Annotated in this window: 43 protein-coding genes and 1 pseudogene; 34 read left to right on the top strand and 10 right to left on the bottom strand. The window is 54.9% G+C overall.

Features of this window, described 5'->3' with window-relative positions:
- Positions 1-16: 16 nt before the first annotated feature.
- Positions 17-535, bottom strand: a complete 519-nt coding sequence (locus tag ACT3R4_RS14275) for an Hcp family type VI secretion system effector (RefSeq protein ID WP_193054737.1) — start codon at positions 533-535, stop codon at positions 17-19.
- 614 nt (positions 536-1,149) lie between these two features.
- Here ACT3R4_RS14275 and tssB point away from each other — a divergent pair.
- The 22 genes from tssB (at position 1,150) to ACT3R4_RS14165 (ending at position 28,647) form a co-directional block, all read left to right on the top strand.
- Positions 1,150-1,656 carry a type VI secretion system contractile sheath small subunit gene (gene tssB / locus ACT3R4_RS14270; protein ID WP_193054736.1) on the top strand — a complete coding sequence of 169 codons (507 nt, stop codon included), beginning with the start codon at positions 1,150-1,152 and terminating at the stop codon, positions 1,654-1,656.
- Between the two features lie 56 nt (positions 1,657-1,712).
- The gene (tssC, locus tag ACT3R4_RS14265; protein ID WP_441679389.1) at positions 1,713-3,191 is read left to right on the top strand and encodes a type VI secretion system contractile sheath large subunit; all 1,479 of its coding nucleotides are present in this window, start codon (positions 1,713-1,715) and stop codon (positions 3,189-3,191) included.
- A gap of 15 nt (positions 3,192-3,206) precedes the next feature.
- Positions 3,207-3,638 carry a type VI secretion system baseplate subunit TssE gene (tssE, locus tag ACT3R4_RS14260; protein ID WP_193054734.1) on the top strand — a complete coding sequence of 144 codons (432 nt, stop codon included), beginning with the start codon at positions 3,207-3,209 and terminating at the stop codon, positions 3,636-3,638.
- An 18-nt stretch (positions 3,639-3,656) separates the two neighbouring features.
- Entirely contained in the window at positions 3,657-5,420 is a 1,764-nt protein-coding gene (gene tssF, locus ACT3R4_RS14255; protein ID WP_441679388.1) for a type VI secretion system baseplate subunit TssF, read from the top strand.
- Positions 5,384-6,406 (top strand): type VI secretion system baseplate subunit TssG, encoded by a 1,023-nt coding sequence (tssG, locus tag ACT3R4_RS14250; protein WP_441679387.1) that lies wholly within the window; start codon positions 5,384-5,386, stop codon positions 6,404-6,406. Before tssF ends, tssG begins: the two co-directional genes overlap by 37 nt.
- Positions 6,407-6,409: 3 nt before the next feature.
- The gene (gene tagH, locus ACT3R4_RS14245; protein ID WP_441679386.1) at positions 6,410-7,789 is read left to right on the top strand and encodes a type VI secretion system-associated FHA domain protein TagH; all 1,380 of its coding nucleotides are present in this window, start codon (positions 6,410-6,412) and stop codon (positions 7,787-7,789) included.
- Positions 7,786-8,337, top strand: coding sequence for a type VI secretion system lipoprotein TssJ (gene tssJ, locus ACT3R4_RS14240; protein ID WP_441679385.1), 552 nt, complete (start codon positions 7,786-7,788; stop codon positions 8,335-8,337). The genes tagH and tssJ overlap by 4 nt, the downstream gene beginning before the upstream one ends.
- A complete protein-coding gene (gene tssK / locus ACT3R4_RS14235; protein WP_192528352.1) occupies positions 8,337-9,671 on the top strand; it encodes a type VI secretion system baseplate subunit TssK in 1,335 nt (444 codons plus the stop codon). Before tssJ ends, tssK begins: the two co-directional genes overlap by 1 nt.
- A 3-nt stretch (positions 9,672-9,674) precedes the next feature.
- Positions 9,675-10,517, top strand: a complete 843-nt coding sequence (gene icmH / locus ACT3R4_RS14230; RefSeq protein ID WP_192528353.1) for a type IVB secretion system protein IcmH/DotU — start codon at positions 9,675-9,677, stop codon at positions 10,515-10,517.
- A gap of 8 nt (positions 10,518-10,525) precedes the next feature.
- Positions 10,526-13,144, top strand: a complete 2,619-nt coding sequence (gene tssH, locus ACT3R4_RS14225; protein ID WP_193054730.1) for a type VI secretion system ATPase TssH — start codon at positions 10,526-10,528, stop codon at positions 13,142-13,144.
- A 3-nt stretch (positions 13,145-13,147) separates the two neighbouring features.
- Positions 13,148-14,752, top strand: coding sequence for a sigma-54 interaction domain-containing protein (locus ACT3R4_RS14220; protein WP_193054729.1), 1,605 nt, complete (start codon positions 13,148-13,150; stop codon positions 14,750-14,752).
- Positions 14,749-15,402 (top strand): type VI secretion system-associated protein VasI, encoded by a 654-nt coding sequence (gene vasI, locus ACT3R4_RS14215; protein ID WP_193054728.1) that lies wholly within the window; start codon positions 14,749-14,751, stop codon positions 15,400-15,402. The genes ACT3R4_RS14220 and vasI overlap by 4 nt, the downstream gene beginning before the upstream one ends.
- Positions 15,403-15,412: 10 nt before the next feature.
- Positions 15,413-16,876 (top strand): type VI secretion system protein TssA, encoded by a 1,464-nt coding sequence (gene tssA / locus ACT3R4_RS14210; protein WP_193054727.1) that lies wholly within the window; start codon positions 15,413-15,415, stop codon positions 16,874-16,876.
- Positions 16,877-16,912: 36 nt separating this feature from the next.
- Complete coding sequence (tssM, locus tag ACT3R4_RS14205; protein ID WP_193054726.1) at positions 16,913-20,560, top strand: type VI secretion system membrane subunit TssM; 3,648 nt, start codon at positions 16,913-16,915, stop codon at positions 20,558-20,560.
- Positions 20,544-21,128, top strand: coding sequence for a GNAT family N-acetyltransferase (locus ACT3R4_RS14200; RefSeq protein ID WP_192528359.1), 585 nt, complete (start codon positions 20,544-20,546; stop codon positions 21,126-21,128). Before tssM ends, ACT3R4_RS14200 begins: the two co-directional genes overlap by 17 nt.
- Before the next feature lie 67 nt (positions 21,129-21,195).
- On the top strand, positions 21,196-21,483 hold the full coding sequence (locus tag ACT3R4_RS14195) for a type VI secretion system PAAR protein (RefSeq protein ID WP_192528360.1): 288 nt from the start codon (positions 21,196-21,198) through the stop codon (positions 21,481-21,483).
- Between the two features lies 1 nt (position 21,484).
- The gene (locus tag ACT3R4_RS14190) at positions 21,485-23,446 is read left to right on the top strand and encodes a type VI secretion system Vgr family protein (protein ID WP_441679384.1); all 1,962 of its coding nucleotides are present in this window, start codon (positions 21,485-21,487) and stop codon (positions 23,444-23,446) included.
- A gap of 2 nt (positions 23,447-23,448) precedes the next feature.
- Complete coding sequence (locus ACT3R4_RS14185; protein WP_193054724.1) at positions 23,449-24,810, top strand: DUF4123 domain-containing protein; 1,362 nt, start codon at positions 23,449-23,451, stop codon at positions 24,808-24,810.
- Positions 24,807-26,729, top strand: coding sequence for a hypothetical protein (locus tag ACT3R4_RS14180; protein ID WP_193054723.1), 1,923 nt, complete (start codon positions 24,807-24,809; stop codon positions 26,727-26,729). Before ACT3R4_RS14185 ends, ACT3R4_RS14180 begins: the two co-directional genes overlap by 4 nt.
- Positions 26,726-27,637 carry a hypothetical protein gene (locus ACT3R4_RS14175; protein ID WP_226912147.1) on the top strand — a complete coding sequence of 304 codons (912 nt, stop codon included), beginning with the start codon at positions 26,726-26,728 and terminating at the stop codon, positions 27,635-27,637. The genes ACT3R4_RS14180 and ACT3R4_RS14175 overlap by 4 nt, the downstream gene beginning before the upstream one ends.
- Positions 27,634-27,897 carry a PAAR domain-containing protein gene (locus ACT3R4_RS14170; protein WP_193054722.1) on the top strand — a complete coding sequence of 88 codons (264 nt, stop codon included), beginning with the start codon at positions 27,634-27,636 and terminating at the stop codon, positions 27,895-27,897. Before ACT3R4_RS14175 ends, ACT3R4_RS14170 begins: the two co-directional genes overlap by 4 nt.
- A 57-nt stretch (positions 27,898-27,954) precedes the next feature.
- Positions 27,955-28,647, top strand: a complete 693-nt coding sequence (locus ACT3R4_RS14165) for a bacteriophage T4 gp5 trimerization domain-containing protein (RefSeq protein ID WP_407647900.1) — start codon at positions 27,955-27,957, stop codon at positions 28,645-28,647.
- Positions 28,648-28,718: 71 nt separating this feature from the next.
- On the opposite strand, the pseudogene ACT3R4_RS14160 reads toward ACT3R4_RS14165, so the two are convergent.
- The 4 genes and pseudogenes from ACT3R4_RS14160 to ACT3R4_RS14145 form a co-directional block, all read right to left on the bottom strand.
- Positions 28,719-29,027: pseudogene (locus tag ACT3R4_RS14160) on the bottom strand (cupin domain-containing protein); the annotation flags it as partial.
- A 12-nt stretch (positions 29,028-29,039) separates the two neighbouring features.
- Complete coding sequence (locus ACT3R4_RS14155) at positions 29,040-29,855, bottom strand: cupin domain-containing protein (RefSeq protein WP_226912146.1); 816 nt, start codon at positions 29,853-29,855, stop codon at positions 29,040-29,042.
- 221 nt (positions 29,856-30,076) lie between these two features.
- Positions 30,077-31,534: a class II fumarate hydratase gene (gene fumC, locus ACT3R4_RS14150; protein WP_193054720.1), complete on the bottom strand. Its 1,458-nt coding sequence runs from the start codon at positions 31,532-31,534 to the stop codon at positions 30,077-30,079.
- A gap of 146 nt (positions 31,535-31,680) precedes the next feature.
- Positions 31,681-33,477 (bottom strand): NAD-dependent malic enzyme, encoded by a 1,797-nt coding sequence (locus tag ACT3R4_RS14145; RefSeq protein WP_193054719.1) that lies wholly within the window; start codon positions 33,475-33,477, stop codon positions 31,681-31,683.
- 339 nt (positions 33,478-33,816) lie between these two features.
- On the opposite strand from ACT3R4_RS14145, the gene ACT3R4_RS14140 reads away from it, so the two are divergent.
- The 3 genes from ACT3R4_RS14140 to ACT3R4_RS14130 all read left to right on the top strand — a co-directional run bounded on the left by ACT3R4_RS14140 (position 33,817) and on the right by ACT3R4_RS14130 (position 37,644).
- Positions 33,817-34,467, top strand: a complete 651-nt coding sequence (locus ACT3R4_RS14140; RefSeq protein WP_441679382.1) for an AI-2E family transporter — start codon at positions 33,817-33,819, stop codon at positions 34,465-34,467.
- A gap of 120 nt (positions 34,468-34,587) precedes the next feature.
- Positions 34,588-35,799 (top strand): YeeE/YedE family protein, encoded by a 1,212-nt coding sequence (locus tag ACT3R4_RS14135; RefSeq protein ID WP_193056965.1) that lies wholly within the window; start codon positions 34,588-34,590, stop codon positions 35,797-35,799.
- A 168-nt stretch (positions 35,800-35,967) separates the two neighbouring features.
- Positions 35,968-37,644: an NAD-dependent malic enzyme gene (locus ACT3R4_RS14130; RefSeq protein ID WP_441679381.1), complete on the top strand. Its 1,677-nt coding sequence runs from the start codon at positions 35,968-35,970 to the stop codon at positions 37,642-37,644.
- A gap of 60 nt (positions 37,645-37,704) precedes the next feature.
- Here the strand turns inward: ACT3R4_RS14130 and acnA are convergent, their stop codons facing one another.
- A complete protein-coding gene (acnA, locus tag ACT3R4_RS14125) occupies positions 37,705-40,452 on the bottom strand; it encodes an aconitate hydratase AcnA (protein WP_193054715.1) in 2,748 nt (915 codons plus the stop codon).
- A 225-nt stretch (positions 40,453-40,677) separates the two neighbouring features.
- On the opposite strand from acnA, the gene trxB reads away from it, so the two are divergent.
- A complete protein-coding gene (trxB, locus tag ACT3R4_RS14120; protein ID WP_441679380.1) occupies positions 40,678-41,628 on the top strand; it encodes a thioredoxin-disulfide reductase in 951 nt (316 codons plus the stop codon).
- 33 nt (positions 41,629-41,661) lie between these two features.
- Here trxB and ACT3R4_RS14115 read toward each other — a convergent pair whose 3' ends face one another.
- On the bottom strand, positions 41,662-42,192 hold the full coding sequence (locus tag ACT3R4_RS14115; RefSeq protein WP_441679379.1) for a GspH/FimT family pseudopilin: 531 nt from the start codon (positions 42,190-42,192) through the stop codon (positions 41,662-41,664).
- Between the two features lie 101 nt (positions 42,193-42,293).
- Here ACT3R4_RS14115 and thiO point away from each other — a divergent pair, with 101 nt between their 5' ends.
- Positions 42,294-43,394, top strand: a complete 1,101-nt coding sequence (thiO, locus tag ACT3R4_RS14110) for a glycine oxidase ThiO (protein WP_441679378.1) — start codon at positions 42,294-42,296, stop codon at positions 43,392-43,394.
- On the opposite strand, the gene ACT3R4_RS14105 is transcribed toward thiO, so the two are convergent.
- The gene (locus ACT3R4_RS14105) at positions 43,391-43,663 is read right to left on the bottom strand and encodes a PP0621 family protein (protein ID WP_087107290.1); all 273 of its coding nucleotides are present in this window, start codon (positions 43,661-43,663) and stop codon (positions 43,391-43,393) included. The genes thiO and ACT3R4_RS14105 overlap by 4 nt on opposite strands.
- 133 nt (positions 43,664-43,796) lie before the next feature.
- Here ACT3R4_RS14105 and ACT3R4_RS14100 point away from each other — a divergent pair, with 133 nt between their 5' ends.
- Positions 43,797-45,431, top strand: coding sequence for an NAD+ synthase (locus ACT3R4_RS14100; RefSeq protein ID WP_192528565.1), 1,635 nt, complete (start codon positions 43,797-43,799; stop codon positions 45,429-45,431).
- 92 nt (positions 45,432-45,523) lie between these two features.
- On the opposite strand, the gene ACT3R4_RS14095 is transcribed toward ACT3R4_RS14100, so the two are convergent.
- A complete protein-coding gene (locus ACT3R4_RS14095; RefSeq protein ID WP_441679377.1) occupies positions 45,524-46,324 on the bottom strand; it encodes an outer membrane protein assembly factor BamD in 801 nt (266 codons plus the stop codon).
- Positions 46,325-46,482: 158 nt separating this feature from the next.
- Between ACT3R4_RS14095 and rluD the strand changes: the two genes are divergently transcribed.
- The 5 genes from rluD (at position 46,483) to ilvN (ending at position 53,624) form a co-directional block, all read left to right on the top strand.
- Positions 46,483-47,442, top strand: coding sequence for a 23S rRNA pseudouridine(1911/1915/1917) synthase RluD (gene rluD / locus ACT3R4_RS14090; RefSeq protein WP_441679376.1), 960 nt, complete (start codon positions 46,483-46,485; stop codon positions 47,440-47,442).
- Entirely contained in the window at positions 47,439-48,197 is a 759-nt protein-coding gene (gene pgeF, locus ACT3R4_RS14085; protein ID WP_441679375.1) for a peptidoglycan editing factor PgeF, read from the top strand. Before rluD ends, pgeF begins: the two co-directional genes overlap by 4 nt.
- Positions 48,198-48,338: 141 nt before the next feature.
- On the top strand, positions 48,339-50,936 hold the full coding sequence (gene clpB / locus ACT3R4_RS14080; protein WP_441679374.1) for an ATP-dependent chaperone ClpB: 2,598 nt from the start codon (positions 48,339-48,341) through the stop codon (positions 50,934-50,936).
- 472 nt (positions 50,937-51,408) lie between these two features.
- Positions 51,409-53,133 (top strand): acetolactate synthase 3 large subunit, encoded by a 1,725-nt coding sequence (locus tag ACT3R4_RS14075; protein WP_172118948.1) that lies wholly within the window; start codon positions 51,409-51,411, stop codon positions 53,131-53,133.
- Complete coding sequence (gene ilvN, locus ACT3R4_RS14070) at positions 53,133-53,624, top strand: acetolactate synthase small subunit (protein WP_172118949.1); 492 nt, start codon at positions 53,133-53,135, stop codon at positions 53,622-53,624. Before ACT3R4_RS14075 ends, ilvN begins: the two co-directional genes overlap by 1 nt.
- A gap of 85 nt (positions 53,625-53,709) precedes the next feature.
- On the opposite strand, the gene ilvY is transcribed toward ilvN, so the two are convergent.
- The gene (gene ilvY, locus ACT3R4_RS14065) at positions 53,710-54,597 is read right to left on the bottom strand and encodes an HTH-type transcriptional activator IlvY (protein WP_172118950.1); all 888 of its coding nucleotides are present in this window, start codon (positions 54,595-54,597) and stop codon (positions 53,710-53,712) included.
- A 507-nt stretch (positions 54,598-55,104) separates the two neighbouring features.
- On the opposite strand from ilvY, the gene pssA reads away from it, so the two are divergent.
- Complete coding sequence (pssA, locus tag ACT3R4_RS14060) at positions 55,105-55,962, top strand: CDP-diacylglycerol--serine O-phosphatidyltransferase (RefSeq protein WP_087107270.1); 858 nt, start codon at positions 55,105-55,107, stop codon at positions 55,960-55,962.
- The last annotated feature ends 55 nt before the right edge of the window (positions 55,963-56,017 follow it).

The raw sequence follows: 56,017 nt of genomic DNA, 5'->3' as shown, positions 1-56,017 counted from the left end.
CGAGCATCGAAAAGGTTTAGCCTTCGATAGGTGCGCGCCAGTCGTCCGAGCCAGAGGTGCCGGCAACGGTGTGTTCCCAGTCAATCTTACGGTACGCCAAAGAGACGTCCATCAACTGGGTGAATTCTGACTTGTTAATGTCCTGAGCGTGCGGCATGCGCAGGTTGATATCAACAATAGTGGCATCCGTCAGTGACGTGGTGAAGAAGTGCTCTTGCTTGCCTTCCACAGAGGTGCGGTACCATTTCAGTGTCACATTGGGCAGCATCTCACCAGAGGCGAGAGCGTTATACATCAGTGGCACAGACTTGTTTAAAGCAACTGTGAAAACGAAGGGTTTGTGGGCACGCTGACCGGAAGGCTGGCCTGACTGCGGGTCAGTTGGCACGGTGACGACGTGCTTGAACTCTTGTACCAGCATTTCGTCTTCGTGGCCCTCAACGTAGATGTTGCCTACGGAATCAGGTGTAAAAGCACCGGCAGTGATGTTGCCCTGAGTTTGGCCTTCGATGCTGATATAACATGGTGTTGGCATAGTCTGCTCCTTGACGAAAAAGTGAATAATGTCCAGTGGACACGAATATAGAGGGCAAGTGCTATGCCATTATTTTTTTTTGTTTATTATTCATAGGCTTATTAATTTAGTTAGTTATAGTTAGGCAATGGTTCGCTTATTTTCAAGCAACTCCTTGCCTGCCTGGCAATAAATTGCTTGTTTTCGCGCTAGAAATAGGCATGTGCGTAACTTTGTGTATAAAAAGATTCTTTTTGTATCTTTGGGTAAGTAGTGTTGTTCGTGTTTGTTATTGGCTTGGCCTGTTTTACAGCTAAAAACAGCCTTAGCCTCCTCTTATTCTGTTTCCTTTCCATGAAGATTGCGCTTAAAAGTGGGCAATCATGTAAGCCATCACTGATAGTTTTTGTAAGATATTTCTTACAAGCGCCTTTTCTAAAAATATAATATTTAAGTCTTGCTCTAATATGCTGCGTTCTTCGCCGATAATCCGGTTAAATGGACGGCTTTTCACTGCCGGCGTTTTGTCTCCACTTTTTGGGGGAAGGTAGAGAATTTATCCCTGTTTCGCTAACGTTGCCTGATTGAGAATTGTTCACGGTTACATTAAGAAACTTCTTCCAGGGCGGAGTGACATGGCTAAACAAGGAACCGTTGCGCCTAAAGAGCGCATCAACATTAAGTACGTGCCAGCTACCGATGGCCAACAGGCTGAGACTGAGCTTCCGTTAAAATTGCTGGTTGTTGGCGATTTTAAAGGCGGCGAAGAAGAAACCCCTATCGAAGAACGTCAGGCTGTTTCGGTTGATAAAAACAACTTCCAGTCTGTTATGCGTGAAGCCGGACTGACGCTTCAAGCTGCTGTGCCTAATCGCTTGGACGATAGCGAAGAGCCGTCGGATATGGCGGTTGATCTCACCTTCAAATCGCTCGACGATTTCTCGCCAGATGCCATTGCCAAGCAAGTTCCCGAACTGCGTAAGCTGGTCGAGTTGCGCGAAGCCCTGGTAGCCCTTAAGGGGCCGTTGGGCAATGTCCCGGCATTTCGTGACCGTTTGCAGAAGCTTCTTGAGAACGATGATGCTCGCCAGCAACTTTTGAACGAGCTGGAACTGCTGGATACCGATAGCACGAGCGAATAACGGTTTATCGCAAGTAGCGCACCTATCAAACGGTAAAACGAATTCGAGGCACAGCAATGAGCAAAACGGCTAAGCAGCAAGCAGCAGTAACAGAAACAACAGAAGATTCGCTTCTTGATCAGGTCATGGCCCAAACGCGGATGGCCCCGGCAGATGAAGGCTACGACGTTGCCAAGCAGGGCGTGGCTGCCTTTATAGCAGAGCTTTTGAACAGTAACGATGAAGCACCTACCGTCAATAAATCACTTGTTGATAGCATGATTGTTGAGCTTGATCGCAAAATTAGCCATCAAGTCGACGAAATTCTGCATGAACATGATTTCCAGCAGCTGGAATCTGCCTGGCGTGGTTTGAAGCTTCTCGTGGATCGCACTGATTTTCGTGAAAATATAAAATTAGACGTTCTACATGCAACAAAGCAGGAACTGCTTGAGGACTTTGAATTCGCCCCTGAAATAAGTCAAAGCGCTCTCTATCACCACGTTTATAACGCGGGATATGGTCAATTTGGTGGTGAACCTGTTGCCGGAATCATTGGGCATTACGATTTCACGCCTTCCACCCCGGACATGAAGCTTCTGCAGCACTCCGCAGCCGTAGGTGCAATGGCGCACGCTCCCTTCATGTCGTCGGTAGCGCCTTCCTTCTTCGGTATTGATAGCTTTGAAGAACTGCCTAACATCAAGGATTTCAAAGCTATTTTTGAAGGCCCGAAATACGCGCGCTGGCGCAGCTTGCGTGAGTCCGACGATGCACGCTACCTGGGATTAACGGCGCCACGATTTTTGCTACGTACGCCGTACGACCCTATTGAAAATCCGGTTAAAACTTTCAACTACCGCGAAACGGTTAGTGAAGATCACGAGCATTATCTCTGGGGCAACACCTCTTACCTGTTGGCCGAGCGCTTAACGGACAGCTTCGCTAAATATCGCTGGTGCCCCAATATTATTGGCCCGCAAAGTGGCGGTGCTGTCGAAAATTTGCCGGTGCACACCTATGAGGCTTTTGGCCAGCTACAAGCCAAAATCCCGACCGAAGTATTGATTACTGACCGGCGCGAGTTTGAGATGGCCGAAGAGGGCTTTATCTCACTAACCATGCGCAAAGGCAGTGACAATGCTGCTTTCTTCTCAGCTAACTCAGTGCAAAAGCCGAAGGTGTTTCCTAATACCGCTGAAGGTAAAGCGGCGGAAACAAACTTCAAACTGGGTACACAGCTTCCTTACATGTTCATCATTAACCGCTTGGCGCATTACATCAAAGTGCTGCAGCGTGAGCAGATTGGTTCCTGGAAAGAGCGCCAGGATCTTGAACGCGAACTTAACGCATGGATTCGCCAATACGTAGCTGATCAGGAAAACCCGCCATCCGATGTGCGCAGCCGCCGTCCGCTGCGTGCCGCCTCGATTCAAGTATCCGATGTTGAAGGCGAGCCAGGCTGGTACCAGGTCTCAATGGCAGTACGCCCGCATTTCAAATATATGGGGGCAAATTTTGAGCTATCACTGGTCGGACGTCTCGACAAGGAATAAAGGGCTGGCGAAGTCATGGCAACTGGCAGTAGTAGCTTGTTAAGTAGTCGGTTGTTTGAACGCCTTGCTGCACCCCATCAACCTGCGACTCTTAAAGAAGAGGAGCGGTTGATGGAGGTGGTCGAGTCGATCAAACGTCACTTGGTTGAATTGCTTAATAGCCATCCAGGCAACAGCCCCTGCGCGCCTGAACTGGGCCTGCTTGATTTCAATGACGCCACCATTGGTGTGCTGGACCTGGAACTCAACATCCAGCAGGCCATTCGCCAATGCATTGAACAATTTGAACCGCGTGTAAAGCGGGTTGATGTCGAGTCGCTGCCCAATTCCGGCGACCCGTTGCAGCTGCATTTTCAGGTTCATGCAACGGTAGCGTTAGGCAGGGACAGTGCGCTCACTACTATAGATCTACTGTTAAACAACAAGCGTTATCAGTGTCTCAATTGATGGACCCAAGGGGCACTCATGCTCAACCGTTATTATCGCGATGAACTCAATTTCTTAAAACGCCAGGGACGCGAGTTTGCTGAAGCAAACCCGAGCCTGAGCCGGTTTCTGTCTGAACGAAGCACGGACCCGGACGTTGAGCGGTTGCTTGAGGGCTTTGCATTCCTGACCGGGCGCATGCGAGAAAAAGTGGAAGATGAGTTCCCGGAACTTACTCACTCATTGATCAGCATGTTGTGGCCGAACTACTTGCGGCCCGTGCCAAGCATGACCGTTGTGCAGTTCACGCCCATGTGGCACTCCTTGAGCCAGCATCAGCAGGTGAGCCGGGGAACCGAGCTTGCCAGTAACGCTGTTGAAAACACGTCTTGTCAGTTTCGTACCTGTCATGACGTTAGGCTTTATCCGCTGGAGCATGCAGGTGTAGAGGCGCGGCACACGCGTGAAACCTCACTTGTCGAGCTAGCGATGGATGTACAAAGTGACCAGCCCATGAACGAAATGGGGATAACGTCACTGCGTTTGCACTTGGGAGGCGATACTTACACAGCGCGCACGCTTTATTTGTGGATGAGCCATTACCTTTCACGTCTTGAACTCGACATTGATGGGAACCGTCAAACGCTTCCTGCCAGTGCGCTGAAGGCCGTGGGGTTTGAGCGTGAGCAGGCATTGCTACCCTATCCAAGCAATGTGCACCAGGGGTATCGCATACTGCAGGAGTATCTCTGTTTTCCAGAGGCATTCCATTTCTTTGATGTGCTGGGGCTGGATCAGGCGCTACCGGCAACGCCTGCGCAACGGGTCACGCTTCGGTTTGTCTTTGCGCGACCGTTGCCTGCGGATGCTCGTCTCCAAAACGAGCACCTGGCGCTTTACTGTACGCCTGCCATTAACCTTTTTGAACACGATGCAGAGCCTATCGACCTGACAGGCGAGCGTAGCGAGTACCGCATTAGGCCCAGTAGCAAGGCGCCCTCGCATTATGAAATATTCAGCGTGGATAATGTGTCAGGCCGCCTGGAAGGCGAGCAAAGTAGCTCGCAGACCGTTTCGCGGCGATATGTTCCCTTTGAGAGTTTTCAGCATCAGATTGAACGGGATAGAGGGCGCCAAGCGCTTCACTTTCGTGTGCGTGTTGGCAATAGCCTGCGCAGCGATGGGTTTGATCACGATATTGCGTTTATACGTGAGGATGAGCAGGAGTGCCTGGGGCGCCGGGAAACCGTTTCTCTTGCGCTGACCTGTTCCAATCGGGAACTGCCAGAGCAGCTAACCGTTGGCGATATATGTGTCGGCACGGAAAAAAGCCCCTCGTTTGCCACGTTTTCCAATATTACCCGGCCCACTCCCGTGCTTCGGCCAGCCATTGACGATGGGTTGTTATGGATACTGATTTCAAACCTGTCGCTTAACTATCTTTCGCTGCTCAATCGCGATGCGCTGTGTTCGGTATTGAGAGCGTATGACTTCCGCGCCCTGGTTGATCGTCAGGCCGAGCGCATTGCCCAAAAGCGTTTGGCGGGCATTATCAGTATCGACACACAGCCGGTTGATCGTCTTCGTAAAGGCCTACCGGTGCGCGGTTTGCGCTCCGTCATGACGCTTGATCAGGATGCGTTCGGCGATGAAGGCAGTTTGTACCTGTTTGGCAGCGTGCTCGCCCGCTTCTTATCACTTTACGCCAGCATTAATTCGTTTCACGAGTTGCAGGTCATTAATCGCCATAACCAGGAACGCTACGTATGGAGCCTACAGGAAGGGCAACAGCCACAGATGTAGCGTTGGCACCCCTGATTCAAAAGGCGCGCCGCTACGAGTTTTTTCAACTGGTCGAACTGCTGCACCGGCATCACGAAGATGATCAGGAGCAGCGCCATAGTGAGGGCGTGCCTTCTTTTCAACGGGTGCGCTACAAGGCCTCATCCTCGCTCGGTTTTCCGGGAAGCGATGTGTTGGCACTGGGCGTTGGTGAGCGTGGCCAGTATGAAATGGAAGTGAGTTTCCTGGGGCTGCAGGGCGCGCAATCTCCGTTACCCAGCTACTACCTGGAGGCACTGGCGCATGAGTCTGCGCATCAGGAGGGCGCGGCAGGCGACTTTTTGGATTTTTTCAATCATCGCCTGTTGACCCTGATGCATCAGAACTGGCGGAAGTATCGTCACTACGTGCGCTATCAGGACAATGCGCGGGATGGCTTTTCAGCAGCCGTCTTTGCATTGGTGGGGCTTGCCGACAGTGACCTGCGCGGCGAGACCCCCATCAACTGGAGCAAGATGCTGGCTTATGCGGGGCTTCTGGCAGGTCGCTCACGCTCGCCGGATGTGGTCACTGGTATCGTCAGCCACTGCTTTGACTTGGCCAGTGTGGACATCGAGGAGTGGGTTCACCGTTGGGTGGAGATCCCGCTGAACCAGCGTAGCCGCATGGGAATGACGGGTATGACGCTGGGTGAGGACATGGTCGTAGGCGAGCGTGTGGCCGATGTAAAAGGCAAATTTGCGCTGTGTCTGCGTGGCTTGACCCTTGAGCGTTTCCGAGACTTTCTGCCCGATGGGGAAGAGCATCAACCGCTAAAGACGTTGGTTAGCTTTGTACTGCGAGAGCCGCTCGCCTATGACCTGGAGCTTGAGCTGCTGGAAAGTGAGGTTAAGCCCATGCGGTTGGGTGATGGTGGATCATGTCAGTTGGGCTGGACAACGTTTGTAGACCCTGATGGTGACGATACCTCTACGCGTCGCCGTGTACGCATTCAGATGATGAGTTAACGCATGCAAGTCGATCCGTTTGACGCCGTGACCTTAGTGGTTATGAACAGCGAACAGCTGGAAGGCCGTTCGTCCAGTAGCTATGTCTTCCAGGGGGAGGGAGGAACGCTTGGCAGCAGTGATTACGATGACTGGCTGCTACAGGACCACGCCGGAAAAGTGCGCCCTCAGCATGCCGAGATTACCAGGATGGATGGCAAGTTTTGTCTGATTGACTCAAGCGGCCACACGTATATCAATCGCGCCACGCTGCCGGTAGGGCGCAATCGTAAAGTTGCCCTGCGCGATGGTGATGAGCTGACGATTGGCGTCTATCGCCTGAAAGTACACTCAGGCGACCGGCACGCCTGGCAGCCTGGGGTCCATTCGCTCACCACGCTGATTGATGAAGAGCAAGACGACGTCACGGCGCATGAACATGCCGCTTGGCCGGTGGGAAGTAGGCAGGAGCGGCAACACCCTACTCAGCAGGAAGACCCTATAGAAGCGTTAGGCGGTGTTGTGCCCGGGGCCATGCAGCATGACCCCATGGTCGCGCTTGATAAGGAGGCCGCGCCACCCTCCACGTTGGAGCCATTGGATGCGAATCCCGGCTTCTACCGTAGCCACGCCAGCGAGTGGCCACAGAAAGAGCATCGCGATGACGCGGTGCGCCTTCCCGATATCAAACCCTTGAATGGCACGACAAAACAGAGGAGCAGTGGCATGGATGAACGGCAGCTAAACGACTTGGAGCGCTCTGTTGGCGAACAGTTAGAAGATCGCTGGCAGCAGCCAACCACTCAGGCGCTTGGTCATATAGGTGCCGACCCGTTGCTGAGAGGGTTAGGGCTTGATCTGCCTTTTCGAAATAGCGAAGAACAGCAGGCGTTCCTGGAAGAGGCGGGCCATACGCTACGCGCTACTATCGATGGTCTCCGGTTACTGCAACAGAGCCAAAACGATAGCAAGTACCCGCTTCGTGATCGGCGTTTGCAGCCTATTGAAGATAATCCTATCCGGCTTGGCCTGTCGTTTGAAGAGACGGCAGAAACCATGTTCTCTGCACAACGCAGCCCCGTTCACCTGTCAGCCCCTGAAGCGGTTGCTGAAAGCCTGCGTCATCAAGGGCAGCATCAGGCAGCGGTTGAAGAGGCCATCGGCCAAGCGTTGGGTGCCATTTTGGACGCCTTCTCTCCCGAGGCGTTGCTCAAACGTTTTCACGCCTATCGAGGCGCTGGTAATCGCATTGAGAACGAAGATGGCTGGGCCTGGGAGATGTATCAGCACTATTACCGCGAGTTGAACTCTGGCCGTCAGCAGGGCTTTCAAAAGCTTTTCTGGGAAGTGTTTGAGCAAGGCTATGACCAGTCCGTACGCCGCCAGCAACGGGAGGGTGCATGAGCGCCTCAGGCCTGAGCATGACGCTAATTCGCCTTGCCGGGCTGTTCTGCGTGCTTCTTCTGTTGGCCGGTTGTGCATCGACTCGGGAGGCTGCGGGTAAAACGTGGCAGGTAATGCGCGACCCCTCCATTCCCGTCGGCTACCCCGAAGAGCGCCCCACGACGGTGGATCTCAGCATGGTGGCCGAGCCCAACATGAACCCCAATGTGGAAGGCGATGGCGCGCCGCTACGTTTTCAGGTGCTACAGCTGAAAGATGACTCCATGTTGATGGCTGCTGACTTAAGCCAACTGCAGGAAGACCTGGAGGGAGCGCTGGGTACGAACTACCTGACCCATGACGACTTTACCTTGCTGCCGGGCCAGTGGAAGTTCTATGAACCGTTCGCGGTTGATGAAGAAACACGCTACATCGGGCTAATTGCTTTTTATGCCACGCCTAACGAGGCGGAATGGAAAAAAGTCGTGAAAGTAACCAGCAGTGGAGAGCATTACCACCTGTTGGTTCACCTCCGTGACAATGAAGTTGAGCTAAGGAAGGAGGAGTAATGGCTAGCCGGAATCGAGTGGTATGGAGCGAAGGCCTGTTTATCAAGCCTCAGCACTTCCAACAGCAGCAACGCAGCCTTGAAGGGCTGTTGGACACGCGTCTAAAAGGGGTCAGCCACTACCTTTACGGGTTTTTGTCCCTTGAGTTGAATAACGAATTTCTAAGCTTTGGGCGGGTAGCGATCAGTCGGGCCAGCGGTGTCATGCCTGATGGCGTGGCCTTCCATTTGCCTGTCGATGATGTCGAGCCAACGCCGCTTGAAATTGATGATGCAAGCATCACCAACCAGGTCGTCTATCTTGGCTTGCCGCTGGCAACCGATGGGGTGGGCGAGGTGCGCTGGCCAGGCGATGACCTGCCTGCCCGTTATCGTCACGCATCGCGTAGCGTACGGGACCTTCACTCACAGGATGGCGCCACCGCCGAACTTGAGGTCGCCAGGGTGTCGCCGCGCTTACTGCTGGAGCGTGATGACCGCAGTGGCTATGCCTGTCTAGCCGTGGCGCGCATCGTTGAGCGTCGGCCCGACGGTAGCCTGGTGCTGGATGAACAGTTCCTGCCCACCCTGCTAAACGTGCAAGCGGCGCCGGGGTTACAGCGCTTTGTGGGCGAAATGGCGGGCCTGATGCGCGAGCGCGCTCGCAATATCGCCCAGAGGCTTTCTACGCCCCACCAGGCAGGCGTTGCGGATGTGGCTGATTTTATGCTCCTTCAGCTGCTTAATCGTGCTCAGCCTCGCTTCCAGCATCTGGCGCGTTTGGGGCAGCTGCATCCTGAGCGTCTCTACGACACCATGCATGAAATCGCCTGTGAGCTGGTGACTTTTACGGATGAGTCCCGGCTGCCGCCCGAATGCCCGGCCTACGACCATGATCACCCCGAACGGGCCTTCAAGCCGTTGATGAAAATGCTGCGCCAAGCGCTTTCTACCGTGCTTGAACCACGGGCAGTGGCTATCCAGTTGCAGTCACGCCGCTTTGGCCTGCTGGTCGCACCGCTTTCTGATCTCAGCCTGATCGAATCTGCCGAGTTTATCCTTGCCGTGCGCGCTGACATGCCCAACGAGCGCCTGCGCAAGCTGTTTCTTCAGCAAACCAAAGTCGCCAGCGTCGAGCGGATCCGTGATCTTATTAGCCTGCAATTGCCCGGCATACCGCTTGAGCCGCTGCCGGTGGCACCTCGCGAGCTGCCTTATCACGCAGGCTACACCTACTTCCAGTTGGACCGCCAAAGCGAAGCGTGGGGAATGCTTAACGGTGCCAGCGGCTTTGCGTTCCACGTGGCCGGGGAGTTTCCGGGGTTGGAAATGCAGTTCTGGGCGATCAGGAGTTAAACCATGCAACATCTTGTCACTGATGGGCAACGCTCGACGCGTGGGGTTGCCGCGCCGCAAAAAATGCGCCACGAGGACCTCATTAACGAGCGAGGGTTAGAGCACCTCATTCATAGCCATGCAGAGCAGCTGGACGCTGACGAGGACTACTGGTTCCGGCTGCGCGGGCATAACCTGAATCCCTTGGTAGATGCTGCCAGCAGCCTGTTAGGCATGGTGGTTAGAGTTCGCCAACTTGATAGCGCGAGTGATATCGAGCGTCTTTACCGCCAAGTGGTGGATGAAATTGCGGCTATTGAGATCGAACTGACCGAGCAGGGCTATGATCGCGCCACGCTGCTTGCCTACCGCTATGTGCTTTGCTCCTTTATCGACGAAGCGGTGATGGGTATGCCTTGGGGGCGGCAAAGCAAGTGGGCCGAACACTCGTTGTTAACCCGGTTTCATAACGAAACATGGGGAGGCGAAAAAGTGTTCTCCATTCTGGCGCGCCTGCAGCAAGAGCCTCAGCGCTATCGCGACATGCTGGCCTTTATCTACCTGTGCCTGTGTCTTGGGTTTGAAGGCCGTTATCGCGTCATGTCCCATGGCCGCGATGAATATGAACAGATTGTTCGCGCGCTAGGCGACCAGCTCTCCTCTCTGGAACAACCCGCTGAAGACACACTGACTCAGCCGCTTAAAAACGTGGTGCAGGGGCGCTCTCAGCGCACGGGTAGTTTTCCGACCTGGGGAATTTTTGCGCTCTTCGGCATCGCCATGGTGGCTGTTTATCTAGGGTTCTCATGGTCGCTTGATCAGCAGGCCGAACAGATTACGACGCTTCTTAACCAACTTTATCGCTAGGAGATACCATGCTCAGGGTAGAGCTACCGGCGCTTATTGACCGCCTTAATACGATTGCTCGCCAAGGGCTTGAGCAAGCGGCCGTGCTGTGCGCGCAGCAGCAGGCGCCTGAGGTTACCGCCGGGCATTTGCTACAGGCGATGCTTGATCAACCCCTATGCGATGTACGCTGTATCTGTGAAGACCTTGAGGTCGATACCGCTGCCTTGCGTGCCCAGTTGGCAGAAGAAACGCGCCCGCCGCGCAATCTGGAGGTGGCAACTCCCAGCTTTTCACCGTTGCTGGTTGAACTGCTCCAGGATGCGTGGCTACTGGCATCCACCGAGTACCAGCATCAGACGCTGCGTAGCGGTGCCGTCTTTACTGCTCTTTTGCATAACCCGGAGCGCTATCTTGGCGCGGGTTCAGTGCGTTTGCTTGCCGAGATTAACCGGGAAAACCTGCGCCGCCACCTTAACCGCTTGACGGCTGATTCGGCAGAGGCGCCTCAGGAAGCGAGTGCCAGCACTCAGCGTGTAGGCACGCATGGCTCTGGCGATGATAGTGCGCTTGCTCGCTTTGCGACCTCACTTACGGAGCAGGCACGCAAGGGTGAACTTGACCCTGTACTTGGCCGGGATCCTGAAATTGATCAGATGCTCGATATCCTTGGGCGTCGGCGTAAGAATAACCCTATTGTGATTGGCGATGCGGGGGTCGGCAAAAGTGCGGTGGTAGAAGGGCTGGCTGCACGTATTGTGGCAGGCCAGGTGCCTACCGCGCTGGCAGGTGTAGAGCTATTGACGCTGGACCTCGGCGCTTTACAAGCGGGTGCTGCGGTCAAAGGCGAGTTTGAAAAACGCCTTAAGGCGGTGATTGATGAAGTTAAAAACGCCCCGTGCCCCACGCTACTGTTTATCGACGAAGCGCATACGTTAATTGGTGCCGGTAATCAGGAAGGTGGTGGCGATGCGGCCAATTTATTGAAACCGGCGCTGGCGCGTGGCGAGCTACGCACGATTGCCGCGACGACCTGGCGCGAGTACAAAAAGTACTTTGAGAAAGACCCGGCGCTTTCACGCCGTTTCCAGCCCGTCGCGCTTTCCGAGCCCAGCGTCGATCAGGCCTTGGTCATTCTACGCGGATTACGAGACGTGTATGAGCGTGCCCACGGCGTACTGGTCGGCGACAGCGGCCTGCGCGCGGCGGCGTCTCTTTCTGCCCGCTATTTGGCCGGTCGTCAATTGCCGGATAAAGCCATTGATGTACTGGATACGGCGTGTACACGGTTGGCGCAAGCACTGGATACGCCGCCGCGCAAATTAAGTCACCTGCAAAGCGAGCACACCGCTGCCCTGCGCGAGCGCGATCACCTGGCTCGCGAACAGTTACTGGGCCGTGAACCAGATGCCTCGATGAGCCAAGCGCTTAACGAGCGTTTGATGTCGCTTGAAGCTGAACTCGCCACGCTTGAAGCCGCTTGGCACGAGCAGCGTGAATGCGTTGATGCGATTGTGACCCTGCACCGCCAACTGTTGGATGCCGATGGCGTCTATGACAGCGATCAAAACGACGATCAACATGCTGAACTTGCCGAGCGTGAACAACAGCTGGCGCGACTGCAGCAGTCTCATGCGCTGGTCAATCCAAGCGTTGAAGAGGCCCAGATCGCTCAAGTCATTGGTGACTGGACGGGCGTACCGGTTGAGCGGATGACCAGCGATGAGCTGACGCGTTTGACCGAACTCCCCGCTCACTTGGGCGAACAGATTCAAGGCCAGAACACGGCGATCGAACGTATTCACCGCCATCTGCTGACGGCGCGTGCCGATTTGCGTCGTCCGGGTCGCCCGTTAGGTGCTTTCCTGCTTGTTGGCCCGAGTGGCGTGGGTAAAACGGAAACCGTGGTACAGATTGCCGACCAGCTGTACGGCGGTCGCCAGTTCCTGACCACTATCAATATGTCTGAGTATCAGGAAAAGCACACGGTTTCACGGTTGATAGGTTCTCCTCCTGGCTATGTAGGGTTTGGCGAGGGCGGGTTACTGACCGAAGCGATACGCCAGCGCCCTTACTCGGTGGTCCTGTTGGATGAAGTCGAGAAAGCTCACCCTGATGTGCTGAATCTCTTCTACCAGGCGTTCGATAAAGGCGAGCTGGCCGATGGCGAAGGGCGACTGATCGATTGTAAAAACGTACTGTTCTTCCTCACCTCTAACCTGGGCTACGAAGCGATTGTGGCCCACGGGCAGAATGCCACAGCGCTGGATGCGGCGCTTTATCCCGTGCTTGCCGAGTTTTTCAAACCGGCTCTGCTGGCGCGCATGGAAGTGGTGCCTTACTTGCCGCTGGATAGCGATACGCTGCGCGACATTGTTAAAGCCAAGCTCAATACCCTGTCAGCCCGTATCCGTGAGCGTCATCGTCAGGCGGATGTGGTGCTGGAAGAGGCCTTGGCTGAGGCGATATGTGCACGTGCCACACGCAGCGAAAACGGCGCTCGTATGTTGGAGTCAGTGATCGATGGTGAGCTGCTGCCGCCGCTTTCCAAGGCACTGCTTGAGCGCATGGCGCGCCGTGAGGCGGTTTCCAGCGTAGTGCTGGGCGTCGACGCGCAAAGCGGCACCTTCACGGCAGAGGTTGCCTAGCCCATGACGGAGCCTGCTGTTCCCACTACCGCTGGTTCGGCGCTATCGGCTGAGCTTTCGGCCATGCCGTTGGCGTTAACCCTGGTGGAGAGCCTCAGCGCTGCTGCTCTGCGTCAGCGCTCGGCCACGCTCTTGCAGCGCCACCTTGGGTTGGCGCTCGCGGAGTGCCTTTACATTGATGGGAGCGGGCGCTGGCTGGGTCGAGATGTCGGCGAGGACCAGTTCGACTGCGGCGACTTTCATCATCCCTATGCGCATGTTATTCGCAGTGGCAAGCCGCTGCTGCTTAGCGTTGCTGATGCACGCATTCGCTTGGATCATCCCGGCTTCCAGTCCCAGGTGGCATCGCTAGGCGCTTCACTGCATCTTCACATTCGGCCACTGCGTGGAGGGCAAAGCGGGCGTGAATGGTTGGGAGTAATCGTGCTGGCGGGTACGCAAGCACGGTTGAAGGTGCTCGCTGAAGATCCCGGCATGGCAGCGTTTGAAGGGCTTCTGTGTCGGCTATGGACGCGACTTGCCAGGGAGCAGGGCGAGCGTCACCGCTCGCAGATACTGCAAGACTCCTTGACCAAACTGAACGATGGCGCGCGGCGTCAGGCGCTGGCTGATCGGCTAGCTGAGGAGCTGCTCGGACACTCTAGCGCCATGCAGGCACTGCGTCGGCATATCGTACGAGCGGCAGAGACAAACCTGGCGGTACTTTTGCAAGGTGAAACCGGTACCGGCAAGGATCGCGTAGCGCGCGCCATGCACCAGCTTTCGGCGCGCGCGGAAGGCCCCTTTATGGCGATCAATTGCGCCGCCATCCCTGAAACGCTGCTGGAGTCTGAATTGTTTGGGCATGGTAAGGGCGCGTTCTCGGGGGCTGAGCATGCTCGAGAAGGGCTTATCAGTCAGGCTGATGGCGGTACGTTGTTTCTCGATGAGATCGGGGATATGCCGCTGGCGCTGCAAGCCAAGTTGTTACGCGTACTCGAAAGCGGTCGCTACCGCCCGCTGGGAGAAAACGAGGAGCGCTGCGCCGACCTGCGCGTGGTGGCTGCAACGCACCAGCCACTGCGTGAACAGATCAAGGAACAGCGATTTCGTGCGGACCTTTACTACCGGCTCGGTCAGTTTCCGATCACCCTGCCGCCCCTGAGCGAGCGCCGGGATGATATCGCCCAGCTAGCACAATCCTTTATTACCGATTTCTGCGCCCGAGAGGGGCGCGACGAAATGGGAATTACCCCAGCGGCCTTGCGCCTGCTTTATCGTCGGGAGTATCCGGGCAACGTCCGTGAGCTTAAAAACGTGATTGATTACGCCTGTGCGATGACACCTCACGATGCAGACATTGATACGTACCTGCTGCCCGGCGAGCAAGGTGGCTTTTTAACCGGCAGCGGTTTGGAAGAAACGCCGCCACCTGGCGAAGACGCTACGCTGGCACTGCCCAACGACATTGTTGATCTTCGCCAAGCGATGCGTGATATCGAATCCATCATTATTCGTCAGCGATTGAGTCGCTTTGGTGGTAATCGTGCGCAAACGGCGCAAAGCCTTGGGCTGCCCAAGCGAACTCTGGCTCATAAATGTCAGCTACTGGAACTGGATATTAAATGAACGCGATGCTGCTAAAACGCCAGTGGACCATCGGTGGCTTGCTGATGCTCTGCCTGTTGGCCTGTGCGCCTTCAAAGGCAGATGAACAAAGCGGATTGCTTAAGAGCGCTCAAACCTGTGCGGAAGAGACCTCGCGCCTGGAGCGACTGAATTGCTATGACGCGCTTTTTCTGGAGGCAAATCTCAGTGTTGGTGAAAACGAACTGCCCGCGCTCTGGCGAGCCATTGAGCGTCAGGAGTCAGCCCGGCCTGATGACAACGTTGGGCTGATAGTGAATGAATCCGGCGAGAGCGTGCTGATCAGCGTGCCCGCACTGGGAACGACACCACCCAGGCCCATCATGGTGGTGGCCTGCGAAAGGCTGATCACTCGTTTCCAGCTACATCTTCCCACGCCTATCAGCGGTGCCCGAGTGGACCTGCAGATCACAGGAAATGGGCGTGCAGTGCAGCAGCAGTGGCGCATACGCGACGGTGGCCGGGTCGTTAGTGGTGGGCGTGGACTACCTGCCATCGACACGCTGCGCCAATTGCTTGATGCCAATGAAGTCACGCTGCGCAGCGATATAAAAGAACTGGATGGACTGCGTTTTAACGTGGCGGGGCTGCGCCAGGACATTGCCCCGCTACGCGAAGCGTGCCGCTGGTAAGGAAGGTTTTATGCGCATTACTGCCGAGTCACAACTAGCCCCCTTACTGGCACCCTTGGCCGCCAATGCTCAGGGGGAGCAGGTGGGCGTTCCCGTTGAAGATAGCAATGACTATCTGACGCTGGATGAGGAAATGATGAAGATAGGTTCGCTCCAGCACGCAACGGTGGAGTGGGACGTCGCCGAGGCGCTGGCCATCCGTATGCTGAGCGAGCGAGGCAAGGACCTAAAAGTGCTGGGGCATTTGATGCACTGTATGCAGCACGGTAGTAGCGGCGTGCGCTTTGCACTCTCGCTTCGTTTGCTTGCCCGGAGTATTGCCCAGCCCTGGTGGGAACAGGCTTACCCGTTTGCAGGAAAACGCGGCGCCAAGATGCGCCCCAGGCTGTTTCAGCAGTTAATCCAGCGCAGCGTCAAGCTCGTATCAACGCTCGATTTTCACAATGCCGATGATGAGTTTGAAGCGTGCCAATCCTCGCTGAAAGAGCTTGAGCATCAGGTGGCCGAGAAGTCGCTGCCGGACGAGGCGGTTGCCGAATTAAGCCGCCAGTTAAACGCCAAGCGGCCCACTCAACAGCCTGCGCAAGCCGCTTCTCAAGCGCCTTCTCAAGAGTCATCCGGGCAGGCAGCAGGGCAATCTGCTGGCCGCCAGGAGCAGGCCACCACCACGCCTTCAGCGGCCAAGGCGCCTGAGCTTCGCCTGGAGGCGGGAAACGAGCGTTCTAACCGTCAAGCGCTGCTCAAGATGGCGGAGTTTTTAGGCGAGCAATCGCCAGGAGAACCCTTAGCCTACCGCCTGCGCCGTTATGCGGTATGGAGCACGATTCAAGCGCTGCCCGCCGCCAAGGAGAACGGCAAAACTGAACTTGCGCCGGTGTCGGCTGATCGTGTCGCTGATTATCGTGAGGCGCTAGCCAAGGGGGGAGACAACGAGCTTTGGCAGCGTATCGAAAATAGCCTGGCGCTAAGCCCCTATTGGTTGGAAGGGCATCGCCTGAGCGCCGGGCTTGCCAAGCAGCTTGGCCACACCCGCTGCGCGGAGGCGATCCGAGATGAAACACTGCGGTTTGTAGAGCGCTTGGCGGGTATCGAGGCGCTTACTTTTAACAGCGGCGCTTTGTTTGTTGATGAAGAAACGAAGCGCTGGCTATACAGCACCGAAAACAGCGGCGGCGCGGTTGGGGGTGGCGAGGCTTGGCATGCCGGGCTTGAAGAGGCGCGCGAAGCCGTGGAAAGCGGCGATATAGGCAAGGCGCTAAAGGTGCTTGATCAGGGCCTAAGCAGTGCCAGAACACCAAGGGAAAGTGCGTACTGGCGACTGGCCAGTGCTGATTTGCTGCATGAGACAGGGCTGGAAAGCCTGGCTCAGCAGCACTATCGCACGTTGCAGCAAACGGTAACTGCGCTTGCGTTAGAGCAGTGGGAACCCGCGTTGGTATCACGCTTGAACGCTGCGGTCCAAGAAACGCACTGATAACGGTCATCATTAAAGGGACGAGGGATAAGGCTAATGTGGTCAACCATAACGTCGAAGCTGAGCCGCTGGGTGCCTGGCTTGTCGCGGGCGCAAACAGCAAAAAATCGAGCCAATGCTCACGGCAATAAAGCCAAAGGGCTGCTGCGGCTATCCACGCTGCTATGGGCGCTACTGTTGGTTGTCCTAGTGGTCGCAATCTGGTGGTTGGGGCCACGCTGGGAAGTGGGTGACATGATGCCTCTTGCCCCGCTGACCAACCGCCTGCTGGCAACGCTAGCGGTCGTAACGCTCGTTGCTGTTATATGGGGCGTACGTCTTGCCCGGCGGCTACGCAGCCTGGATGACGAGCGCCAGCAAGAAGAAGCGCGCCTGCAAGACCCGATCATGTCTCAGGTTGAGCGTCAGGAAACCTCTCTTAACCTTGCGCTCAACGAGATTTCCGACAGCCTGGGGGGCAGCAACAGCCGTTATCGCTTGCCGTGGTATTTGGTGATGGGCGTGGAAAATGCTGGAAAAACCAGCCTGATCAACCGCTCCGGCCAGAACTTTGCCCTCACCCATGTCATGAAAGCCTCGGGGCAGAGCAGTAAACAAGGCCAACTGGGGTTCGATTGGTGGATTGGCGATAAGGCCGTACTGATTGACCCTGATGGCGAGCTGTTAACCCAAGGGGCAATGGAAGGAGGCGAGCCTCAAGAGCTTCAGCGCAGGCTGTGGGACCACTTTGTTGGCTGGCTGGAGCGTAATCGCCCCCAGCGCCCGCTGGATGGTGTCGTGCTGGTGCTGGATCTTGCACGACTAAGCCATGCCCAGGTTGCCGTTCGCAAAGCCTATGCCGCGCTTCTGCGCAGCCGATTACGCGAACTGATGGAGCGTCACGGCACTCGCCTGCCCGTTTACGTCACGTTCAGCAAGATGGATTTGCTGCACGGCTTTGATGATTTCTTTCGTCACTACTCTCGTGCTGCTCGCCGAGCGCCGCTGGGCTTTACGTTTACCCCTGCATCCATGGACACCCCGGGCAAGTGGGAAGCAGAGTTCGAGGCCGACTACGACGCCATGCTGGCGCGCCTGAACCAACTGATGCCTTCCATGCTTTCCGAGTGCCGCGACCGTGAAGAGCGTGAATCCGTCTTCCGTTTTGTGCGGCAACTGGCAGGGCTGCGCGAGGTGCTGTTTGGCTTTTTGACGGAGGCACTTTCCAGTGACCGCTTTTCAACCGCTGCCATGGTGCGTGGTGCCTACTTTACGTCGGTGTATCAGCAAGGCGTGCCGGAAGACCCGTTCGTGGATGCTGCTGCCCGGCGCTATGGAATGGATGACAGTGTTCAGCCTGCTCATCGGGCCACGCGCAGCGCGCTCTACTTTACCGAAGAGCTGTTCGATAAGGTTATTTACCCGGAGGCGGGGCTTGCCGGTGACAACGCCCGAGTTACTCAACGGCGCAGGCGCGTGCGCAAGGCAAGCCTGGCGGCATGCCTGGTGCTAGGGGTTATTCTGGTAGGCGGTTGGACGCATTTTTATCAGAAAAACAGCGTATCGCTCGCGGCGGTTGAGCAGCGAGCAGAAACCTTTTTGGCCACCCAGCCTGAAGCCTTCCAGAGTGATGATCCCACTGGTTTTGAACTACTGGACCCACTTGACCGGCTGCGCTATGCCCTGGAAACGTTCGACGGATACCGCACACATACGCCTTATTTAGCGGATATGGGGCTGTATCAGGGGCATGTCATTGGTGCCCAGGTGGAACGTGCCTATCTTGCCATGCTGGAGCGTCAGTTCCTGCCCGCGCTGATGATCGGCATCATGGACGATATGAACCGCGCCGAAGAGGGCAGTAACACGAAGCTTTCTCTATTGCGTGTACTGCGCATGATGTCGGATGCCAGTGGCCGTCAGCCGGAGCGCGTTGAGCGATTTATGGCCAACCGCTGGCAGGGGAGCTTTCCCCAGCAGGGCGAGGTTCAGCAGCGACTATTGATGCATTTGGACTACGCGCTGGAACATAGCGACCTTGAAGGCCGTATTGCCGAAGGCAGCCCGAGCGCCGAGCAGGCTATGGCCCCGCTTCAGGGAAGTATTGCCGCCTCTCAGCAGGAGTTGTCACGCCAGCCCATCGACGAACGGGTATACGCTGCCCTTAAGGCCGCCGGTAATCGTCAAGGGGAGCCGTTGGACCTACGCCGCAGCGTGGGCACGCTGTTCAACACCGTGTTTATGTCGCGTAACGATGACCCTGAAAATGTGCGCTTGCCGCATCTGCTCACCCGCGATGGCTTTGAGAACTACTTCCTACAAGAGCTTGACCGGGCGACGGAGCTTGCTCTGATTGATGTCTGGGTGCTGGGTCAGCGCGATAACATCAATTTCAGCGAAGCCGACCGGCAGCAGCTTCAGGTGGCCCTGCGTGAGCATTATGTAGGGGATTACCATGCCAGCTGGCGCGATGCCCTGCGTGATACCCAGCTAGTGCCACTGCCCGATATTCATCAGGCCATTGTGGTGGCAGATGCTCTGGTGGGCAGTCAGCGTCCGCTTGACAGGTTGTTGGCCGCGGTGGAACGCAATACCAGCCTCTACCCCGAGCTCCCCGACGATGACGAGCAGGCCCGTGAGGCGCTCCGCCAATCGCAGCGTTACCAGCTTGCGTTTGCCATTGAGCAGCCGTTCACGCCCATCAATCAGCTAAGCCAAGCGCGTAACAATAATCCCTCTTCGCTTGAGGAGATTAAAACGGCGGTAACCGCGTTGCGTGATTACTTGATGGAGATTGAGGAGTCGAGCAATACAGGGCGTGCCGCCTTCGTTAGCGTGCGTGACCGCCTGTCGCTGCGCGGTAATGACCCCATCTACAACCTGCAGCGCATTGCCGATAGTACGCCAGAGCCGGTGGGCCGCATGCTGCACAACCTGGCCGACCAGAGCTGGCAACTGATGATGGCCAGTGCCACGCGTCACCTTGAAAGCCAGTGGCTGGATGACGTGGTCGCGCCCTATCAGGAGCGCCTGGCAGGCCGCTACCCGCTGGCGCCTAATGCCAGCCAGGAAGTGGCGCTGAGCGATTTTGAGGACTTCTTCGCCCCAGGTGGCACGCTGGACACCTTCTACCAGGACAGCTTGCAGCCTTTTATCGAAGGTGCGCCTGAGTACCTGGTGGATGCCGAAGGTAATTCGCTGCTGCGCGACAGCCTGTACACCGCCATTCAGCAGGCCGAGCAGATCCGTCGCGCCTACTTCAGCCGCGACGGCGCGCTGGACGTGGAGTTTGCGCTTGAACCCATCAGCCTTTCACCGGACAAGCGGCGCAGCGTGATCAGCGTCGATGGGCAACTGATCGAGTATGCCCACAGTGCTAGCCAGCGTGTGTCGATGATTTGGCCAAACGCGCTACGCGGCGGCACCGAAAGCCGCATCACCATGGTGCCGAGCGAGGTGAACCGCTCACCGCGCAGCGTTACCCAGGATGGCGCCTGGGCATGGTTTCGGCTTCTGGAACAGGCCGATATTACCAGTGTAAGCGAGCGCGAACTTGAACTCAGGTTCAACGTTGACGGCGGCACCATGCGCTATCGCCTGTTTGCCAACGGCGCGCCTAACCCCTTCACACGCCCGCTGGCGGCAGGCTTCCAACTGCCGTCTGCCCTTTACGCCGAGCGAGGTGGCAATGCTGACCAAACTTAAGCAGCTGTTTACCTCGGGCGGGGTAACGCCCGCCACACGCCAGCGTCATGGCGCAAAGCGCTCGCGCCCATTGGAGGATGCGCGCAACGAGGATATCGACAGCTTTATCGAGGCGGTGTATCACGCCGATGCAAAAGGCCACTCACCATGGGTGCTGCGCGATAAAAGCGTGCTCGACACGTTGCGTCGAGCGCTTGAATTCACCGTTAATCGCCAGGTGTGGATGCAGCGGGAAAATGGCCAGGTAGTGCACTGGCAGGGCCGCCTGCTAGCACTTCGTCATGGTGAAGGCCCACCGCTGGGTATGGTGCTTGTCTGTCGGCCTGATGACGAAGCCGCCTGGCAGCTCAAGTTTTTCTATATCAGTCGGGAGTGGAAGGGCAGTGGCCACGGTACTCGCCTGCTGATGGCGATACGGCGCAGCTTAAGTGGCGTACCACTGCAAACACGCCTGCCGCTGGCCTGCCATTCGGCCATCGACAGCCTGGAGGCGGCAGGCTTTACCCGTCAGCACGTGGATGCCCTGGAAGTGGCAAGTTACGAAGCCCCCGCTCAGTGGGATGAGTAGCCCGCCAGCACGACAGCAGAGTGGCAGGCAGGACGGAAGATACGGGACCAGAAAAGGAGCAGTGGTAATGGGCCAGAAATTTGTACTCGTAGGTGATATAGGAACCGACCATGATGGTTATCCCCCTACGCCCGTCATTGCGGGTAGTGGCACGGTCATCATGGATGGCAAACCGGTGGCCCGAGTAGGTGACCCGTTAGAGCCTCACGATAAGCCCAATCACCCCCCGCACCCACGGGCGATAGCCCAGGGTTCCGGCACGATTCTTATTGACGGCAAACCAGCTGCTTTAACAGGCCATGCGGTCGATTGCGGTGGTGTCGTCATTGGTTCAGGTTCAGGAGAGGGCAGTTAAGATGGCAAGCACAGGATTGCAATTTACCCTGACGTTACCCGGCGTTGATGATATCGCGGTGATCGACTTTACCCACCGCGAAGCGCTCTCCCAGCCTTTTGAACTGGTACTCAACCTGGCCAGCCGCGACGGCCGCCTGGACGCCGCCGAGCTGCTGGACCGCGAAGCCACCCTGACCGTTTGGCAGGATGGTGAAGCGTTGCGTCACGTGCACGGTATCGTTAGCGAGTTTGGTCGCGGCGACCGCGGCCATCGGCGCACCTTCTACTCCCTGGTGCTGCGCCCGGCGCTCTGGCGGCTTTCGTTGCGCCATAACTCGCGTATCTTCCAGAAAGTCGACCCGCTAACCATCATCAATACCCTGTGTGATGAGCGCGGCATTACCGATGTGGCCTTCGCCGTCACCCGCGAGCTGCCCGAGCGTGAATACTGCGTGCAGTACCGCGAGACCGATCTGGCATTTATCGAACGCCTCGCCGCCGAAGAGGGCTTGTTCTACTTCCATGAATTTGAAGAGAGCGCTCACCGGCTAGTGTTTGCCGATGATCCTCAAGTGCTGGCAAATTTAGGCGAGCGCACCTACCACAGCCGTGCTGGCGGCACCGCGCCCACCCGCCATGTGCGCAAGCTCAGCCACACTGCCCGTGTGGCGGCGGCCACTGCCACCCTGAAAGACTACAGCTTCAAGAACCCGGCCTACGCCCAACTGCACGAACACCTGGGCCGCGACGTGGAAGCTCACGGCCAGCAGACGGATTACGAACACTTCGATTACCCCGGCCGCTACAAGCAGGACGCCTCGGGCCAGCCGTTTACCCGCATCCGTCTGGAAGAGCTTCGCCGCGAAGCGATCACCGCGAATGCTGAAAGCGACCTGCCCGAACTTGCCCCCGGCGTGCGCTTCAGCCTGACCGACCACGACACGCAAAGCCTTAACCGCGACTGGCAAGTGGTAGAGGCACGCCACGTAGGCGAGCAGCCCCAGGCGCTGGAAGAAGATGGTATGACGCACAGCGATGCCAGCGGCATGACACGCTACGCCAACCAGGTCACCCTCATACCCGGCGACGCCCCCTGGCGCCCCACGCCCAATCCCAAACCCCGCGTGGACGGCCCCCAGGTCGCGTTTGTGGTCGGCCCGGAAGGCGAGGAGATCTACTGCGACGAACACGGTCGCGTAAAAGTACAGTTCCCTTGGGACCGCTACGCCGAACCCAATGAAACCGCCAGCTGCTGGGTGCGTGTGGCTCAGGGCTGGGCAGGCGGCGGTTATGGAAGCATTGCGATTCCGCGCATCGGCCACGAAGTGATCGTTTCCTTCCTCGAAGGCGACCCCGACCAGCCGCTGGTCACCGGACGTACCTATCATGCGGGTAATCTTTCACCGTACCCCTTACCCGAGCATAAAACCCGTACCAGTATTAAAACCCAGACCCATCAGGGCGAAGGGTTTAACGAACTCTGTTTTGAAGACCAGGCGGGGGAAGAGTTCATCTACATGCATGCTCAGAAGAATCTGGAGCTGCATGTCCTGAACTCCCGCCAGAAGCGCATCGAGTTCGATGATACCGCCACCATTGGCAATAACTCACACCTGGCGGTGGCCAAGGATCGTGTGGAAACCATTGATGGCAATCGTGATGTCACCGTGCACACCAACCACACCGAACAGATCGATGGCGAGCGCGGGTTAAAGGTTGGGGGCAACTATCAAACCCATGCCAATGGCGATATTACCTTCAAGGCCGACGGCGAACTCATTCTCGATGCGACCAAGATCACGCTGGTCGCGGGCGGGTCGGCACTGGTACTCTCCGGCGGCAGTGTGGATGTGACACCGGTACTGAACGTGGGTTCGGCATCACCTAGCGCCGCAGCTCTGCCACCGGTGCCTGCCGTACTGGAAGTAGCCGCGGGCGAAGGCAGCCCCTTCGTGTCTCACTGTCCGCTGGAAGAGGAGTAACCATGGCGACGCCGGATTACTGGGTTGCCCGTTGCCATATTGTGGCCAATACCCCGGCAGCCAGACAGTGGGAGGAAGAAGCCGATGAGGCCGTCGTTTCCGTAGCGGTACTGGCCGCATCAGAAGATGAGGTGCGTGCGCTTCTTCAAACCCGGCTCCAGGAAGAAGGCTTGAGCCTTCTGAAGCTGGAGTCAGTGCAAACGCTTTTACAACGCTTTCGGCGCCAGGGAATGTCGCAGATGCTGGTGGAACTGGCCCATGCGACGTCATCTAAACAGCCGGTGGTGTACGGCGAGATGCTGCCCCTCATCGCCGAGCCGGAGCCTGTTGTGCCCGCGCCTTACATTGCCCCCATGACTTATAGCGAAACCTCATGGCAGGCATTGCTGAGTGCCAACCAGCCGCCCCTATGGGCAGTGGTGGACGGGGTGAACTGTCGCGAGGTGCAGGCACGCCTGGCTCAAACCGATGCGCAGCATACGTGCCTGTACGCCTCTACCAATGCCACGACTCAGGCCAATGCCCCCTGGCTTGTGCGTATTGAAGCCGACAGCGACATTCGCACTTGGCTGGAAAGCCTGCCCCAGGACCAGCACTGGGGCGTGCTGTTTCACTCCCACGCCACGCTCAAGCAACTGCGCACGCACCTTCGCAAGTTCACCATGCTCTGGACGTCCGCCAACGACCAGGCCCCGGTGTACTTCCGCTTCTACGACCCCCGTGTAGCCCTGGATATGACCCAGGCGCTCGAGCCCTGGAAGCTGGCGGCCTTTATGGCGCCGCTGGAAGCGATCATCGCGCCGGTGTCGCCGCTGATGGCGTTGCCATCGGAGCTAACGCTAACGCCGTCGGTAGCACTTGATACCCAGGCAAGCGAGGTGCAGGGCCGGCTGGTGCAGGTGTCGCTGAGTAGCCAAGCCCGCGATACCGGTAGGCAGAGCCGTCAGTTTGCTATCGGCCAGGAAGAGTTCGAACGCTTTGGCGTCCTGATGCAGCAGCGCGCCCAGGCGAACCTCGCCCTATCGCTTGGTGAGCAATACCCCCGAACCTTGATTGACCAACGTTTGTCAGCTGTTCAAACCGCCGCACAACTGGGGCAACGCTACGGGCTGGGGTCCAAAAAGCAGGTGCGAACGTTGACGAAGTGCGTGATCGAGTTTGGTGAAACGTTCCCCGACGGCCACATTGAGGCTCAGCGCATCCTGGAAAATCCCAAAATGGCTGGCTGGCGAAAGCGTGACCAGTTGGATGCTTGGCTACCCCGAGGACGCATTCGGCATGTGTTACTCGCACCGTATCGTCATGAGGAAGGCAATATGCAGCACGACAACTATCGACCCATTGTCAGTGAGGAGCGGTCATGAGTTATCAACCGACTCTTGAGGACATGGCGTATCTGGTGCAAGAGCAGTCAGAGGCTTTCAGACAGCCTGAAAGGTTACTAAGCAGGATCCAAAATGCGATGGCGAACGACGATAGCCATCCAGGAACGGTCGTCGCTCAGGGGCAAGTCAGCAATAGTATTTATAGTGAATATGTCTCTAGCGGCGCTGACCGGCTCACTGAAAGCCCAATTCCTTGGGAGCCAGCAGACGGAGAAAGCCGTCAAGACCCTGAATTTGGTGAAATGTGTGTTATATGCGCTTCGCAAACCCCTTGTATCGAGAAGGTTGAAGTTGTCTGTCACGGTGGTAGCAATGCACGGGTAGTTTTGCAGGGCGTAAATGAGCTAGAAGATACCGACTGCAAAATCTATTTCGTAGCCGACCAAGCGGTAGCGGGGGAGTTGAGCTTTGAAGGATTTCTGAGCGGTTCGACGTTCAAGGATGAGGGCACTGTCACCATCATGCTTGCCGATGACTGCCCACATCAAATGCACACGTTGTATTGGACCGAAGAGTTAAGGGGTACGCCTATTGGCTCGGGAGTTGAGATACCATTTAAAGTTGAAACGAATCCCCGTTCTCCTCTGACCAACATTCCTCGGTTAGGGGATTATGGCCTTGCTTTCGAGACGGCTGTCATTATTCTCGATATCATCATGAATCGAGGCATCATGGCAAAGGAGGAGCAATTCAGGATCAGTTATGACGGTACAAGAGACTTTCTTTTTACCTCTGTCACTGTGCCTAGCCTGAAATTTAAAGGAAAAGTGAGTGTACAGCCGCCTCAAATAGGAACCGAGAATATTCCACGAAGTGAGGCTAGGCGATTACGTGTTGAATTGGATATGGGGAGTAACCCCAGGCAGATTACGCATGAGCAGGGCTGGCAAGTCGATGCTGAAATAGGCGTAACGTGTGGCAGTAATACCAAAAATATCAAAGTAGGAAAATATCGTAGCGCAACCACGACCTACGATAGTGCTCCATCGCTTCGCAGGCAGCAAAATGCTCGTCAGCAAGGGAGTTCAATTGATCAATTTATTGATTCGTTGACAACCAATGCCAAGAGCTTGGCAAAAAGGCTGAGTACTGAACATGATACAGATAAATTAGCCAATATTTTTACGGTAGGCCCAAAGCTAAGTATGCAAGTTGGGACCGAGCAGATTGAGCAGGATGGAGGCCCTGAGCTTACGTGGAAGCTAGATGTAGGCCTTTCGTTGGATTTTGCATTTGGTGTCAAGGTCGATATTTATCTAGCGCTGAAGCGTGCGTTAAGAAGGCTGCCCGTCGTTACTCCTTTAGGAGCAGCGGCTCATACGCTAGTCACATTCTTGGAAGATGCGGAAACAGGAAGAAACCTGCTTGTTGCCCAATATCAAATTGATCCTTCGCTTTTCATGGCAATCTCGCTTGGGGCGGGGTTCAAGGCATCGGAGGATGCTACTGCCGATGAACTGCTTGGAGGCGTTTACGACTTTCATGAGGGGAAATTCGACGAATCAACTGTCAGAGGTCAGGTTGAAGTCAAACTTACCGCTAAGGCCATGGGCGGTATTCTTGGCTATTTTGACTCGATCATCACCGATAGACATGTTTTCAAATACGAGGCTGAAGTCGTTACCGAAGGTGGTATTCGAATTAAAACAAACGAAGGCCGTTGGGGGTATCAGCTTTACCACAAAGGCGCTGCCTTAAAAATAAAGTCGTTCAAGAAAGTGAATGTAGAGTCAGGTGGTCGACAATCAGATGCTGGTGGTCGCCCAAGCCCCAGTTCTAATAATTCACGACAAGCCGTACTAAACACCATGACAATCAACTGGGTTGAAGATTCAGAAAATACTAACACTTACCCCCTCGCAGAGGGCTATACAGGGGAGTTTATAACTTTCTCATGAAAACATTAGTGGCGTTATTACTATCTTTTTTAGTTATGATGGAGACACAGGCAATGGCCCAAGAAACACAGTACCAGTTCGGCGTACGCTGGAGCGTGAATGGGTTGGCATCTTCAGTAGACATGCAAGAGATAATGCTAAATTTTTCAGGGGTGCCGGGGCATCAAAATACAATGCTGCCAGCATCCCAATACATACGTAATGGTCGTAACGAAATCCAGTTCTACGCATGGCCAGTGCCCTCTGATAAACCATTTGAAGAGCAGCATGAGTTGCGCCTCTCCATGGAGTATTGGGAGCAGGGGGAAAACCCCAACACTGAAGCCAAAACCGCCTTTGAGGTTGTTATACAACCTGGTCTCGAAGGTTTTAAACCAGAAGTTGTTAATGTAGATGATCAAGCTCCATTAAATGTGGTAGCTAGTTCCATCCGTTGGGATGATGACTATTTCAGACTGGAGGTGCCTTTTAACAACCGTCAGCCGATGCCCACTTGGTGCTGGGAGGAAGGCGACGTATTAAGAGACAGTAATGCTACCCGTGATAGCCTAGCCCGTGAATATCGCCGACTATATACACTCTTTGAGGCCCAAGATAACAATGCGCTAATGGACGCATCGAAAACCATGATTGAAGAGCTTGCTTTAGCTTCAGGAGAATCCGAAGCCTACGTGCGCCAGCGAGCAAGTTTTAGCATGTTCTTTGATAATCCTAACCTTTTCCAGCTAGATCCTTTTCCAGAAGAGCCGATGACATTGAATTTAGGAGCGGATAATCGTGTGGCTTGGCTTACCCGTGAGGGAGTAGCAGCGCCGATTCGATTTGGGCACGCAGGAAGTGATGAACAAGTCTCAAACGTAAGACTCTACTTCATCCAACGCGATGGCCAGTGGGAAATCTGCCGATGAAACCCGTAGCTCGTAAAGGCGACCTGCACAGTTGCCCCATCCATGGCCACGGCACTACCGAAATCACCTCCGGTTCGCCCTCTCAAGTAGAGGGCCAGCCCGTAGCGCGGGTGGGGGATAAAACCGGCTGCGGTGCGACCATTATCGAAGGTTCCAGCCACTCCCATCATGATGGCCGCCCCACGGCATATCTTGGCTGCAAGACGGATCATGGCGGTGAGATTATTACCGCGTCGAGCAGTGCTAAGGTCGAGCCCTAAACCGCGTGTAGGCCAGCTGCTGAATCCGCGCTTCCCTAGGCAGGCGGCTACGGCAGTATCGTCATCCCCAAGATTGGCCACGAGGTCATCGTTTCCTTCCTGGAAGGCGACCCGGATCAGCCGTTGGTCACTGGGCGTACCTGTCACGCGGATAATCTTTCACCGTACCCATTTCCCGAGCATAAAACCCGTACTGGCATTAAAACGCAGACCCATCAGGGCAAAGGGTTTAACGAACTCTGTTTCGAAGACCAGGTGGGGGAAGAGTTCATCTACATGCATGCCCAGGAAAACATGGAGCTGCATGTTCTGAACTCCCGCCAGAGGCGGGTAGAGTTCGATGACATCGCGACCATTGGTAATAATTCCCGCTTGTTGGTCGCCAAGGACCGCATCGAAACCATTGACGGCAATCGCGATGTCACCGTGCACACCAACCACACTGAACAGATTGATGGAGAGCGCGGGTTAAAGGTTGGGGGTAGCTATCAAACCCGTGCCAATGGCGATATTACCTTCAAGGCGGACGGGGAGCTTATGGCGCGTGTCAAAGAGCAATGTCTGCTGGCCGCAGCATGTCAAAACCTCAAGAAGATCGCGCAGGCGCGTTGGCGCTGGCTTTTTTACGTGTTGTTACGTCACCTGAGGGCTCATATGGCTTATCAACGGGCGCGTGAAGAGGCAACCAAAACAATGGACAAGCTTCGTTCAGCGGTCGGCCTTGGGCGGTTTTGTCTGATGGATGATTGACGCACTTTTTAGCGTAAAAAAGCCAGCCTCAACGAGGCTGGCTAGCGGTTTTCAATGACTGCCCAACTGTATTACTTCACTACCGGGCAACGCTCGCGGCGCAGTGACTTCATTAGTGTGTCATCGACGTCCAGGTGGCCTTGAGCAATGCTGGCGGGTGTCAGTGCCAGCCATTGGTTCAGTGAGACATCGCGGTAGTCGCCCTTGTTGAATACGTTGAGAACATACACTGGCTCGTCACCGATATTCTCAATGTAGTGCGCCAGGTTTTTTGGCACATAGCCGACGTCGCCGGGGCCGTAGTTAAAAGTACGCGCATTGCTGACAGCATTGAACACCGTCATGCGTGCTTGGCCAGACAGGTAGTACTGAATTTCATCAGCATCGGGGTGTCAGTGAATTTCTCGCATACCGCCGGGCTCAAGCTTAATCATCAACATCGCCATGGTCGTGACGTCGAAACTTTTCGAATCGATGATTTTGGTCGCGCCGCCTTGCCATGTGTTTTCAGGAATATCGCCTCCCCGGAACACATATTTGCCGGTCATGTTACCAGCGCCGAGCTCTTCGCGAACCTGCTCAATGGGCGCTGGTTGTGGCTGACGGAAAATATACTTTTCAGAAGGCGGGATGTTGTCGAAGGCACTTTCCGGAACACCGAAGTTCTTGGCCAGCACCTCTTTCGGCATATGTGCGAAGAGCTCTGTGACGAGCAGTGTCTCGTTTTCGGAGAAGTTACCGTCATTGAAGATCAGCACGAATTCGGTACCTTCTTCAAGACCCTGAATGGCATGTGGAACGCCTGCGGGGGCAAACCAGAGATCACCTGGCCCGAGATCTTCAACCAGCGTTTGACGGTTTTCGTCAACCAGGTAGAAACGCACGCGGCCTTCCGTTACATAGGCCCATTCGGCTTCTTTATGCCAATGGAGTTCACGAATAACACCAGGGCCAAGGCGCATATTAACGATAGCGAGTTCTTCCAAAGCCGGGCACTCGCGCAGCGTCACTTCCCGCGCCCAGCCGCCGTCTTCAAGACGGTTATGAGCCATGGCGAACGGAAACTTCAGGTTCGGGATCCCGGCATTGTCGGTTTCTGGAGGCAGGAAGATATCTGGGTTCATTTTATCCAGAACAACATTACGTGGGCCTGGGTCGTCAGCGCCCTGGGTTCCGCGAATGGGCTGAGGTACGTCTTTATCAGTCATGGCTTTGCTCCTGTATTTACTTACAACGTATTGGTCAATGTAGTTATTGTTACAGTTGAAGTGGATAACAGCCGGGTGATGCTATTCAGAAATTAAACGAACTCCTCACTCTCCTTCGCGCTATATAACCGTACGGCCAGAGCATCAAACTCCAGGTTCGATATGTCTGCTTTAGAAACGTTATCATTGAACTTTCAAGATAAAGTGGTGTGCTATTTTTCTTAGGCACCTGCAAGTCCACTGCCAACCATATCTAGCGGCTTAATAGTCTTGTCGAAGAGTTCGGCACTAACCTTGCCTGAAGCCAAGGCAGCATCACGCAGGCTTGTGCCGTCCGCGATTGCCTTTTCGGCTATGTGCGCTGCATTTTGATAACCGATCACGGGCGATAGAGCCGTTACTAGCATCACACTTCCTGCGACGTATTCTTTGATTTTCTTCTCGTTCAGTTCCGTGCCTTCCACAGAAAACTCACAAAATCTACCGCATCCATCGGCGATAATCCGGGCAGAATGCAAAAAGTTATTGATGATCACAGGCCGCATGGCGTTAAGTTCGAAGTTGCCTTGGCTGCCAGCGACGGAAACAGCTGTATCGTTGCCCATTACCTGGATAGCAATCATGACGATTGCTTCGCACTGGGTTGGATTAACCTTTCCAGGCATGATAGAAGAGCCAGGTTCGTTGGACGGCAAGGTGAGTTCGGCGAAGCCGCAACGCGGTCCAGAAGCCAGCCAGCGCATGTCGTTGGCAATCTTCATTAACGCTACTGCAAGCCCACGAAGTGCTGCATGTGCTCGGACCATTGCATCCAACGAGCCTTGTGCGGTGAACTTGTTAGGTGCTGTAATGAAAGGCTTGAAAGTCAGTTCGGCGATTTTTGCAGCAACGTCGACGGCAAAGCCTTTAGGCGCATTCAGGCCAGTGCCAACGGCCGTTCCACCGACAGCCAGCTCGTAGAGCCCCGAGCGGCTGGCCTCAATGTCAGCAATTGCTGCTCTAATCTGCCCGGCCCAACCGTGCCATTCCTGGCCAACCGTTAAAGGGACAGCATCTTCCAGGTGCGTACGTCCAATTTTTACTACGTCCATCCAGCGGTTGGCTTTGCTCTCAATCGTCTCCACAAGCTTTGTTACTTGGGGCAACAGTACCTCATCAATCGCGAATACTGAGGCGATGTGCATGGCGGTAGGAAATGTATCGTTTGACGACTGGCCCATATTGACGTCGTCGTTTGGAGCAACGGGTTGCTGAGAACCGATGCTACCGCCAAGAAGCTGAATTGCCCGGTTCGAAAGTACCTCATTAACATTCATGTTCGACTGAGTACCAGATCCTGTCTGCCAGACATACAGCGGGAAGTGGGCGTCGAGCTTACCGGTGATCGCCTCATCAGCGGCATGAATGATTGCGTCGCGCTTAGTGTCAGACAATCGACCAGCCGCCGCATTTACCATAGCGCATGCCTTTTTCACGTATCCATAGGCGTGATATACCTCTTTTGGCATTAAATCATCACCAATATTAAAGTGAATCAGCGAGCGCTGAGTCTGGGCACCCCAGTAACGATCCGCCGGCACGTCGACACTTCCCATAGAATCGAATTCAGAACGTGTGCCGTCGGCCTCAATGCCAATGGGGAGATCACGTAAGGCATCTGCTTGATTATTCGTCGTCATAGCTTATTATCCTGTATACAAAGATATAAAAGCGTAGCTGTCGTTGGAATGGGGGGAGACGCTGATGGCGTCATTGAAATATCGTCAGCGACAATGAACTGACAGCCTGCCCCCTATGTGAAGGTAGACTGTCAGTTCGCACTACTTTAATCAGCTTCCACAGGGTTATAGACTGGCCACCACTGAGCCTCACGTACGGCTTCCACAGGGTCCGAAAGATCCTTGGCGCGCACCAGCCCTTGACTCTGAGCAACCCGAATTACTTCCACAGCGACTGCACTGGATGTGGTGCGCAGCTCTGCATTCGATGGTAGAAGCGAAGCGCCGGGCTTATCTTCAGGACCTTGGCCCGCGACCGCTTGCGCGGCAGCAAAAATCATTTCATCCGTAATCTTGGCCACGCGTCCAACAATGGCGCCAAAGCCCAACCCAGGATAGAGAGCTGCATTATTAGCCTGGCCAATGACATAGTTGACACCCTTGTACTGCACGTCATCGAAGGGAGCGCCGGTGGCGACAAGTACCTTGCCGTCTGTCCACTCTATGAGATGAGCAGGAGTTGCTTCATGCAGTAAGGTGGGATTAGAAAGCGGAAAGATGATGGGCCTCTCAACATTGGACGCCATGTCACGGACGATGCTTTCGGTAAATCGGCCTGGGGTCGTCGACGTTCCAATAAGGATAGTTGGCTTCACTTCGGAGACTACCGCCGCAAGGTCGATAATTCCGCTAGCGGCAGCGCGTGCTGCGCGTAGAGCCTCCATTGCAGGCCAGCGACTTTCGTCGGCCGGAATTGGCTCACAGGGTGTGCGTTTCCAATTAGTGACTTCATCAAGGGGCCGCGCATATGGACGCTGGAAATCAAGTAGGCCGTCCGTCATGTCGTCAGTAAGCAAGCCAGGAAGGTCCACCAACCAAATTTTACGAGTCGCCTCTTCTTTAGATACTCCGTGGCGAACCATTTGGTCCCGAATCTGATCTGCAATGCCGCACCCTGCTGTACCAGACCCTACGACTACAACGCGTTGTTCATTCCAGGGGTTTCCTGTGCGTTCTACCGCGTTTAGTAGACCTGCGAGTACGATTGCGCCCGTACCCTGCATGTCATCATTGAACGTTGGCAGCTTATCTCGATGACGCGCCAGAATGCGGCGTGCATTGGTGGAACCGAAGTCTTCCCAGTGCAACATTGCTTTAGGGAACAACTTATGCGCTGCGGCCGCATAGGCGTCCACAAAATCATCATACTGCTTGCCTCGTATACGACCATGGCGGTACCCAACATACTGGGGGTCATTCAACAATTTCTCATTGTCAGTCCCTACATCCAGTATCACCGGCACCACTCGGTGCGGATCTACGCCAGCAGCTGCAGTGTAAACAGCCAACTTACCAATAGAAATATCGATGCCGTTGGCCCCCCAATCACCGATACCAAGGATTTCCTCGGCATCAGATGCCACAAGCAAATCAATGTCATTCGCGCCTGCACCGAAGGCCGCAAGTTTCTCCTCGATTTTTTCTGGCTCATTGATTGAAAGGAAGATCCCACGTGGCCGGTGCATGATCTCACTAAAGTTCTCAATTGCCTCACCAACGATAGGGTCATAGACGATGGGAAGCATTTCCATCATATGACGTTGAAGGAGAGCATAAAATATTGTCACGTTGTCATCATGGAGATCCCACATATATATATGTTTTGCGAGATCAGTAGGTGCCGCGCTATAGGCCGCATAAGCGCGGATGAGTTGCGGTTCAAGTTCAGTAGTAATAATTGGGGGAAGCAGCCCGTTAAGACCAAGTGCGTCACGCTCACTCTGACTAAACGATGTTCCCTTATTTAAAGATGGGTCGCGAAGTACTGCGTACCCACGTGCTGCTGTTGTAATGCGCGTGCGACCAGAGCTATCTTTCGATATGTTGGCTTGCCTGCTAAACATTATAACTCTCCGTTTAATCGTTGCGACCCATCGTCGCTTTTTTCGCCAAAAGCCTGTAGTACAGGCGTTATTAGTTACCCATTATCTGATCTTGATAGTTCTTGTGATAGTTCTTGTAATGGTTGTTGCTCATGAATAACTTCTTTTTAAACTGCTTAAGGGATCATTAATGATGCTTATCAATGTAGATTGGCTTATGAAAAAAAACAATATAAAAGTTAGGATGATTTGACGCTTTTTATGGATAGGTATGAGAGAAACAAATAAGCCTTTAATATTAATATTGTTTTATAAAAAATATTGCTTATTTATTTTTAAAGTGATGGATGCAGCTTCTAAGTGAGCAACAAAACAGTCATCATGGAGTGGGTGGCGGAGCCCCGTGGTGCTTCGCCATCAGTTCGCTCATCATCTCAACACTGGAGTCAAGCGGCTCAGCCGGACTTATACCGCCGTGGTCTTTTATTACTGGCACCGGTTAAAAGCCGTCCGCGCTTGGGCGAGGCGTTGGATGCGAGTGGTAAGGCATTGCGCTATTGGCTAGGCGGTCAGGTAGTCGCTATGACGGTAACGGGCGTACTGGTGGGTATCAGCATGTGGCTGCTGGGCGTGCCAGCGCCATTAGGGCTGGGACTAGTTGCCGGTCTTCTGGACTTTGTACCGTTGGTCGGCCCCATTGCCGCCGCTATTCCTGCCCTGCTGTTGGCGTATACGGTCAGCCCTGAGACGGCGCTCTTCGTACTGATGGCTTACGTTATTATTCAGCAGATTGAAGGTAATATTTTGCAGCCTTTGGTGCAGCAGCGTGCCGTCAGCCTGCCACCGGCGCTATTGTTGTTTGCGCTCCTTGCAAGCAGCACGTTGTTTGGCTTACCTGGCGTTATTTTGGCCGCACCCTTGGCGGTTGTTTTATTCGTAATGGTGAATCGTCTCTATGTGGCGCATGAAGACGACGATAAAAAGAGCCGTAATTTTTCGTTAGCCCTGTAACGATTAGCCATAAATGATTTACCCCCTGTTGGCTGGGCGGTAAGCTTATAACGATTATCCACATCGACCAGAGCGCCTGTCTATCCACGGGCGCTTTTGGCGTTACCTATAGGTGAATTTATGTCGACGACGGCTGCCGCGACTCCGGCCAGTTATCGGGTACCACTACTGGCGACTGCGGCGATTGTATTAGGAGCGCTAACGATTGGCGTCATATTTGGCGCTAATACCGGTTTGCTAATGATTGTAGGCGGTCTGCTGGGCATGGTGTTGTATCACGCTGCCTTTGGGTTTACCTCTGCCTGGCGCGTGTTTATTACCGAGCGCCGCGGCCGCGGGCTGCGTGCGCAAATGGTGATGCTGGCCATTGCCGTGGTGCTGTTTTTCCCAGCGCTGGGTGCCGGTACATTGTTTGGTACGCCGGTGAGTGGTTTTGTCTCCCCTATCGGCATTTCCGTGCTGGTGGGCGCGTTTCTTTTCGGGATTGGTATGCAGTTGGGCGGCGGGTGCGCTTCAGGCACGCTGTTTACGGCGGGTGGCGGTAATGCCCGTATGTTGATTACGCTTGTCTTCTTTATCATCGGTTCGGTAATTGGCTCGGCGCATTTTGCGTGGTGGCAGCGTTTGCCAGCGTTTGAGCCGATATCGTTGATTGATATTGCAGGTACGACGGGCGGTATCGCCATCAGCCTGGTACTGTTTGTGGCGATTGCGGTGTTTACCCTCGTGATGGAAAAGCGTCGTCATGGTCAACTTGAACAGGTACCCATGGTTGAGAAACCCGCTACTCTGCGTTGGTTAAGCGGGCCTTGGCCGTTATTGGCGGGTGCCGTGGCCTTGGCGCTGCTGAATTTCGCAACGCTTGCGCTAGCTGGTCGCCCGTGGGGCATTACGTCGGCCTTCGCGCTTTGGGGAGCCAAGGTATATGAATTGTTCGGCGGTAGCGTAACGGGTTGGGGATATTGGCAGGCGCCAGGTAATGCGGCAGCGCTTGACGCTAGCGTGTGGAGTGATATGACGACGGTCATGAACGTCGGTATTATGTTGGGCGCTTTAATGGCTGCACATTTGGCCGGTCGGTTTGCGCCTAATTTTAGAATCCCTCTGCGCTCGGTGGTGGCTGCGGTAATTGGTGGCTTAATGCTGGGTTATGGCGCGCGCCTGGCGTTTGGTTGCAACATCGGTGCTTACTTCAGTGGTATCGCGTCGGGTAGCTTGCACGGTTGGGTGTGGCTGGTGGCTGCCTTTGCGGGCAATATTGTCGGTGTGAAGCTGCGTCCGCTGTTCTTTACCGGTGAAGCAGGGCGCCAGCCAGCGGCAAAAACCTGCTAATTATAACGTATTGATTTTCAGCTGCCCCGGCAAATGTCGGGGCATTTTTTTGGCTAGAGAAGTATGACTGTGCCACCTTTGTCGTAGTGACATGGTACATTATGTCGATAAACCGTAAACGCTTGAAATTGCTGCGATGCAGCGGTAATGGAAAAGAAGAGAGCCCCTATGACGACGAGTAAGCGCCCCTTATATATTCCTTACGCCGGTCCTTCCTTACTTGAAATGCCGCTATTGAACAAAGGCAGCGCGTTTACTCAAGAGGAGCGTTTGGCGTTTAACTTGATTGGTTTGCTGCCGCAAAATGTTGAAACCATTGATGATCAGCTAGAGCGCGCTTATCGGCAGTACCAGCAGTGCAATAGCGATCTTGAGCGCCATATTTATTTGCGCGCCATTCAAGACGACAACGAAACGCTCTACTTCCGCTTGGTATCTGAGCATCTTGAAGAGATGCTGCCGATCATCTATACGCCAACCGTTGGCCAGGCATGTCAGGAATTTTCCAATATTTATCGCAATCACCGGGGCTTGTTTATCGGCTACCAGGACCGCGATCATCTGGATGATATTCTGCGCAGCGCCACCAAGGATAACGTTAAAGTTATCGTAGTCACTGACGGCGAACGTATTTTAGGGCTGGGTGACCAGGGGATCGGTGGTATGGGGATTCCCATTGGTAAGCTGGCGCTTTATACCGCCTGTGGCGGTATTAGTCCGGCCCATACGCTACCCATCGTGATTGATGTGGGCACTAATAATCAGGCGCTGCTGGATGACCCCATGTACATGGGCTGGCGCCATAAACGCGTGGGCCAGGAAGAGTACAACGCCTTTATGGCAGCGTTCATCTCAGCGCTGAAGCGCCGCTGGCCGAATGTTTTGCTGCAGTTTGAAGATTTTGCCCAAGCCAACGCCGTACCGCTGCTTGAGCGCTATCGCAACGAGTTGTGCTGCTTTAACGATGATGTTCAGGGCACGGCATCCGTTGTCGTGGGAACGCTCATGGCAGCCTGTCAGGCGCGTGAAGAAAGCATTGCCCAGCAACGCGTGGTGTTTGTTGGCGGTGGTTCAGCCGGTTGTGGTATCGCCGAGCAGGTCGTGGTGGCCATGGAGGCCGAAGGTCTCTCCGAACATGAAGCGCGTGCGCGTATTTTTGTTGTCGACCGCGAAGGCTTGATGACGACGGATCAAGAGTGGCAGCGCGATTTTCAGCGTCGTTTGGCCCACGATCCTGCGCTGGTCGCGGATTGGAATGGCCAAGGGTTGGAAGAAACCATTGCCCAGATGAAACCGACTATTCTGGTCGGTGTTTGCGGTCAGCGTGGGATATTCACCGAGCAGGTGGTTAAAACCATGCATGCAGGCTGTGAGCACCCGGTGATTATGCCGCTCTCTAATCCAACGTCTCAGGCAGAAGCTGTTCCTGAGGATGTGATCCGCTGGACCGACGGCCAAGCACTGGTCGCCACCGGTAGTCCGTTTGCTCCTGTGGTGTATAACGGGCGCACATACCCCATTGCCCAGTGCAACAACGCGTATATCTTCCCGGGCATCGGGTTGGGCGTCATTGCTTCGAATGCAAATCGGGTGACCGATGAGATGTTGATGAGCGCGTCTCGTGCGCTGGCGCGTGAAGCACCCATCGTTAAAGAGGGTAAAGGTGCGCTGTTACCGCCGCTTTCGCGTATTCGTGACATCAGCCAGTCGATTGCCTTTGAAGTAGCCGCCACTGCTCAGCATAACGGCGTTGCGCTAACGACCAGTGGCACCAAACTGCGCGAAGACATCGAGAAAGCAAGCTGGTCACCTGAGTATCGTACCTATCGCCGCCGCGCCGTTTAAACGAGCGCTCATAAAAAACCCCCACCGAGGTGGGGGCATACAAGCATTGGTAGGTATTACTTATGCGGCGCCGATCATTTTGCGCAGCACGTAGTGAAGGATACCACCATGACGGTAGTAAGCCAGCTCATTGACCGTATCAATTCGACACTTGGCATCAACGGTATGCTCTTTTTCACCGGTTTTAATCACTACCTGCACCGTTTTGCCGGGGCTTAAATCACTTAGTCCCGCAATGGATATCTCTTCATCGCCGGTTAATCCCAGCGTTTCGCGGGTTTCACCTTCCGGGAACTGCAGCGGCACCACGCCCATGCCGATCAGGTTGGAGCGGTGAATACGCTCAAAGGATTCCGCGAGAACCGCGCGAACGCCTAGCAAGCGCGTACCTTTGGCTGCCCAGTCACGCGAAGAGCCGGTGCCATACTCTTTACCAGCAATAACGACCAGCGGTGTGCCAGCCTCTTGGTATTTCATGGCGGCATCGTAAATCGCCATTTGCTCGCCACTGGGAACATAGCGCGTTTCGCCGCCGACCACGCCGTCCAGCATCTCGTTTTTGATACGTACGTTGGCAAAGGTGCCGCGCATCATGACCTCATGATTCCCCCGGCGCGAGCCGTAGGAGTTAAAGTCGACCGGCTTAACGCCATGTTCTTGCAGGTAACGGCCTGCGGGGCTATCCGGTTTGATCGCGCCTGCGGGTGAAATATGGTCAGTGGTCACCGAGTCGCCCAGCATGGCCAGAACGCGGGCATTGCTGACGTCCTCGATCGCATCTGGTTCGCGTCCCATGCCTTCAAAGAAGGGTGGGTGCTGGATGTAAGTAGATTCGGGCCATTGGTAGACCTGACTTTCAGGAACATCAATTGCCTGCCAGGTTTCATCGCCTTTAAATACCTCACCGTACTCTTTACGGAACATATCAGTATTTACTTTCTCGACGGCCTCGGCAATTTCGGCTTGAGAGGGCCAAATATCCTTTAGATAAACCGGGTTGCCGTCACTGTCCTGGCCGAGTGGCTCCTGGGTTAAATCACGCTGTACATTGCCCGCCAGCGCATAAGCGACGACCAAGGGGGGAGAGGCAAGCCAGTTGGTTTTGACCAGCGGATGAACACGGCCTTCAAAGTTACGGTTGCCTGAAAGGACCGATGCGACGGTTAAATCTCCCTGGTTTACCGCTTTCTCAATCGCTTCAGGCAGTGGGCCTGAGTTGCCGATGCATGTCGTGCAGCCATAACCCACCAGGTTAAAGCCCAGCGCATTCAAATCCTCGTTCAAGTTGGCCGCGGCCAGGTAGTCGGTGACGACCTTGGAGCCAGGCGCCAGCGAGGTTTTAACCCAAGGCTTAGTGGTTAGGCCTTTTTCACGCGCTTTGCGCGCCAGTAGGCCTGCAGCCATCATCACGCTGGGGTTGGACGTATTGGTGCATGAGGTGATGGCAGCAATGACCACCGCGCCCGGGTCCAGGCTGAAATCCTGGTCGTCAATGGTGACTTTCTGGCTGGAGGCGTGCTTGAAGTCCCCCTCAAGGCTGCGCTCAATGCCCACGGCTGTCTGGCCGCCTTCTGAGTCGAATTTGCCTTTTTCCGCGTTGGGCTGTGCCTTGGCATCCTCCTGCATGACTTTATTAAAGGCGGCGGCCATGTCTTTTAAGGCAACGCGATCCTGCGGGCGTTTAGGGCCAGCGAGACTGGCTTCCACTTCGGTCATATCAAGGTGCAGGGCATCGGTGAACACTGGCTCATCGCCTGGCTCACGCCATAAGCCCTGCATTTTGCTATAGGCTTCTACTAGCGCAATCTGGTCATCTTCGCGCCCGGTTAAGCGCATATAGTTTAGCGTTTCGTCATCGACCGGGAAGAAGCCGCAGGTAGCGCCGTATTCCGGGGCCATATTGGCAATGGTGGCGCGGTCAGCAAGCGGCAGGTCTTTTAGGCCATCGCCGTAGAATTCGACAAACTTACCCACAACCCCTTTTTTGCGCAGCATCTCCGTCACGGTGAGTACCAGGTCGGTGGCGGTAATGCCTTCTCGCAGTTTGCCGGTCAGTTTGAAGCCGATAACTTCTGGGATCAGCATGGAGACTGGCTGGCCGAGCATGGCCGCTTCCGCCTCAATACCACCCACGCCCCAGCCTAGCACGCCCAGGCCGTTGATCATGGTGGTGTGGGAGTCGGTGCCCACGAGGGTATCCGGGTAGGCAAATGTGATGCCGTCCTCTTCCTTGGTCCACACGCTTCGGCCCAGGTACTCAAGGTTTACCTGATGGCAAATGCCGGTGCCGGGCGGCACCACGCTGAAGTTATTAAAGGCCTGTTGGCCCCAGCGCAGAAACTCATAACGCTCACGGTTGCGCTGCATTTCAATTTCGACGTTCTCTTCAAACGCTGTCGCGTTACCAAACTTGTCGACCATGACCGAGTGGTCAATCACCAGGTCAACCGGGGAAAGAGGATTGATGCGGGCCGGGTCTTCACCCAGTTTTTCTACCGCTGCGCGCATGGAGGCCAAATCGACCACACCGGGTACGCCGGTGAAATCCTGCATTAATACGCGCGCCGGGCGATAACCGATTTCACGACTGGATTTGCCCTCTTTCTGCCAATCGACAAGGGCTTGCATATCGTCTTTTTCAACGCTTTCATCGTCGGCAAAGCGCAGTTGGTTTTCGAGTAAAATTTTGAGCGACTTGGGGAGTCGGTCAATGTTGCCAAGCGCATCGGCCGCCTTGGGAAGGCTGTAGTAGCGGTACTGTTTGCTACCTACTTCCAACGTTTGAAGCGTATCGGGTGTATTGCTCATGCCTTTCTCCTCTCATTGCGTTGCACGGTATGTCACGCCGCGAAACGGTCACAGTCTTCCTTTTTAGTATGGCTTACATAGTAGTAGGACATGGGTGTTTATAAAGGTTGATTCAAGGTGTCTTCGCCTAATAGTCAATACTTAACCTTGCAATAGCTTGTACTTGGCACCATTTCAGGCAAACTCTTTGCGACTTTATCAGCTAGACATTTACAAGGTGGTGTCATGGAAACGCGTCATGAACGTTTGATTATTCTTGGGTCCGGCCCGGCAGGTTATACAGCGGCCGTGTATGCAGCACGGGCTAACTTAAAGCCTTTGCTGATCACCGGAATGCAAGCGGGTGGCCAGTTAACCACCACGACAGACGTTGATAATTGGCCAGGCGATGCCCAAGGGGTACAAGGCCCTGAGCTGATGGAGCGGATGAAAGCGCACGCCGAGCGCTTTAATACCGAGGTGCTGTTCGATCATATCAATGAAGTTAGCCTTGATGAAAAACCGTTCACCCTCAAGGGCGACAGCGGTATTTACACCTGTGACGCGCTGATTGTGGCCACGGGCGCCAGTGCTCGCTATATCGGGCTACCGTCTGAGCAGCAGTTTATGGGCCAAGGTGTTTCAGCATGTGCCACCTGCGACGGGTTCTTCTACCGTAACCAGGAAGTCATTGTGGTGGGCGGCGGCAATACGGCCGTGGAAGAGGCGCTGTATCTCTCTAATATTGCGTCGAAAGTTACTCTGGTACACCGCCGCGACTCCCTTCGCGCGGAAAAGATCCTGCAAGACAAGCTGTTTGAAAAAGTTGAAGCGGGCACCATTGCGCTGGAGTGGTTCCAGGAAATTGATGAAGTACTGGGCGATAACACCGGTGTTACCGGCGTACGGTTGAAATCAACACTGGATGGTACGGTAAAAGAAATCCAGGCGCCGGGACTCTTTATTGCCATCGGCCATCACCCCAACACCGGGATGTTTGAAGGCCAGCTGGTCATGAACGGCGGCTATATCAAGGTGAATTCGGGGCTTGAAGGAAATGCTACCGCCACCAGTGTGCCGGGTGTGTTCGCGTGTGGCGATGTGATGGATCACATCTATCGTCAGGCGATTACTTCGGCGGGCAGTGGCTGTATGGCCGCGCTGGATGCCGAGCGTTATCTGGACGGTATCGCCTAATAAAGTTGTTCAAGAAGGGAAAGCCGCCTGCCGCTAACAGCTGTCTGGCGGCTTTGACACGCGGGCCCGGCCAAGCGTACTAAGTACCAGGCTCGCTCCCGCAGTGTTGTTGTGTGTACTGGCAGGGCAGATGGAGAACGTACTGTTAAACCCCGTGGCATGCCCGAGCGGGGTGTATTTGATCCGCGCATGACCGTTCTTGCTAACGTTAACGCCGTTGGTTGATGGAAACACCCGGATTATCTCGTCTTTATGGATACCGCGGGTCTTGTCGGCGCTAACCACCATCAGTTCATTCCCCCAATCACGGGCACAAGCGCTGCGGTCAGCCGTCGCGGGGCACAAGGTAATATCGCGGTGCTGAGTAATGGCGGTACTGCGGGCTAACGTGAGTGCGGTTTGTAGTCGGTTCACTTCGCTGGTGACCGCAGTACGCTCATTCAGTGACTGAAAGCTGGGGATGCCCCAAACCGCCAACATGCCTGCCAGAATCAGCACAATTAGCAGTTCAATGAGTGTAAACCCTTGAAGGTAGGTTGGATATTCGCTGTGCTTGTGCGTCATGCAGTCTTCCCCGTGACTTGACCTGCTCGGCCTCCTCGCTATGCTCACTGTCCGTATCCGGCCTGGGCCGGTCATCAAGTAAGCCAGAGTAGGCAATGCCTGTGAGCGATTTTCTAATTATTGGCGGCGGTGTGATCGGCATGCTGACCGCATTGCAGTTAGCGGATGCCGGTCAGCAGGTCACCCTTGTTGAGCGTGGCATGTGTGGCAAAGAGGCCTCTTGGGCGGGTGGTGGCATTGTATCACCGCTCTATCCGTGGCGTTACGCACCGCCTATTTCGCAACTTTCTCGCTGGTCGGAAGGAGTTTACCCAACGCTTGCGCTACGTTTGCTGGAAGAAACCGGCATTGACCCTGAGTATCGTCAAAAGGGATTGCTCTATTTAAATGTCGATGATGACGATAAAGCACTGCAGTGGGCGCGTCAGCTAGGCAAGCCGCTGGTGCAAGTTAACGCTGATTTTGTGCAACAAAAAGAACCCGATGTTGCCATTGCCCATGAAAATGCCTTGTGGATGCCAACCCTTGGCAGTGTGCGAAACCCACGGCTTGGCCAAGCGCTGCGCGCTAAATTGCTCGCCATGCCCAGTGTAACGCTACAGGAGCAGTGCGAGGTTCGTGGCGTAATACGCCGTGGCGGCCAGGTGGTGGGCGTTAACACCTCGCAAGGCGTGGTGGAAGCGGGGCGGTTGGTAGTGTGCGGGGGTGCCTGGAGTGCAGGGCTTTTGGCAACGCTTGACGTGGCTTTACCCGTACGCCCAGTGAAAGGCCAGATGATCGCCTACCAGGCACCTGCCGGGCTTGTGCAGCGGGTTGTCTTGAAAGATGGTCGCTATGTAATTCCGCGTAGCGACGGTCTGCTGCTCGTCGGCTCCACCCTGGAAGACACCGGGTTTGATAAAGCTACCGACGAAGAGGCGCTGGCCTCGTTAAAGCAGAGCGCTGAGCGTATTGTTCCTGCGCTGGCGGATTGCCCGGTTGCTTATCACTGGGCAGGCCTTCGCCCCGGCTCACCAGATGGCACTCCGTTTATTGGCGCACTTCCAGAGTTGCCCAACGTCTATGTAAACGCCGGGCATTACCGCAATGGGCTCGTGCTGGCGCCTGCTTCCACCCATTTATTGGTGGACCAGTTGCTTGAACGGACGCCGCTGATTGACCCTACGCCCTTCTTGCCGACGCAAGCACGTTTAAAGGGTTAAGCGCCGTCGTTTTTATCCTGCTGTTCTTGAAGATAACGGTCGCGATGGGCGCTGCAGCAGAACCACTGTTCATGGTCGCGCAGTGCCTCGCTTTCCGGCACATGGACCTCACACCAGCGGCAGCGCACCATTTGGCCGCCTTCTTGACGGTTCAAGGCATTGCGCTCCGCATCGCGGTCGAGTTTGTGCTGCCGATACATGCCGTAAAGCTTTAGGCCTGCATAAAACAGTACGGCGAAAATTATCAAGCGAATAATCAAAAGGTTCATCCTTGCGAGTCCTCCTAAACGGAGCCGAAAACGATCAATGCGAATGCGGGCTTTGCCAGCAGGCGGTCCTTGCGGGACAATGCATTGACGCAGGTAATAATGTTCCAAAGATTCTCAAGAGATTTTAACGCCCATGCAAGACTTAACGCTGGTAATGGCCCAACTCGATCCGCTTGTCGGGGATATTCCCGGTAATGCGGCGCGTGCTATTGAAGCCGTGCGCGAAGCGCGCATTGAGCATGGGGCGGATATTGTTATCTTCCCTGAGCTGTTTTTATCCGGTTATCCACCGGAAGATTTATTGCTGCGCCCCTCCATGGAAGCTCGACTGCGCGAAGCGCGGGCCAAAATGGCAGAAAAAGTCGCCCGCGACGTGCTGGTGATTATTGGTTATCCGGGGACCCGCGAAGGCAAGTGCTATAACCTGGCGGGCGTGCTGTATAACGGCCAGTGGGAGGCCGAATACGCCAAGCAAGCGCTGCCCAATTACCAGGTTTTCGACGAGCAGCGCTACTTTACCCCAGGCACAGAGCCGTTGGTGTATGAGCATAAAGGTGCCAAGCTCGGGCTTTTAATTTGTGAGGACCTGTGGGAAGGCGCGCCTGCACGTGCTGCCACCGCCGCCGGGGCGGAAGTGCTGATTAGCCTGAACGCCTCCCCTTATCATCAGGATAAACCAGGCGAACGGCTCCGCTTGCTGGAGCTGCGCGCGCAAGATGTAAATCGCCCGATCGTGTATGTGAATACCATTGGTGGCCAGGATGAGCTGGTGTTCGACGGCGGTTCCAGTTGTGTGGATGCCCAGGGCCAGCTAAAAGTGCTTGCTCCGTATTGGCAGGCAGGCTTAATGCCGGTGCAACTGTTGCAAACCAGCGCCTCCACCTGGGAGCCGCAGTCAGGTGAAATTGAGCCGGATGCCGAGCCAGAAGAGAGCCTTTACTGCGCGCTGGTAACGGGGCTGCGTGATTACGTCAATAAAAGTGGCTTTGAAGGCGTGGTGCTGGGTCTTTCCGGCGGAATCGACTCGGCGCTGTCCTTGGCGATTGCAGTAGACGCACTGGGCCCACAGCGCGTTCAGGCAGTGATGATGCCGTACCACTACACTGCGGATATTTCCCGGCAGGATGCTGCCCTTCAGGCAGAAATGCTTGGCGTGCATTACGACGTTTTGCCTATCGAATCCATGGTCGATGCCTTTATGGCGACGCTTTCGGAAAGCTTTGCGGGCACTGAACGTGATACCACCGAAGAGAACCTCCAGTCGCGCTGTCGGGGCGTACTGCTGATGGCACTTTCCAATAAGAAAGGCCTGATGGTACTGACCACCGGCAACAAGAGTGAAATGGCGGTGGGCTATGCCACGCTGTATGGCGACATGGTGGGCGGCTATAACGCTATCAAGGATGTCTATAAAACCTGGGTATACCGCCTGGCTCGCTGGCGTAATACGCAGTCTCCTGCTATTCCTGAGCGCGTCATTGAGCGTCCGCCCAGCGCAGAGCTAGCGCCTGATCAGCAGGATAGTGATTCGCTACCGGATTACGATGTGTTGGACGCTATCCTCATGTGCTATATCGAAGGTGACATGAGTGCTGAAGCGATTATCGCAGCGGGTTATGACCATGAAGATGTCTATCAAGTGGTCAAGCTGGTAGACCGCTGTGAGTACAAACGCCGCCAGGCCCCGGTGGGCGTGCGCGTCACATCGCGCGGCTTTGGACGTGATCGCCGTTACCCGATTGTTAACGGTTGGCAGCCAGGTGATTAACAGGTATTAGCGTAACGCCAACTAAAAAACCACGCCTCGGCGTGGTTTTTTTTGAGGGTAAACCGTACTGTCATCAATCCATTGCGTTAGTTTTAGTGCTTGGGTACAAAGCGGCCGCCTTGAAGTTGCTCGTGATCGGGAGCATTTTCACGCAGTACGGTGATGACTTCTTGAGCGCGATCGTTCATGCCCAAACCCTGATAACCCTCGATCATAACGGCCAGTGCGTCGCGGGTGGCATTGGATTCCGGATAGTGCTCAATCACCCAGCGGCCGCGCTCGACAGCGGCTAGATAAGCACCGCGGCGGAGGTAGTAGTCAGCAACATGCAATTCATGTTGGGCCAGCAAGTCGCGTAAATAAATAATGCGCTGCTGCGCATCCGGGGCGTATTCACTTTGCGGGTAGCGCTGGATCAGTTCACGAAAGTCGTTGTACGCATCACGCGAGGCGCCTATGTCGCGCTTGGAAATATCAATTAAGCGAAGGCGCTCAAGGCTGAAACGACCCGCCTGCCAGGCAGAAAGTCCGCGCAGGTAGTAGGCATAATCAACCTGCGGGTGGTCGGGGTGCAGGCGAATAAACCGACTGGCGGCAGCGCGTGCTTCTTCCCAGTCACCATTTTCATAGTAGGCGTACACCAGCTCTAATTGCGCCTGTTCAGCATGGGGGCCGAAAGGGTAGCGCGTATCCAACGCTTCCAGTCGCTCAATCGCAATGGGGTAGCGATTGCTATCCAGCGCGGTGCGAGCAAGTTCGTAGAGCTCACGCTCTTGCACTCCGGAAAACTCATCTTCTTCTTCCGGGGTCGTGTCATTACTGGCGCAGCCTGCCAATAAGGCAAGACTTAAAGCAAGGGCACCAAAGCGGTTGGCAGCAGAAAAAACGCGCATCATCATCCTCGTTGCAAACAAGCCTCAATCACCGAAAAGCGACGATGGCCATAAGTAGAAATGGTAGAATAGGTCGCAGTAAGCCCACTATAAATCACCTCGACGCAAAACGCAGGCTTAGTGGCGTTTTGTCGAGTGTTGTCAAAGGAAATAACGTCATGCCCCGGATAGTTGAAGCCATGCAGCGCGTGCCCGCAACACTTGCAGGTGCACGGTTGGATCAAGCAGCGGCGGAGTTATTCAGCGATTACTCACGCGAGCGCCTGAAAGCATGGATCAACGCGGGTGAGCTAACCATCGATGGCGCCCAGGCCAAGCCGAAAGCGAAGCTGCACGGTGATGAAATGCTGGTGTTAAAGGCCACCATTGAAGAAGATCTGCGTTTTGAAGCGCAGGACATACCGCTGAGTATTGTCTATGAAGATGATGCTGTGATGGTGATCAACAAACCTACCAATATGGTGGTGCATCCTGCGGCGGGCAATCGTGATGGCACTTTGCTCAACGCGCTGCTTTATCATCATCCGGCACTTGCTGAAGTGCCTCGCGCGGGGATCGTTCACCGTTTGGATAAAGATACCACTGGCTTGATGATGGTGGCTAAAACCATTCAAGCGCAAACGGCCCTGGTTGAGCAACTGCAGGCACGCAGCGTATCACGCCAGTATGACGCGGTGGTGATCGGTAAGCCCGTGGCAGGCAGCACCATTGATGCGCCTATTGGCCGCCATCCTAAAGACCGTAAACGCCAGGCTGTCACCAACGCTGGTAAACCTGCCGTGACCCACTTTCGCGTTGTGGAGCGTTTTCGTGCGCATACGCACGTTCGCTGTAAGCTGGAAACCGGACGCACGCATCAGATTCGCGTGCATATGTCCCATGCCCGTTACCCATTGATTGGCGACCCGCTCTATAGCGGACGTGCCAAGCTGCCACCTGGTGCTGCCGGACCGCTTAAGGAGATCCTGCGTGAGTTCCCGCGCCAGGCGCTGCATGCCCGCGAGCTAAGCTTTGTGCACCCGGTGAGTGGTGAAACACTGACTTTTTACGCCGATCTGCCCGATGATCTACTAATGTTGTTGGACTACCTGCGCGAAGACAGTGAGACCATGCAATGAGTGATGCCATTGATTTACGGCCAACGCTACTAATACCGGATTGGCCTGCGCCTGATAATGTGCAGGCCTTTGTGAGCACCCGGGAAACGGGCCCTAGCCAGGAAGAATTTGCCGCTTTTAACCCCGCCTCTCACGTCGGTGATAACCCTGAGCATGTGGCGCTTTGCCGCCGCTTGATGCAAAAAGAGATTGGCGATGAGCGCCCGCTGCTATGGCTAAATCAAACGCATGGCGCGCGCGTTCAGCAGGGCTACCAGGCCGACGTGCCAGAGGCAGATGCTGCCGTCGCCACCTCCAATGAATACGCCTGTGTCGTGCTGACCGCAGACTGCCTGCCGGTGATGTTTTGTAATCAAGCCGGGACACAGGTGGCCGTTGCTCACGCCGGTTGGCGGGGGCTGGCCGGAGGCGTTTTAGAGGCGACGGTGGCCGCCATGAATAGCGAGCCCGAGGATATTCTCGTATGGCTAGGCCCGGCTATTTCCAATGCTCAGTTTGAAGTTGGGCCGGAAGTGTATGGCGCCTTTGTTGCCGTACACCCAGAAACGGCGGAAGCGTTTGACCATAGTCCCTATCGAATGGGGCACTACATGGCCGATTTGTACCGGCTGGCGCGGTTTCGCTTGGAAGCACTCGGTGTTGAACATATTAGCGGTGGGCACTTCTGTACTGCCTGCGAATCGCGTTTTTACTCTTATCGTCGTGATGGCGGTACGACGGGGCGCATGGCCAGTGTGATCTGGGTCAAAAAATAACCAGGTTGGCATTATCTCCTCTTGAAAACGGCGGAACTAGCACCATTTAACTTACAAAGCTAATATTTATTAGGAAAGTGGACAGCAGTTTTTTCCGAAACGCCGTGCGTTCGGGCGCAGGGCTAATCCAAGAGGCTCACTATGCGTTTTGATAAGTTTACTGCCAAGCTTCAGGCCGCTATTGCTGAAGCGCAATCCTTGGCCGTTGGCCGCGGTCATAACCAGTTAGACCCTTCTCATCTTCTTCTTGCGCTACTGGATACCAAGGATACGGGTATTAAAGCCCTGATCGAAAAATCCGGAGGCTCAAGCTCGCGTCTGCGTGATGGGTTAGTGCAGCAGCTTGATAACTTACCTAAAGTAAGCCAGTTCGATGGCGAAGTGCAGCCATCACGGGATTTCATTAAATTATTCAACCTGACCGACCGTGAAGCACAAGCGCGTGGCGACCAATTCATTGCCAGCGAACTCGTGCTGCTGGCGGCGCTGGAAATGAATGGCCCGCTTGCCAAGTTAATGAAAGAGGCGGGCGTTAACCGGAAGTCCCTTGAGGCGGCGATTAATAGCCTGCGCGGTGGGGCAAGCGTTGATGATCCTAACGCTGAAGATCAGCGGGAATCGCTCAACAAGTACACCCTTGACCTTACTCAGCGCGCGCTGGATGGCAAGCTTGACCCGGTGATTGGTCGTGATGATGAAATCCGTCGCACCATTCAGGTATTGCAGCGCCGTACCAAAAATAACCCGGTTTTGATTGGCGAGCCTGGCGTCGGTAAAACGGCGATTGTTGAAGGGTTGGCGCAGCGTATCGTTAATGGTGAAGTGCCGGAAGGCTTAAGAGACAAACGCGTACTGTCGCTGGATATGGGCTCGCTGCTAGCAGGTGCCAAATTCCGTGGTGAGTTCGAAGAGCGCTTAAAGTCGGTTCTCAAAGAGCTTGCCCAGGAAGAGGGGCGGGTCATTCTGTTTATCGATGAGTTGCACACCATGGTCGGCGCCGGTAAGGCGGAAGGCGCGATGGACGCGGGCAATATGCTCAAACCTGCGCTTGCACGGGGTGAGCTGCACTGCGTAGGCGCGACCACGCTGGATGAGTATCGCAAATATATTGAAAAGGACGCGGCACTTGAGCGTCGGTTCCAGAAAGTGTTGGTCGATGAGCCGACGGAAGAAGATACCGTGGCCATTCTGCGCGGCTTAAAAGAGCGTTATGAAGTGCACCACGGCGTGGATATTACCGACTCGGCAATTATTGCCGCGGCGAAGCTGTCCACTCGCTATATCACTGATCGGCAGTTGCCCGATAAAGCGATAGATCTGATTGATGAAGCGGCTTCGCGGATTCGTATGGAGCTTGATTCCAAGCCCGAAGCAATGGACCGCCTGGACCGGCGTTTAATCCAGCTCAAGATGGAGCGGGAAGCGCTTAAAAAAGAGACCGACGAGGCGACTAAAAAACGCCTTGAAGCGCTTAACAACCAGATTCATGAGTTTGAGCGCGAGTATGCCGACCTGGATGAAGTCTGGAAGGCAGAAAAAGCCAGTATCCAAGGCTCGGCTCAGTTCAAGGCAGAGCTGGAGCAGGCACGCCTTGACCTGGAACAGGCACGACGGCAGGGCGATTTAGGGCGCATGTCGGAAATTCAGTACGGGCAAATCCCTGAGCTGGAAAAGAAAATTGCCGAAAGCGGTGAAAGTGAAGCCGATATTACCAAGCACCAACTGCTGCGCTCCAACGTGACGGAAGAGGAAATAGCAGAGGTGGTATCGCGCTGGACTGGCATTCCGGTGTCCAAAATGCTGGAAGGCGAGCGCGATAAATTGCTGCGGATGGAAGATGCTCTGCATGAGCGGGTCATTGGCCAGGATGAGGCAGTTGAAGCTGTTGCCAACGCCGTGCGGCGCTCACGTGCGGGGTTGTCCGACCCTAACCGGCCGAACGGTTCGTTCCTGTTCCTTGGGCCTACCGGGGTGGGTAAAACCGAGCTTTGCAAGTCATTGGCCAACTTCCTGTTCGACACAGAAGAGGCCATGGTGCGTATCGATATGTCGGAATTCATGGAGAAGCACTCTGTGGCGCGGTTGATTGGTGCGCCTCCCGGCTATGTAGGTTACGAAGAGGGCGGCTATTTAACCGAGGCGGTGCGCCGTAAACCTTACTCCGTGCTGTTGCTGGATGAGGTGGAAAAGGCCCACCCGGATGTTTTCAATATTCTGCTGCAGGTATTGGAAGATGGCCGGTTAACGGATGGCCAAGGCCGCACGGTGGACTTTCGCAATACCGTGATCGTGATGACCTCTAACATGGGCTCAGACATTATTCAGCGCATGGGCGGTGACGTCAGCGCTGACAAAGAAAGCGCCTATGAGGACATGAAAAACAAGGTCATGGAGGTGGTGGGCAATCACTTCCGCCCTGAGTTGATCAACCGGATTGATGAAGTGGTCGTCTTCCATGCCTTGGGTCAGGAGCAAATTCAGGCAATTGCAGGCATTCAACTGGAGCGCTTGAGAGCCCGCTTGGCTGAGCACGATTTAGGCCTTGAGGTGAGCGATGACGCTATGGCGCAGCTGGCGGTTGTTGGGTTTGACCCTGTCTATGGCGCGCGGCCACTCAAGCGCGCTATTCAGAGCCGGATCGAGAATCCGCTGGCGCAAGACTTGCTGGCAGGCAAGTTTTCACCCGGCGATGTTATTCGGGTGAGTGCCTCGGACGGTAAGCTTGCGTTTAATAGCTAACCGCTCACTGATAATCAGACGTTCCTGGTTATAACCATATGCCCCGCTCGGCCTTGCCGGCGGGGCTTTTTTTGTCTCAAATCGCTTCTTTGCACATTCATCGGGCATTGATGGTTGACATGCCAAGAGGCTAATGGAATCTTATCTGTTCCTGATTTGCGGGCGCGGACCTACGGGTAACCCCTTTTCACCGCGCGAAGGGTAGGCGTAAGCCTTTACCCGCCGAAGGACTTCCGGGTTTGAGCTAACCGCTCAGCCTGGCCAACGCCCCGACACGGCAATCAGCCGTGAAAGAGAGCCACTGATATATGTTGTCATGGATCAGTGCCTCTCAGAGAGTGCAGGCCCTAACCGGGCCGTATGCCAGGGTTTGGCATCAGGTGCCGGCATGGGCCGGCAGCGGCATACCGCCGCACTCGACACCGCAGGATGTCCTGCGGATCGCACTCGAGACCTCCAGGGGAGAAATACAGTGGAACTGCTTTCCGGCGCAGATATGATCGCCCGCTTCTTGAAAGATGAGGGCGTTGAGTACATTTATGGTTATCCCGGCGGCGCGGCGCTGCATATTTATGATGCGCTGTTCCGCCAGGACGATGTGAAGCACATTCTTGTGCGTCACGAACAAGCGGCCACGCATGCCGCCGACGGTTACGCTCGCGCCTCGGGTAAGCCAGGTGTGGTGCTGGTCACATCAGGGCCTGGTGCAACCAATGCCGTCACCGGTATTGCGACCGCCTATATGGATTCCATTCCGATGGTGGTGCTGTGCGGCCAAGTGGCCAGCCATCTGATTGGCGAAGACGCCTTCCAGGAAACCGATATCGTGGGTGTCACCCGGCCTATCGTGAAGCACAGCTTTTCGATTCGTCATCCGTCTGAAATTCCGGAAGTGCTTAAAAAAGCCTTTTATCTGGCTTCTACCGGGCGCCCCGGCCCTGTGGTGGTCGATATTCCCAAGGATATGACCGCGCCGACCGAGCGCTACGAGTACATCTACCCGAAAAAGGTCAAGCTGCGCTCGTATAACCCGGTGACACGTGGCCATACAGGGCAGATTAAAAAAGCCATCGAGCTAATGCTTAAAGCCAAGCGCCCGGTGTTTTATACCGGTGGTGGTGTAGTAACCGGTAAGGCCAGTGAAGGCTTAACCGATCTGGTCAAAAAGCTGGGTTTCCCGATTACCACCACGCTGATGGGCATTGGCGCGTACCCGCAAAGTGATCGTCAAAGCCTTGGCTGGCTGGGCATGCACGGCTCTTATGAGTCCAACATGGCCATGCACCACGCTGATTTGATTATCGCTATTGGTGCACGCTTTGATGACCGGGTTACCAACAACACGTCGAAGTTCTGCCCCACGGCGAAAATTATTCACGTCGATGTTGATCCCAGCTCTATCTCTAAAACCGTGCGTGCCGATGTGCCTATCGTAGGGCCTGCCGCTAGCGTTATTAATGAGATGATTAGCCTGGTTCAGGGCCATCCCATTGCGCATCCTGAAGCACTTGCTGAGTGGTGGGAAAAGATCGACGGCTGGCGTGCCGAGCGTAAAGGCAAGCTTTACGAGCCCTCCAAGCCAGGTGAAGCGTTAAAGTCGCAGGAAGTTGTTGAAGCGCTGTGCCGGATAACGCGCGGTGAAGCATTTGTTACGACCGACGTAGGTCAGCACCAGATGTTTGCGGCTCAGTACTACAAGTTTGATAAGCCCAACCGGCTGATTACCTCAGGCGGTCTTGGCACCATGGGCTTTGGCTTCCCGGCCGCCATGGGGATCAAGCAGAACTACCCGGACGACGACGTCGTGTGTGTTACCGGGGAAGGCAGCTTCCAGATGATGATGCAGGAACTTTCCACCTGTAAGCAGTACGGCGTAGGTGTCAAAATTCTCAATCTGAACAATGCCTCGCTAGGCATGGTGCGTCAGTGGCAGGACCTGAACTACAAGTCACGTCATGCGCACTCTTATATGGAATCACTGCCTGATTTCCATCTGTTGATTGAGGCTTATGGGTTTACCGCGATTACCGTCACTACTCAGGATGAGCTTGAACCCGCGCTTGAGCGTGCGTTTGCCGACAAGCACGAACTGGTGTTCCTTGACGTGAAGGTGGATCCTTTCGAGCACGTCTACCCGATGCAGGTGCCATTAGGCTCCATGCGCGACATGCTGCTGTCTAAAACGGAGCGTACCTGATGCGACATATCATCTCGATTCTGTTGGAAAACGAACCGGGTGCGCTGTCACGTGTGGTCGGCCTGTTTTCCCAGCGTAACTTCAACATTGAAACGCTTAACGTAGCGCCTACGGAAGATGCGTCGCTTTCGCGGTTGACGGTGACCACGGTTGGCGATGATCGTGTCATTGAGCAGATCACCAAGCACCTCAACAAGCTGATTGATGTGGTGAAGCTGGTTGACTTGACCGAAGGCAACCACATCGAGCGTGAACTGATGATGGTGAAGGTAAAGGCATTGGGGGCTGCCCGCGATGAAGTGAAGCGTACCGTGGATATTTTTCGGGCGCAGATCGTCGATGTCACACCTAATCTATATACCGTGCAGATTACCGGTGATGCCGCCAAGTTGGACGCTTTTCTGCAGGCCATGGCGCCAGTAGGGATTCTTGAAGTAGCGCGTACTGGCGTTTCTGGTATTGCGCGTGGTGACAAGGTGCTATCGATTTAATTACCTGATCACTGCACGTTTAGCCAAGCTGTATTGCTCGACCCAAAAGCACCGTCTCACCGAGGCGGTGCTTTTTTATAATCAATTAGCGTTCGCTAATCGCAGACCAAAGCGCCTCAATAAGCGGGTTTTTTAAACGCCGATTTAGAACGCAAAGGCCCACGTCATAGTGGGGCAGCTCTGGTTTTACGTTTAACATGCGAACGCGGTTGGCAAGCGGGCTGTTATCCAGAACGATTTTGGGAACCACGCCTACGCCAAAGCCCAGCCCCACCATACTAACAATCGCTTCGTGCCCGGCCACCTGGGCGTAGATTCGAGGCGTGATACCCATCGCTTTAAACCAGGTGTTGGCGTACTCCCGCGATAAGCCTGCTTCAGAAAGAATCATGGGCACTTGCTGCCACTGTGCTGCCGTGGAGCTTTCAGGGAAGCTGGGTAGCCAATCACACGGTTCGTTAGGCGCGATAAATACCAGTGGTGAACGTGTTAATGACTTAAACGCCAGCGCATTAGGGGGAATGCGGGGGCGCGGCGTAATCGCCATATCATCGTCACCCTCCATTACTCTTTTCATTGCATTCGCCGGATCACCGGTATGCAGCTTTAACTCAATGCCGGGATGACGTGTTCGTACATCGCTTAATAGCTCATACAGAAAGCTGTAACTGGCAGTTACTGAGCAGTAGATGCTGATCTCACCGCTCAGCATGGTCGCTTCATTGGCCAGGCGACGCTTGGTCATTTCCCACTGTTCTAACGTTTCGCGTGCGTAGTGCTGAAAACTGAGCCCTTGGGGAGTCAGTGCGACATGGCGGTTGTCACGCTCGAACAGCCGAGTGGCCAACTCCTCCTCCAACTGCTGAATAGAGCGGCTAAGCGTCGATGGGCTTATGTGGCTCAACTCGCTGGCGCGGCCAAAATGGAGCGTGTCAGAAAGCGTGACAAAGTGCTTCAGTAAGCGAAAATCCATGCCAGTACCGTCATTTCAATATGTGAAATAGTTTGTTGCAAATACAGCGTTTTACGCAAAGATACGTGTGTCGTAAAGTTGCTTGACGCTTTACCAGCGCTGCACTAGACGGCGCGGTGGCCATCAGCGCTGACACGCTACTATAACAACGTAATGACTTAATAATGGTTTTCTGAAACCTCGCTTACGTGGTTGTCACGATATAAATGGTGACCTTTTCCTGGTTTAAGACCAACAGTCACTTCAGATGAAATTGCCAGATAAGCCCTAAACTGCATGATGCTCTGGATCACGGTCAGTTGGTTGGCAAATCCAGGGCTAGTGTTTTCAAGCAGTAGGTGCTTATTAACTTGGTGACGGGGTGCGCTTTGGCGCACCCCGTTTGTTTTATAGGGCTAGCCGCCATGCATTTTTGTCTACGTGCGGTAATTGACTGGCTGACTAAAGCTCACCGTGTAGAATGAAAGTGTTCACTATTTGTGGCTTTTTATTAAACGGATGACACCTATGATTCAGGACGCTCGCGATCAAGAGCAGGCCAGTACACCCCAGCCCGAAAACCACGACCAGACTCAAAAGGTCGATAATGAGGATTTAGCTGCCGCCTTTCTACGCGACACAGAGATCGTCGAAGATGCGGTAGAGGATGGCAAGAAAGTTCGCCGCAAGGGAATCTACTTACTGCCCAACCTGTTTACTACGTCCGCTCTGTTTTCAGGCTTCTTTGCCGTTGTCGCCGGTATTAACGGTGATTTTACATCGGCTGCAGTCGCTATTTTCATTGCTATGGTGCTGGATGGGCTGGATGGCCGCGTTGCGCGTATGACCAATACGCAAAGCGAATTTGGGGCTGAGTACGATAGTCTGGCCGATATGATTTCCTTTGGTATGGCGCCTGCGCTTGTCGCGTTCACTTGGATTTTGCAGGATATCGGGAAGACCGGCTGGGTGGTCGCGTTTCTCTATGTCGCCTGCGCGGCACTTCGCTTGGCACGCTTTAATGTACAAAACGGAAGTGTTGATAAGAAGTGGTTTATTGGCCTTCCTAGTCCATCAGCGGCAGCACTAGTGGCTGCGTGTGTTTGGACCTTCCATAGCTTTGATGCGGATGCGTTTGGCTTCAAGCTGCTGATGTTGGTCGTTGTGGCGGCCGCCGGCATTCTGATGGTCAGCAATATCCGCTATTACAGCTTTAAAGATCTCGACTTTAGAAAGCCCGTACCCTTTGTAGTGTTGCTGGCCGTTGTATTAGGGTTTGTCATGATTTCGGTCGAACCGTCTGTAATGCTGCTCTTGCTGTTTGGTGCCTATGTGCTCTCAGGCCCGGCGTATGCGCTTATGCGCAAGGCAAAACCCAAAAGCTGAGCTTTTTAACTGAGCTTTTTGAAACTATCTTCAAAAAGGCCTTGCCAAACCGGCA

The sequence above is a fragment of the Halomonas sp. AOP7-E1-9 genome (assembly GCF_052376035.1).
Classification (GTDB): domain Bacteria; phylum Pseudomonadota; class Gammaproteobacteria; order Pseudomonadales; family Halomonadaceae; genus Vreelandella; species Vreelandella citrativorans.
This window is presented reverse-complemented; position numbering and strand designations above follow the sequence as displayed.

Coding starts and splice junctions, on each gene's coding strand:
- icmH (WP_192528353.1), top strand. CDS start 9,675: ATGCAACATCTTGTCACTGATGGGCAACGCTCGACGCGTGGGGTTGCC.
- ACT3R4_RS14105 (WP_087107290.1), bottom strand. CDS start 43,663: ATGAACCTTTTGATTATTCGCTTGATAATTTTCGCCGTACTGTTTTAT.
- rluD (WP_441679376.1), top strand. CDS start 46,483: ATGCCCCGGATAGTTGAAGCCATGCAGCGCGTGCCCGCAACACTTGCA.
- tssC (WP_441679389.1), top strand. CDS start 1,713: ATGAGCAAAACGGCTAAGCAGCAAGCAGCAGTAACAGAAACAACAGAA.
- ACT3R4_RS14130 (WP_441679381.1), top strand. CDS start 35,968: ATGACGACGAGTAAGCGCCCCTTATATATTCCTTACGCCGGTCCTTCC.
- tssM (WP_193054726.1), top strand. CDS start 16,913: ATGTGGTCAACCATAACGTCGAAGCTGAGCCGCTGGGTGCCTGGCTTG.
- ilvY (WP_172118950.1), bottom strand. CDS start 54,597: ATGGATTTTCGCTTACTGAAGCACTTTGTCACGCTTTCTGACACGCTC.
- ACT3R4_RS14275 (WP_193054737.1), bottom strand. CDS start 535: ATGCCAACACCATGTTATATCAGCATCGAAGGCCAAACTCAGGGCAAC.
- tssE (WP_193054734.1), top strand. CDS start 3,207: ATGGCAACTGGCAGTAGTAGCTTGTTAAGTAGTCGGTTGTTTGAACGC.
- tssA (WP_193054727.1), top strand. CDS start 15,413: ATGCGCATTACTGCCGAGTCACAACTAGCCCCCTTACTGGCACCCTTG.
- clpB (WP_441679374.1), top strand. CDS start 48,339: ATGCGTTTTGATAAGTTTACTGCCAAGCTTCAGGCCGCTATTGCTGAA.
- ACT3R4_RS14135 (WP_193056965.1), top strand. CDS start 34,588: ATGTCGACGACGGCTGCCGCGACTCCGGCCAGTTATCGGGTACCACTA.
- ACT3R4_RS14145 (WP_193054719.1), bottom strand. CDS start 33,477: ATGTTTAGCAGGCAAGCCAACATATCGAAAGATAGCTCTGGTCGCACG.
- tssB (WP_193054736.1), top strand. CDS start 1,150: ATGGCTAAACAAGGAACCGTTGCGCCTAAAGAGCGCATCAACATTAAG.
- ACT3R4_RS14170 (WP_193054722.1), top strand. CDS start 27,634: ATGAAACCCGTAGCTCGTAAAGGCGACCTGCACAGTTGCCCCATCCAT.
- ACT3R4_RS14185 (WP_193054724.1), top strand. CDS start 23,449: ATGGCGACGCCGGATTACTGGGTTGCCCGTTGCCATATTGTGGCCAAT.
- ACT3R4_RS14220 (WP_193054729.1), top strand. CDS start 13,148: ATGACGGAGCCTGCTGTTCCCACTACCGCTGGTTCGGCGCTATCGGCT.
- fumC (WP_193054720.1), bottom strand. CDS start 31,534: ATGACGACGAATAATCAAGCAGATGCCTTACGTGATCTCCCCATTGGC.
- tssJ (WP_441679385.1), top strand. CDS start 7,786: ATGAGCGCCTCAGGCCTGAGCATGACGCTAATTCGCCTTGCCGGGCTG.
- tagH (WP_441679386.1), top strand. CDS start 6,410: ATGCAAGTCGATCCGTTTGACGCCGTGACCTTAGTGGTTATGAACAGC.
- ACT3R4_RS14115 (WP_441679379.1), bottom strand. CDS start 42,192: ATGACGCACAAGCACAGCGAATATCCAACCTACCTTCAAGGGTTTACA.
- vasI (WP_193054728.1), top strand. CDS start 14,749: ATGAACGCGATGCTGCTAAAACGCCAGTGGACCATCGGTGGCTTGCTG.
- tssH (WP_193054730.1), top strand. CDS start 10,526: ATGCTCAGGGTAGAGCTACCGGCGCTTATTGACCGCCTTAATACGATT.
- ilvN (WP_172118949.1), top strand. CDS start 53,133: ATGCGACATATCATCTCGATTCTGTTGGAAAACGAACCGGGTGCGCTG.
- pssA (WP_087107270.1), top strand. CDS start 55,105: ATGATTCAGGACGCTCGCGATCAAGAGCAGGCCAGTACACCCCAGCCC.
- trxB (WP_441679380.1), top strand. CDS start 40,678: ATGGAAACGCGTCATGAACGTTTGATTATTCTTGGGTCCGGCCCGGCA.
- ACT3R4_RS14100 (WP_192528565.1), top strand. CDS start 43,797: ATGCAAGACTTAACGCTGGTAATGGCCCAACTCGATCCGCTTGTCGGG.
- ACT3R4_RS14095 (WP_441679377.1), bottom strand. CDS start 46,324: ATGCGCGTTTTTTCTGCTGCCAACCGCTTTGGTGCCCTTGCTTTAAGT.
- acnA (WP_193054715.1), bottom strand. CDS start 40,452: ATGAGCAATACACCCGATACGCTTCAAACGTTGGAAGTAGGTAGCAAA.
- ACT3R4_RS14195 (WP_192528360.1), top strand. CDS start 21,196: ATGGGCCAGAAATTTGTACTCGTAGGTGATATAGGAACCGACCATGAT.
- ACT3R4_RS14175 (WP_226912147.1), top strand. CDS start 26,726: ATGAAAACATTAGTGGCGTTATTACTATCTTTTTTAGTTATGATGGAG.
- tssK (WP_192528352.1), top strand. CDS start 8,337: ATGGCTAGCCGGAATCGAGTGGTATGGAGCGAAGGCCTGTTTATCAAG.
- pgeF (WP_441679375.1), top strand. CDS start 47,439: ATGAGTGATGCCATTGATTTACGGCCAACGCTACTAATACCGGATTGG.
- ACT3R4_RS14180 (WP_193054723.1), top strand. CDS start 24,807: ATGAGTTATCAACCGACTCTTGAGGACATGGCGTATCTGGTGCAAGAG.
- tssG (WP_441679387.1), top strand. CDS start 5,384: ATGGAGCCTACAGGAAGGGCAACAGCCACAGATGTAGCGTTGGCACCC.
- ACT3R4_RS14190 (WP_441679384.1), top strand. CDS start 21,485: ATGGCAAGCACAGGATTGCAATTTACCCTGACGTTACCCGGCGTTGAT.
- tssF (WP_441679388.1), top strand. CDS start 3,657: ATGCTCAACCGTTATTATCGCGATGAACTCAATTTCTTAAAACGCCAG.
- ACT3R4_RS14200 (WP_192528359.1), top strand. CDS start 20,544: ATGCTGACCAAACTTAAGCAGCTGTTTACCTCGGGCGGGGTAACGCCC.
- ACT3R4_RS14155 (WP_226912146.1), bottom strand. CDS start 29,855: ATGACTGATAAAGACGTACCTCAGCCCATTCGCGGAACCCAGGGCGCT.